This window comes from Flavobacterium microcysteis, assembly GCF_006385255.1.
Classification (GTDB): Bacteria; Bacteroidota; Bacteroidia; order Flavobacteriales; family Flavobacteriaceae; genus Flavobacterium; species Flavobacterium microcysteis.
The window spans coordinates 346,028-403,698 of sequence record NZ_VFJE01000054.1 but is presented as its reverse complement, the minus strand read 5'-3'; the positions used below and the strand labels follow the sequence as shown (position 1 = coordinate 403,698).

Genomic DNA, 57,671 nt, shown 5'->3' with positions numbered 1-57,671 from the left:
AAAGAGTTTTCGTTCTTCAGCTATTTTTGATTCATTATTGGCTATTTCCTTTTTGTAATTCTCGATTTCAAACTTGACACGGCTGTTTTCAAAAACTTTTCCGTTTTTGATTTCATTGAGTTCACTTTCTGTTTTTATAATAGAATCCTTATAGCTTAAAGCCAAAGCATATTTTTCCTTTTTGAAATTAATATCGGATAAAAGCTTAAAAATGTTGATTTTGGTTTCGAGATTGGGCTTTCTTTCAAAAATCGTATTAGCGTAGTGACTGGCCAAATCAAGGTTGTTTTCATTTAGATAACTTCTGGATATAATCATAAGTAGTGAAATGCCAATATCGTTATAATCCAGGTCTTTGGTCGTTTTGTATAATTCTTCGGCCATAGTGCGTGCCTGTTTCGAATTCCCCTGAAGGTTTTCATTTTCGGCTATTGCAACTTTTGCTAAAATTTGCAGTTGTTGCTGTGATTCCAGCAAAGGCAAAGCTTCATTGAAATAAGCACGGGCTTTTTTTAGTTCGTTTGTTTCATTGGCAACATTTCCCAGATTCATGGCATAGAGTCCAACTTTAAGCATGTCTTTGTTTTCCTGAGCGATATCATAGGCCTTTTTGAAATATTCATTCGCTTTTTCATAATTCATTTCTTTCGAATAGAGAATAGCGATGTTGTTCAGGACAACCATTTCAGATTTCGGATCCAGGTGTTTTACAGCGATGGTGTAGCTTTCGAGGTAATGGTTGAGAGCCTCACCATAATCAAGCATGGTGTAATAATTGGCGCCAATATTATTTGTTGCCAGAAATAACTGTTTATACCATCGGTTTTTTTCTGCCAGGTTCTTGGCCTGAGTTAGTAATTCGAGCGACTTGACATGGTCTTTTTTCCACATATAGTCGATTCCTTTAACAATAATCGAATCGCAGTGGGCGGTAGCCTGAGCTTGAAGTTTGGGCATGAAAAGCAGGCATAGCAAAAACAAGAAACAGATGGACTTGATGTGGCGGGCTTTTCTGTGCATTGGGATAGTTTTATTCAAATATAAGAATAAGTATTGCACAAATGGTTGCGTCAGGAAGGGTTTAAAATTTATAAAAAAAGCTTTTCCGTGAGGAAAAGCTTTGGTTTTTATCTTGATTTCTGATTATGACTTTTTGCCGGAAGCCACAAGGTTTCTTTCAATTTTGTGTGCTGGTCGGGTCCATTTTGGTTTTTCTCCCATAGCTTCATACTGCGAGTCTTCGGCTTCTACTGTTTTAGGCTGAGAGACTTTTGTAAATGGTTTTTGCGGAATTAAACCCAACATTTCAAACATTTTCATGTCTTCATTTACATCCGGGTTTGGTGTAGTCAACAGCTTGTCGCCAGCAAAAATAGAGTTGGCACCAGCGAAAAAGCATAATGCCTGACCTTCGCGACTCATGTTTGTTCTTCCTGCAGAAAGGCGCACCTGAGTGTTAGGCATGACAATTCTTGTAGTGGCTACCATTCGGATCATTTCCCAGATTTCAACAGGCTTTTCTTCTTCTAACGGTGTTCCTTCTACAGCAACAAGGGCATTGATAGGCACTGATTCCGGTTGTGGGCTTAAGGAAGCAAGAGCAACAAGCATTCCGGCTCTGTCTTCAACACTTTCTCCCATTCCGATAATACCACCGCTGCATACTGTTACGTTTGTCTTGCGGACATTCTCGATGGTTTGCAAACGGTCTTCATAGCCGCGTGTAGAGATAACTTCTTTATAATATTCTTCAGATGTATCTAAGTTATGGTTGTAGGCATAAAGTCCGGCTTCGGCCAAACGCTGTGCCTGATTTTCGGTAATCATTCCCAACGTACAGCATACTTCCATATCCAGTTTGTTAATGGTTCTTACCATTTCCAAAACCTGATCGAATTCCGGTCCGTCTTTGACATTTCTCCATGCAGCACCCATACATACTCTTGACGATCCGCTTGATTTAGCTCTCAAAGCTTGCGCCTTAACCTGCTGTACAGACATTAGGTCATTGCCTTCCACGCCAGTATGGTAACGGGCAGCTTGTGGACAATAGCCGCAATCTTCCGGACATCCACCAGTTTTTATAGATAGAAGAGTAGAAACTTGGACCACATTTGGATCATGATTTATCCTGTGTATAGTAGCAGCTTCATATAGCAAATCCATCATTGGCTTGTTGTATACCGCCATGATTTCTTCCTTGGTCCAATTGTGTCTTATTGTACTCATAATGCTTAGTCTTTTGTTTGTTCCAAAAGTAGGTAATTCCACAATAAGTAAAAAAATCTTTTCTCTAAAGTTAGAAACATAGAATTGTTGATTAAATAAGGCAGGGGATTGTCAAATTTGACAATCCCCTGCTTAAAAATATATGTCTTTGTAATTTAGTCTACTTTATTGATTTTCTCTACTTTATCTTTCCAGTATTGCATCATGGCAAAGGAAACAATCATAGAAGCTGCTGATCCTTCTATTAACAATCCAAAACAGAATTGGTATAAGGATGGATCGCCTCCGCCAAAGATATAGCTGTCTGCAAAAGAATCCAGATAGGTATTTCCGCCGCGATACTCTACATAAATCATAAAAGAAATGAGCCCTAAGATTAGCCCGATCATTGCGGTTATGAAACCTGCAAGAAGATTGGTCAGGTAGCCACTTATACCATCATGATAGTTTGATCGGATCGTTTTGTTTACACCATAGATCACAAAAATAAAATTCACGAGCCTGAGATAAATGTGGTCTTTTAGGTCTAGTGCTTCGATGAGCAAGAAGTATAATCCTAATCCTATAAAAATAATCACACCGTTGGTCAGTAATCTGGAAACTTTCATAATATTCGGTTTTGTTGGTTATACTATTTAAGTTATAAATGATTTAGCTAGGGGTAAGCTTTTCAATTTATACATTAAAATTACGAATATTATTTTGTTTTTCGTATCCTATTTCTGCAGTCTTTGAATTTTTAGCAAAATTTTAATAAATTAAGTTTTTTCTGATTAATTGGATGAAGACTGGTTTGTAGGTTTATTATCCTCATCATAAAGCAAAATCCAATCGTTATGACCAAAGTAGTCCCATTTTGCTGCGGCCATGTCTACAGTAGGATCAATAAGTTGCCTGTAAGGCCTGCCATTGATGGAGACGTGGCAGTCAACAAAAACGCTGACATCCTTGCCATGTTTGGCAAATACTTTTTTTATTCTCTGTGCCATTTGCCAGATAGCATCGGGCTTGTCTGCAACCATTGCTATCTGTTTGTCCGTAAGACTAGAGTATAAACTGTAAGGAAGTCGTTCTCCGGTTTTTTTGTCAATGACTTTAAACGTGGAATAACCGGTTCTTGACCTAAGCATCATTCTCCAGCTTAAACGATGGGCTTCTTCCGTCCATAGTACATCGCCTTTGATAAACCAATGGCGGACCGGAAGCGCTATCTGGATTAAAAAATAAGGAATGAAAAAGTAGAGCAAAACCGATTTATTCTGGTAAATAGGCTCGTTTCCTTCAGGTTTAGGCTTCTTCTTAAAAAATAATGCCCTTATTTTTTCAGGTGGATAAAAGAATACGGCAAAGCTCAAAGCAAAAAAAGGAAAGATGCCGATTTGTAATGTGATCGCATTAAAAAGATGGAATATCAAAGAAGCTATAAAAGCGATGGTTCTTGTTTTTCTCCAAAGCAGCATCGGAACAATCAACATATCGAACAAGATGCCGGAATAGGCGATAAAAAGATAAAACCATTTTTGGTGAAAGATTTCCTGAATAAAAGGATTTTCTGATTTATGTGCGAGAAGATTTTTAGTAAAAGTTCCGTCAAGCCAATCCGGATAAAATTTTGATACTGTTGCAAAAAAGTAAACAATGGCAACTTGAGCAATCATTACCAGCGAACACCATTTGGGCATGGTGAGGCTTTTTATTTCGGGATTTTGCCTCGCGTCAAGTGAGGCGTATCGGTTTGCGGGAAGGAAAATCATGATCAGACATACCAGAACAAGCATATAATAATGATTGTTGTAGGATGTTTTTTGCATCCAATAGGTGAGCGTCCATAAAACAGTAAAAGCAGAAAGACTCCATTTGTATTTCCAGCCAAGCATCACGAGAATTCCTAAGACTCCCATCGTGGCAAAATAATAATACATTCCATCGCCGGGAAGTGGCTGTAGCCATTCCATTCCGATATGGCTAAATGTAAATTTGGGCTTTATAAAATTGTCTCTTACCCAGCCGGTCAAAATGGCTCCAAAAGTTTCTGCCGCAAGAAGGAAACCGAAAAAAATCCGAAAAATAATCAACGGTGAATTGTCTACAGGCAGAAATAACTTTTTCATTTTAAATTTTTTATAAAATTTTGAGTTATGATTTTGTCGTTTTCAATTTCAGCCTTCAAAGTATCGATAGAGTCAAATTTTTCCTCAGAACGAATTCGTTGCAAAAAGTATATGCGCATTTCCTTGCCGTATAAATCTTCTTCGAAATCTAAGAAATTGGTTTCGATAGTTCTTTCTTTTCCGTCAACAGTAGGATTGGTGCCGATATTCATCATGCCAAAAACCTCTTTCCCGTTCCAGTAGCTTTTGACAATATAAACACCATTTAAAGGAATCAGTTTGTAATCTTCTTCAATCTTTAAATTGGCTGTAGGAAAACCAATCGTCCTGCCCAACTGTCTTCCTTTTACGACTGTTCCGGTAATGAAATAATTGTAACCAAGATATTCGTTTGCTAATTGAATATCGCCGCTCAACAGAGCCTTTCGGATTTTTGTGGAACTTATAGAAACTTCATCAATCTCTTCGGCAGAAATTTGTTCTACTTCAAAATCGTATATTTTTCCGTAGGCAATTAGGTCATTGATATCGGCAGATCTGTTTTTGCCAAAACGGTGGTCATGTCCTATTATTATCTTTTTGATGTTAAATCGATCAACTAGTATTGTCTTGACAAATTCTTCCGCACCCAATTGCGAAAAACTTTGATCAAACGGATGTATGATGAGGTTCTGTAAGCCGATATTTTTCAGTAATTCGGCTTTTTCCTGGATAGTATTCAGAAGTTGTATATCAGAATTGCCCTGTAGTACCATTCTGGGATGTGGGAAAAAAGTAAGTACCAGGCTTTCAGTATTGCTTTTTTCGGCTTCTTGTGTCAGCCGTTCGATTATTTTTTTGTGCCCAAGATGAACGCCGTCAAATGTTCCAAGCGTAGCGACAGTAGGTCTGTTGGGTTTAAAATCTTGTATGTTGTTGAAAATATTCAAAATGGTGGAATTATCTTTTTGGGCAAAATTAAGCTATATGCACAATAAAAAAAACTTCTTGGATATATCTTGTTAGAGTCTTGAATAGTCTTTAGTAAAAGAAAGGCTGTTATAAAAAAGCAATGAAGGGCTGGTGTTGTTAAATATCTCTTTCATTTTTATTGTTAAATAATTAGAATATGCTTAGAAATGATTAATTTTGATTTTGTAAACTATAACTATTATGAAAAAACTTTTACCTTTAATTGTTTTTGTCCTTATGTTTTCTGCGAGCTATTCGCAGTCATTATGGACAAAGACATCTGCAGAGAAGCTCGGTGTTTTAGAAAAGACAGACCGTAGCTCTGCGCCACAAAAATATCAGATTTATCATTTGGATTTTTCTGGATTGAAATCACAATTGCAGTTAGCTCCTTCAAGAGAGGCTAATGAAGTTTCAAATGTGATAATTGCTTTCCCAAATGCCCAAGGGAAGTTTGAGAATTATAGAATCTATGAATCGTCAGTAATGGCGCCTGAATTAGCAAAAGCACATCCTGAAATCCAATCCTATATTGGTCAGGGAATTGATGATCCTACTGCTAAAATCCACCTTACAACTACAATTTTTGGTCTCCATACAATGACATTGTCTGGAAAAGGAACTTTTTATATTGATCCTTATACAAAAGATTTGCAGAACTACATTGTTTATGACAAGTCTGACTTGACAACAACTCGTAGTTTTGAATGTAAAGTTCAGGATTATAATGTGGAATCTATGGATGCTCCGTTACCGCCACCGGCAAGTGATGGTAGATTCAGAACTTATCGTCTGGCGATGGCCTGTACTATAGAATATGCAAAATTTCACACAGATGCAGCGGTTGCCGCAGGGACTTTGAGTCCAACAGCTACTATTGCACAAAAGAAAGCAGTCGTTTTGGCGGCAATGAACGTAACAGTTGCACGTGTAAACAGCGTGTATGAAAGAGATATGTCATTGAGAATGCAATTAGTTCCTAACAATGAGAATATAATTTTTATCGATGCGGATAACTTTACAGATAATGATGCTGATTTCTTAATCGATGAAAGTCAAGTAGTAATCGATGGTGCGATTGGTAATGCAAATTATGATATAGGACATACAGTAAGTACAGGCGGTGGCGGATTGGCGCAATCTCCGGCAGTATGTATATCATCAGGAAAAGCTAAAGGTATTACAGGATCTGATGCTCCAGTTGGAGATCCGTATGATATTGATTATGTAGCTCACGAAATGGGACACCAATTTGGAGCGGCACATACATTTAATAATTCTTGTGGGAATAACAGACAGACTGGTTCTGCTGTAGAACCAGGTAGTGGATCTACCATTATGGGTTATGCGGGAATCTGTCCTCCTAACGTACAAAATAATTCAGATGCTTATTTTCATGCGGTGAGCATCGCACAGATGGTTTCTCATATTACAGGAAATTTTGGTAACTGTGTTCCAGGAGTAGCTAATGGAAATACACCTCCTACAGTTCCTGCCTTAACAAACTATACAATTCCTGTTGGAACAGCTTTTGTTTTGAGAGGAAGCGCAACAGATGCTAATGGTGATGCTCTGACGTATTGCTGGGAGCAGACTAACTCGGGAGTTAATACAAACGTGCCTAGTGCCACTTCAACTACTTCAAACCCGAACTTTAGATCAGTAGCTCCTTCAAGCTCTCCAAATAGATATGTTCCGTCTTTGACAAATGTGCTTAATGGTAGCCTTACCAGTGCTTGGGAAATGATTCCTTCTGTGGCAAGAACATTCAATTTTGCCCTTACAGTAAGAGATAACAGAACTCCAAACGGTGGACAAACATCCAGACAAAACATGACAGTTACAACTAACGCGACAGGTGGTCCGTTTACTGTAACGTCACAAAATACAGAAGGAATTTCTTGGACACAAGGGCAGACGCAAACTATCACATGGAACGTTGCAAATACGACTGCAGCGCCTTTCAATACAGCTAATGTGAATATTTTGCTTTCAACGGATGGTGGATTGACTTATCCAACTGTTTTAGCTGCTAATACGCCAAATGACGGTTCGCAGGCGATAACTGTTCCAAATACGGCAGCTCCTTTTTGTAGAATTATGGTAGAATCAGTAGGGAATATTTTTTATGCCCTTAACTCAAAAACCTTTGCAATTGGATATACTGTAACCAACACATGTAATACGTATACTTCTAATACGGCTTTTGCTGTACCGGACAATAATCCAAACTTTACTGTAAGAACTATTACAGTGCCTACAACTGCTGCGGTATCTGATATAAATGTGGCTGTTAATTTAACTCATACTTATCTTGCAGATATGCAAATTGTACTTGTTGGTCCTTCACCTGCGCAAACACTGATTACTCTTTTTAGTAATGGTTGTGAGAACGGGGGTGTGTCTAAAAATTTAAACGCAACTTTTGATGATCAAGGTAATAGTGCAAACTGTGTTGCTACAGTTACAGGGAATATTTTGCCTCTAGAGCCATTGTCTATTTATAATGGGACGAATCCGCAAGGAAGCTGGTTATTTGCTGTTAGAGATTTGGGAGCTGGAGATACAGGAACTGTAAATTCATTCTCAATAACAGTTTGTTCTCAGACAGCTGTTTTAAGCACTGAAAACTTCGGGCTTGCAGACTTTAAGATTTATCCTAACCCTAATAATGGTACTTTCAACATTCAGTTTAATTCTGATTCAAGTAATGAAATCAAAGTTGGTGTACACGATATAAGAGGAAGAGAAATTTTCAATCAGTCTTATCAAAACACAGGAGTGTTCTCTCAAAGTCTTCAATTAGGAAATGCACAGTCAGGAGTTTATCTTGTTACTGTTCAGGATGGAGAGAAAAAAGAAGTTAAGAAGATAGTGATTCAATAATCGTGAATCTAAATCATAAAGAAAAAGGAACTCGAAAGAGTTCCTTTTTTTATAAGCTTATTTTTATTTGAGTGATTATTTGATTGTCAACAATGGGTGGAATATCGATTTGCAAATCAGAACCTTTTTTAATCAGGCTACCTTTGGTTACTCTATAATTTCCAGCTTTCCCTTTGCAGTAACAAAAAACTCCAAAAAGCATTTTGGTACTTTGGATTCTTTTATCCGAAAAAGAAAAGTCTGTATAATCCTTATTCATTTCGAAAACAATTTCTTCTGAATAACCAGCATCTTGCAATGTTTTGTCGGCTATTTTCTTTTGGTATTTATAAAGAAAAACAACTTTGTCCGGATTTTCTTCAAGCTCATAATAAATCTTGTCGATACCGTCTGTTTTTACATTCATGCTTTTGTTTTGGAGAATTTCAAAACTGCAAGTTCCTTCTTCTGGGCAAGAGCTTTCAATTTTGGCTTTTTTGCTATTGCTTGCCGTAGCTTGAGAATTCTTAGTGCTACAGCATGAGGCAATCAATCCAATTATTGGCAACAGTATGTACTTTTTCATGATATTTGTTTTTCTTACGTTAAAGATAGCAAAAAGAAAGCCAATTTATTTTCCGTTAAAAGTATTCATGGTAGTGTCAAGTCCTGCTAATGCGAACGAACGAATAATCTCTGCTGAAAGATCTAATCTTTCAGAAAGCTTAACTGTTTCTTCTTCAGTCCACTCTCCCAATACATAATCGACTTGTTTTCCTTTTTTGAAATCATCGCTGATTCCAAACCGGAATCTCGGATAATCGGAGGAGTTTAATGTTTGCTGTATGCTTTTTAATCCATTATGTCCGCCATCGCTTCCTTTTGGTTTGATTCTAATGGTTCCAAAAGAAAGATTCAAGTCATCAGTAATTACCAGAATATTAGAAACGGGAATATTTTCCTTGTCCATCCAATATTTTATTGCTTTACCGCTGAGGTTCATATAGGTGTTGGGCTTTAAAAGAAAAAGAGTTCGGCCTTTTAATTTGTATTCTGCCATAGCGCCAAGCTTTACGGTTTGGAAATCAAGGCTTTCTTTTCGCGCTAAATGATCGACTACCTTAAAGCCGATATTGTGCCGGGTGTTTACGTATTCTGCGCCAATATTTCCGAGGCCAACGATTAAAAATTTTTTCATCGGGTCTGAATCTGTTGTTATTTGTTTTTTGCTAAAAATATTGAAAATCCAGTTTTTCATTTCGTAAAAATAGTTTTTCTCTACGGATTAGCTTTCTTGTTTTATAATCTTTTATAGGTGTGTAAAATAAAAAAAGCATCAGTTTTAGGCTGATGCTTTTGGTATAATTCAAGGTGAAAATTATTTTTTCTTTCCTTTTGCTGGGGCTTTTGCAGCTTTTGCAGCTTCTTGAGCAGCTTTCATTGCAGCACGTGAAATTCTTACCTGTGCAACAACAGTGTTGTCTGGGTGAAGTAATTTATAGTTGTCAGCAACTAATTTAGTAACATATAATTTGTTACCCATTTCAAGACCTGAGATATCAGCATCGATAAAGTCAGGAAGGTTTTTAGGAAGTGCTTTTACTTTCAATCTACGTTGGTTCAAACGTAAAACTCCCCCTAACAATACACCTGGAGAAACACCAACAACTTTTACTGGTACTTCCATAGTGATTTCTTTGTCATCATGCAATTGGAAGAAGTCTAAGTGCAAAATCTTGTCTGAAACAGGGTGCACTTGAGTGTCTTGCAATACTGCATTGAAAGTTTTACCACCTTCAAGTTCGATCACAACTGTGTGAGCGTTTGGAGTGTAAATCAAGTTTTTGAATGCTTTTTCTTCTGCTGAGAAATGCACCGGTTGATTTCCTCCGTATAAAACGCAAGGAACCATTCCAGCATTACGTATCGCTTTAGTCGCTGACTTGCCCACGCTTTCTCTTTCTGATCCTTTAATTGTAATCGATTTCATTTGTAAATATATATAATTAATAAAAAATTCTACATTAAGAACTTACCGCTGATAGAGTTGTTGTGCTGTACCATCTGCATTACTTCTGCAAAAAGCGGTGCACAGCTCACCACACGGATTTTTTTCGATTCCTTCTTCAACGGAATAGAATCAGTAACGATTAATTCACTTAATTGTGAATTCTCAATTTTTTCATAAGCATTGCCCGATAAAATGGCATGCGTACAAATAGCTCTTACGCTCAAGGCTCCTTTTTCGATCATTAGATCTGCTGCTTTAGCCAAAGTTCCTCCGGTATCAATCATGTCATCGACAAGGATGATATTTCTTCCTCTTACCTCGCCAATCAATTCCATACTTTCAATCACATTGGCTGCTTTTCTTTGCTTGTAACAAATAACCACATCCGATTCTAAAAATTTAGAATACGCATACGCTCTTTTTGAGCCTCCCATATCAGGAGATGCGATTGTAAGGTTTTCCAAGTTCAAGCTTTTTACATAAGGCAAGAAGATGGTCGATGCAAACAAGTGATCCACTGGTTTTTCAAAAAAGCCTTGAATCTGGTCGGCATGCAAATCCATTGTCATGATTCGGGTAGCTCCTGCAGCTTCTAGCAATTTGGCAACCAATTTCGCTCCTATCGGCACACGAGGCTTATCTTTTCGGTCTTGACGAGCCCAGCCAAAATACGGTATTACAGCCGTGATATGGCGAGCCGAAGCTCTTTTGGCAGCATCAATCATTAGCAGAAGTTCCATAAGGTTGTCTGCACTTGGAAAAGTGGAGCAAACCAAAAAAACTCTCAATCCTCTGATTGATTCTTCGAAAGACGGCTGGAATTCACCATCACTATATTTTGAGAACGTTACTTTACCTAGCTCCACACCATAGCTTTTAGCTATCTGCTCGGCTAAATATACGCTTTGAGAACATGCAAATATTTTTGCTTCCGGTTCTTGGTGCGACATTTTAATTTGTTGTTTAGTAGTTAGTTAGTGTTGTGTTGTGTAAACGAGGTGCAAATTTAGGAATAAAATCCAACTCTGAAAGAATATTTTTCACTATTTTTTCTTTTAAATGAAATTATTTTTTTTACATTTGCACCCACAATTGAAACACATCAATTGCCTGGATGGCGGAATTGGTAGACGCGCACGACTCAAACTCGTGTACTTAGGTGTGTGGGTTCGATTCCCACTCCAGGTACTTAAAAAGGAGATACTTTAAAAAGTGTCTCTTTTTTTTATTTTACTTATTTGAACTCCGGCCATTTCTAATCAAAAACACGAAGTCCTCGTTAGTTTTTATGGTCAATATGCTTCTTTTCTAAATAAGAATTTTCCGGTAAATATGTTAAGATTTTTCAAATGTCATAATTTATGTATTGAAAAATTCTAAACCTTAAATTTGCCCTAAAATAGAAAAAGCCCTTAAAGGGCTTTTTTCTCAATCTCCAAATCTTCTGGGCTCGTATTAAATACGTCTAATAAGTATCTCTCCATGCTTGGGGCCAATGCTCTGAACAATGCTCTATTTTCTGGTGGAACACTTTCTTCATCAATGCAAAGAAAATGAAAAACGGGCACAGGGACATTTAATACCTTGCTCAAACTTTCTAATGTTTCGGGCAGGGGTTTGTAGGCCCCGTTAATAATCTGTGAAAGAGCAGTTCGGCTTTTGCCAATATCTTTTGCAACTTGACCTTGGGACAATTTCCTTTTTTTTATAAACATTTTAATTACTTCACCTATTTCCATAACTATGTGTGTGTTGAAATCTCATAAACTATTTGGGTAGTAGCCAGAATAATTTCCATCCATCTCAAGTAAATACCCTGTTTTTGTTCAAGGGTTGTTGCAGATGGAATCTGGTTCCTTAGCTCAATTAGTAATTCTCTTATTTCGTTGGGCATATCTACATTCTGTAGGGCCTCATTTATTTTATTTATTAAATCTTTCTTATACATTTTAATTTGTCTTAAAATTTCTGAATTTGTTTTTGAAGGATTTCAAACGTTCAGAAATATTAAGGCAGTCCTTCTTATGCCTTAATATCCCAAGGATATTAAGGTTGAGTGTGTGTCGTCTAAATTTTTAAAATTAAAGTTGTTTATACTTCCTATAAATTCTCTTATATTAACTTCAAATCTTTTAAAAACGTTATTTAAAAAGGTTCTAACAGCCTTTATGTATGATATTGTTTTATCATTTTCTTTGATTTCGGCATTAGTGGCGGCAAGCATTTTGACGCGTTCAGCATATAAGTCATGAATAGTACGGGGCTCGTGCTTGGGCATTAACGTTATCTTTACTGCCTGTGCAAGTTTGTCTATAGCTCTACGGATGAGGTTGCCGCTAAGAGAATATGACTGCTCGCTATCATTTTTTACTAATTCTTTAATAGATACTTCGGATTCGTAGCTATCTATCCAGTGACTTAATTCATTTCTTAATTTTTGTTTCTTTTTCTTTTCTTCTTCAGCTAAAGTCAGCTTGGTTTCAAGCCCGCTTAATTTTTTTGAAAAATTTATATGGTTGAATACAGATACAGAATTAGATATACCAATCTTATTTTTTCCTTTGATGATGGTCAACTCCTGATTTGAAAATAGATTTGCCGCATTCTGTATACGTAGATTATCATCAAACTTAAATTTTGTACAAACGTTAAATGGTTTTATACAGGTGTAAGTTTGACCCAAAAACTTTTGTTGCCAAAAATAGGGCTTCTGAATTTCTTCACTTGAGTAGATGTTTTTTGAAACCCTATTAATAAGTTTATCCAGATTTTCTATAGATTTTGGAATTTGTATTTTTGCCGACATCTCTAATTTTTTTACAAAGTTAAGCTATACTTAACTTATAGGTAAATTTTTTATGTTAAGATTTACATAAAGTTTTCTAATATAGGAATTCTGATTGTTAAACGATTACAGATGTTCAATATTAGATTATTCTCCAAAAGAATATGTTTTTTTAATCTAAAACGCTGATTTTTAGATATATTATTTGTTTTGAATTTAATAATTACATTTTATGGGCTGTCCTAGTCATAGAGGGTATCGAATAAGTAAATAAAGTTTGTAAGTGGTTTGAAAATTCAACATTCAAAGACTTAAAAATAAAAACCTCTGAGAAATCAGAGGTTTTTTTATGGATGTTTGTTAAATCTTCTTGATTACATAAGTCACTATACCCCAAATCATAAAGTTGTTTTCCTCAGAAATCTTTAAGGGTTTATAGGCTTTATTTTCCGGCATAAGATACAATCCGTCTTTTTCGAGCTTTAATCTTTTTACGGTAAATTCTCCGTCAATAAAACAGATGGCTATTTTCGTATCTGCCGGTTCAATACTTCGGTCAACAATCAGAATGTCTTTGTCATTTATTCCGGCATCGGTCATGGAGTGTCCTTCTACCTTTATATAAAAAGTCATATCCAGATTTTCGGTCAGTGCTTTGTTCAGGTCGATTGTGGTTTCCAGAAAATCAAGAGCAGGCGAGGGGAATCCGGCAGAAACACCTTGTGAGACATACGGGATTTTAAGCTCGCTTTGTAAATCGGGCTTGAAAAAGGTTAGTTTTTGGGCTTTATGTTTGCGGTCTAATGACATTTAACTACTAGGATTTGATCCAATCGTGTTGTGTATTTTGGTGAAAGCATATTTTGTTTCATGTTCCATGTTTTGGAATCCTGTGAGCCTAATTTGACTTTTCGGTCTCCAATTTTAGTATTGATCTTGTCAATGGCTTTCATCAACTGATGGTGTTTCGGATTTTCTTCTTCAAACAAATGAAGCTGTTTTTCATTGGTATTGATTAGCTGGGTAACAATAACGCCTGCTTTTTGAAACCGCTCTCCCTTGTGTTCCTCATATAATTTTTCCAAAATCCGTATAGCAGCCTGGTTTATTGTAAGCGTAGAGTCTGTGCCAAAGGGTAGCGTAACAGCATTATGGTAATAGTGTTTGGTAGTAGGGGTTTTATGTTCGGATGTTGCCAACATTACAACTACGGTATGGCAGCAAGAATTTTGCAGTCGGAGCTTTTCAGCACAGACGGAAGCAAAAGTAGAAACACGTTCTCTCAGGGCATCAAAATCGGTTAATTGTTTCGGAAAGCTTCGGGTAATGGCAATGCTTTTTTTATTGCCGGGTTCTTCAATGCCTAGAACAGATTCTCCTAACAATTCTTTTCTAAGCCGAAGACCAATAACTCCCATTTCCTTTTTTATCCAGCTTTCATGAAAAGGTTCCGTGAAATCATAAGCCGTTAATATGTTTTTGGCTTTCATCTTTTTCTTCATCCGATATCCGATACCCCAAACATCTTCTATTTTGGTCCATCGCAATGCCTTGACACGCTTTTCTTCAGTATCGATAACATAGACGCCATTCGTGCGTTCCGGATATTTCCTCGCAATTTTATTGGCTACTTTAGACAGTGCTTTTGTTGGTGCAAAACCAATACATACCGGAAGGCTTAATCCCTTAAGAAGTGTGTTTTTAATCTGTTTTCCATAGCCGTCATAATCAGAAATATTCATTCCTTCAAAATTGAGAAAGGCTTCGTCTATGCTGTATACTTCTACGTATGGAGTAAACTTGTTGAGGACATTCATGGCTCGGCGGCTCATGTCGCCATATAAGGCATAGTTGGAAGAGAATACTTTAATATTGTTTTGCCGAAGCATTTCTCTTACCTTAAACTCAGGTGCGGCCATAGGAACGCCTAGTGCTTTTGCTTCGTCGCTTCTGGAGATAATACATCCGTCGTTATTAGACAATACAACAACAGGCTTTCCATTATATTGTGGCTGGAAAACCCTTTCGCAGGATGCGTAAAAATTATTGCAATCGACTAAAGCATACATACTACAAAATTAAGGCAAACCCTTAAAAATTAGTCTTCGCCAAAAGTTAATGTTGAAAATATTATCGTAAGAAAATTATATATAAAAAAAGCCATCAGTAAATGTGATGGCCTTTTTTATATAAGGTGTTTTATTTTTTATACTAGCAAATCCAACAAGAAAGAAGGATAAAGTCCTATTGCAATATTCAGCACTATAGCAACTGTTGCTACCGCAGTGTATACAAAAGGAACAGGTTTTGCGGCTTCTGTAGCCTCTTTAGTATACATGGCCAAAATCAATTTAAAATAGTAACCAACGCTAATGATAGAGTTTACCACAGCAACAATTACCAAGATGATGTGCCCTGCATTTAGCATCTGTCCGAATAAGAAAACCTTAGCAAAGAAACCTGAGAATATCGGAATCCCGGCCATTGAAAGCAAAGCTCCTGTTAGTATAGCAGCTAATAGAGGATTTGTCTTTCCTAATCCGTTGAAATTGAAAATATCTTCGTTGTCTTTGTCTTTGGTAACATACAGCAATACAGAAAAAGCTGCAATTCCAGCCAATGCATAAGCAGAAGCATAATAAAGAAGAATTCCAGCAGAAGTTGAAACCGCCAAAAGTGTCATCAGCATAAATCCGGCATGAGAAATACCAGAGAAAGCAAGCATTCTTTTTACATTATTTTGTTTCAAGGCCATGATGTTTCCAATCGTCATCGAAAGGATAGAAATTACCATCAAGGCTGTTTGTGATGAATCAGGAAGATTCACGTTCATTGCGCTTACCAATTTGAAGAAAGCTGCCATAGCTACAACTTTAGCCAAAGTACTCATCAAGGCAGTTGTAAGGGCAGGAGATCCTTCATAAACATCTGGTGCCCAAAAATGAAACGGAGCTGCCGCTATTTTGAAAAGCATACCAATACTAAGCAGGATAGCTCCTATATAAAACCAGTCTTCTACATCTGCAGAAGTTCCGGCTTCCTGAATTACTGCCATATCGAAAGAACCGATGGCACCATAAATCAAGGCAATTCCAAACAAGATAAATCCTGAAGCAAAAGCTCCCATCAAGAAATATTTCATACCTGCTTCATTACTTTTCAGGCTTAGGCGATTGCTGGCTGCCAAGACATATAATGAAATAGAAAGAATTTCAATTCCTAAGAAGAACATGGCTAAGTTTCCGAAAGCAACCATAGCTACGGCTCCTGTTAGGAGGAATAACTTGATAGAAACAAAATCGGATATTTTGTGTACTTCTTTCTGGTGAAAGCTAGGTGTCAATGCAATTAAGAACACTGTCAATAAGATAAACAGGCAAGAGAACGGAGTTGAAAAATTATCGCTGACAATCATATTGTTGTACGAGTCAGCAGAATCATTTAATCCAGTAGCTGTCAATCCCAAGATTGCAAGCAAGCCAATAATTGTTACAGGGACAATTGCTTTCCTTACGTTAAAAATTTCAGCCAAAAGGCATAAAACCCCTAATACGGCAATAGCTATTAATGTATACATTTTATATCTGACTAAATTAAATTCTGTTTATAACTTTTATCGCTTCCTCAAGGCTTGGTGTAATCAAATCGATAATTGGTTTTGGGTATAATCCGAAAAATAATAATACACCAATAATTATAACCATTACAAGGCCTTCATTGAAGTTGACATCTGCAAAAAATTTCTCGTTTTTCTCTCCAAGCATTACTTTCTGGAACATTCTTAACATATAGAAAGCTCCTAAAATGATTGTTGTTCCACCAATAATACAGATGGTAACGCTTTTTTGTGCTAAGCTGTAAAGCAATTCAAATTCTCCTACGAAGTTAAATGTTCCAGGCAAGGCTACAGAAGCCAAAACCAAGATCATGAACATGGAAGTGAATTTAGGTGATTGTATTCTGATGCCTCCCATTTCTGAAATTTTTCCGGTAGTATATCTTCTGGAAATGATTTCAGCTGCGAAGAACAAACCTACTACTCCAAAACCATGGGCAATCATCTGCAAGGTTGCACCTCTCAAACCATCTAAGGTCATAGTATAACAACCCGCTGCAATTAGTCCAACGTGAGCTAACGAAGAATAAGCCAATAGTTTTTTTATGTCTTTCTGTTTCAAGGCTACGATAGAACCGTAAATTACTCCGGCAACGCTTAGGCCTACAAAATAATACAGGTATTCTTTTGCCGCCAGCGGAGCAAGAGGCAATTGCCATCTGATAATACTATAAAGTGCCATTTTCAACATAATACCTGATAATAGCATTGTACCCACGGCCGGAGCTTTTTGGTATACTTTTGCCTGCCAGGTATGGAAAGGAATAAGTGGAATCTTAATAGCATATGCCAGGAAGAAACCTAGGAATATCCAGAATTGTTCTTGTGTAGACAATTGAGCTCTGATCAGGTCGCTCAAAAGGAAACTTCCTGTTATTTGGTATAGATAGATAAAAGAAACCAGCATGAATAAAGATCCTGCAAAAGTGTAAATAAAGAACTTTACGACAGCTTTTTTTCTGCTTTGGGGATTTCCGTTACCCCAGATTAGTGCAATAAAATAGATAGGAATTAATGAAAGTTCCCAGAAAATATAATATAAGAAACCATCAGCACTTAAAAATGTTCCAACCATGGCAAAAACCATGAAGAGAATCAAGGCATAGAAGTTTTTGGATTTAGCGTAAGAATTTCCAAAAGACGAGAATATAATCAAAGGTGTCAAGGCAGTTGTAAGAAGAACCATTGCCATAGTCAAACCGTCTGCTCCAAGAGCTATATAGATTTTCGGAATGGTTACCCATTGCTTGATCAGGTTAATATTCTGTCCCGCATTATATAAGTTCAAAAGATAAACCGATACACCAAATGCAGCAAGGCTAAATAGCAAAGCTATTTTTGAAGCCCATTTGTCTCCGGATAGAAAAGTAGCAATTGCTCCGACTAATAAAATAATTAATAAAAAAGATACGTCCATTAGTGATGAATTATTGAGCTAAAAATAAATAAGCGATAATTGAAGCAGTTCCGATAACAAAAACAAAAAGATAGAATCCTACGCTTCCGTTTTGAAGTACTCGTCCTTGCGTTCCAACCATATTTGTGACCTTGCCTAATCCGAAAATAAATCCTGATAAGGCTGTTTCGATAAAGTTTTTCGAGAAGCTTGCTATTGCATAGATTGGCCTCACGATTACCGCCATATAAATTTCATCTACATAAAACTTATTATATAAAACTTTTGAAAATCCTGTAATTTCATTGTCTGCACCAGGTACCTGGGATTTTTTGATATAATTGGAATATGCGATTCCAATCCCAATCAAGGCACCCACAACTGCAACTCCCATTAGCATAAAGGTAGTAGTGTCTACATGATGCTCTTCTCTTGCTCTAATAAATATTGGTTTCAGATATTCGTTCAGCCAGCTATGACCAGGGAAACTGATAAAACCTCCAACAGTTGAAAGTATTGCCAATACAATTAATGGGAAAGTAATCAAGCTTGGTGATTCGTGCAAATGGTGTCTCTGTTCGTCTGTTCCTCTGAATTCTTTGAAGAAGGTAAGGTATAATAAACGGAACATATAAAAAGCGGTCATAATTGAAGCCAAAGAAGCAATAACCCACAATGCTTTATTTTCGTGGAAAGCGACCATCAGGATTTCATCTTTAGAGAAGAAACCGGCAAAAATCGGAATACCTGAAATGGCTAATGTCGCAATTAAGAAAGTGATATAAGTAACTTTCATATATTTTCGTAAGCCGCCCATCTTTCTCATGTCCTGTTCTCCGTGCATAGCATGGATTACTGAACCTGAACCTAAGAATAAACAAGCTTTGAAGAAAGCATGTGTGATTACGTGGAAAACAGCAATTTCATAAGCCCCTAATCCTAGAGCCAAAAACATCAAGCCTAATTGGGAAACTGTAGAATAAGCCAAAACTTTTTTGATATCGTTCTGCACCAAAGCAATAAATGCGGCAACCAGAGAAGTTATTGCACCTATCACGGCTATAATCATCTGGATGTTAGGTGTCAAATCAAACAAGAAGTTCAATCGGGTGATCATGAAGATTCCGGCAGTAACCATCGTTGCTGCGTGGATTAATGCAGAAACCGGCGTTGGTCCTGCCATCGCATCCGGAAGCCACGTATATAAAGGAATCTGGGCTGATTTACCGGAAGCACCAATGAAAAGACAGAAAGTTCCAAAACCAAGCCATCCTAAGTCAACAGTTTGCCCTGAAGCTACTGCAGTTTTAATTGTTGTGAAATCAACAGAGCTGAATAGGTAACCCAATGTGAAAATTCCGATAAGGAATCCAAGATCCCCAATTCTGTTCATGATGAATGCCTTTTTAGCTGCATCGTTATACTCTTGGTTTTTATACCAGAATCCGATAAGCAAGTAGGAGCAAAGTCCAACACCTTCCCAGCCTATGAACATGATCAACAGGTTAGAGCCTGTAACCAATGTGATCATAAAGAAGATAAACAGATTCAGATAAGCGAAAAACTTATGCAGATTTTCATCATCATGCATATAGCTTATAGAATAGATATGGATTAAAGTACCAATTCCTGTTACAAAAAGAAGCCAAAGAATAGACAATTGGTCTAACAGGAAGCTGAAGCCTACGTTAAAATTCCCAAGTGTCATCCAGTGAAATAGCTCAATCAGTATAGGCTTTTTTGTACTGTTTATTTGAAAGAAAAAGTTTAATGCGATTCCAAAGGAAATAGCAACTGCAATTGTTCCGATAGTTCCGGAAACATTGCGGCTGACTTTTTTTCCAAAGAATACGTTGAATAAAAAGCCTGCAAATGGCGCCAATAATAAAAATAAGAGTAAGCTTGTCTCCATTAGGGATTATCCTTTTAAATTTTTTAATTTATCAATATCAATCGAATGAATGTTTCTGTAAATTCCAACCAGAATAGCCAAACCAACTGCAACTTCTGCGGCAGCAACGGCCATTGAGAAGAATACGAATACTTGTCCTGCGGCATCCTGGTGGTAGGTTGAAAAGACAACCAGTAAAAGATTTACCGCATTCAACATAATCTCGATTGACATAAACATTATAATGGCATTTCTTCTGAACAAAACCCCAAATATCCCGATACAAAATAATATCGTTGAAAGATAAATGTAGTTGTTAATGCCTATTTCCTGTAAAACACTCTGCATAACTATAAGCTTATTTTTTCTTCTTTTTTAGACAATAGGACCGCTCCAATCATAGACACAAGCAACAATACTGAAGCAAATTCGAAAGGAATCATAAAGCCGTTTTTCTCATCGAGCAATACTTGTCCAAGGACTTTGATGGACTGGTAATCTTCGCCAGAAACATAATAGTCTCCTTTTTCAAGAATTGGCATTGATTTTATAAAAGCAGCCAAAAGTACGTAAGCCACCAAACAGAAAGAAGCTACTGCCGCAAGTATCGTAAGCCCGCTTTTGTGCTTTTCATCTTCCTTATTGAGGTTCATCAACATTATCGTAAAGAGCAAGAGAATCATAATTGCTCCGGAATATACTATGATATGGACAACAGCCAGAAATTGCGCATTGAACAGCAAATAGTGTCCGGCTATCGAAAAGAAACAGATTACCAAATAGATTGCGCTATGAATCGGATTTTTTGTGAAAATCGTCAGGAACGCAGAAGCCAAAGTAATTGCAGATAAAATATAAAATACAGTTGTCAACATATTAATTAGCCGTTTTCAATTTAGTATTATTCAAAGCCTGTTCTAAAGGCATAACCAATTTATCTTTTCCGTAAATAAATTCGTCTCTTTCATAATTTGCCTTTACAATCTTTTTAGAGGTTGTCAAATAGATCGCTTGTTTAGGGCAAGCTTCTTCACACAGACCACAGAAAATGCAACGCAACATATTAATTTCATAGATAGAAGCATATTTTTCTTCTCTATACAGATGTTTTTCGTCTGGCTTTCTTTCTTCTGCTTTCATCGTAATAGCTTCAGCAGGACAAGATAAGGCACATAATCCGCAAGCTGTACAACGCTCACGACCTTCTTCATCACGCATCAGCATATGCTGACCACGGTAAACAGGGCTCATTGGACGAACCTGTTCCGGATATTTGATCGTTACTTTTCTGGTAAATAAGTGCTTGATCGTGATAAACAATCCTTTTACGATTGCCACAAGATATAGGCTCTCCAAAAAGCTCATCTTTTTGTTTGAAACCTCTTTCTTTCTTCCCGATAATGATATAGTTTCTATACTCATTTTGATATATGATTTAAGATTTTGAAGCGGAAATTGTCCTTTCTAAATCTTTTTATTAATCCTGTTATTGAAGCAGCAGCATTACAACTGCAGTTACTAAAATATTTGCTATCGCCAGTGGAATCAGAATTTTCCATCCCAATCGCATTAGCTGGTCGTAACGGAATCTTGGTATCGTCCATCTTACCCACATAAAGAAGAAGATGAAGAAACAGATTTTTATAAACAATACGACTATTCCAATAATGTTAGCCGGATTTACACCCCAGTTTTGTGTTGCCCATTCCATTCCAGGATAGTTGTAACCTCCAAAATAAAGAACAGACAAAATAGTGGATGAGATAAACATACTTGCGTATTCAGCAAACAAATAGAATCCCATTCTCATCGAAGAATATTCCGTATGGTAACCTCCAATTAATTCGGCTTCACATTCTGCAAGGTCAAAAGGAGTTCTGTTTGTTTCAGCAAAAGAACATACCAGGAAAATAATAAAACCGATAGGCTGATAGAAAACATTCCAGTGCATTCCGCTTTGGTTGGCTGAAATTTCACGCAAGCTCAATGTTCCTTCCATCATCAACAAAGCAATGATTGAAAGTCCCATTGCGATTTCATAAGAAATCATCTGAGAAGCCGCACGCATAGCAGACATCAAAGAGAATTTGTTGTTGGATGCCCAACCTCCAATCATGATTCCATATACTCCAACAGATAATACTCCGAATACATATAAGATAGCAACGTCGATGTCTGTAGCTTGTAAAACAATATCTCTTCCAAACAAATGCAATTTGTCTCCCCACGGAATAACGGCACTTGTCATCAAGGCAACGCTCATGGAAATAGCAGGACCTACTACAAATAAGAATTTGTTAGGCGTATCAGGAAGAAATTCTTCTTTTGAAAATAATTTAAGTCCGTCAGCAAGTGGTTGTAATATTCCACCTTTTCCGGCTCTGTTTGGTCCGATACGGTCTTGAAGCCAGGCAGCAATTTTTCTTTCGGCAAGCGTAGAATACATCGCCATCAACATTGTGATAGCAAAGATTATGACAATAAAAACTCCTTTTTCTATGATTATAGTACTGTCCATCTTATCTAAATATTACCTTCCTTAAATTCCTGCTCCTCTTCTTTAGTCAAAGGAACTGCCGACATACTGATTTTTCTTCTGTCCTGTTCACGACCTTTTAAGATTCCGCTTTCTGTTTCGATAACAACCGTATCTAATTTTCTTGTGTAATTATTTTGGTTGATAACTGAATCTTTTTCGAATTTTCTTGGACCTTCAATTACCCAGTCTTCTACATTTTTATGGTCAAAACGACATTCGTTGCAGATAAATTCTTCTACTTCGTGGAACTCGTCTTTTCTTCCGGTTACCCTTTGGATCTCGTTTCCAAACATCCATACGGTTGTCTTACCACAACATTTATCACAGTTTCTATGTGCATTGAATGGTTTGTTGAACCATACTCTTGACTTGAAACGGAATGTTTTATCTGTTAATGCTCCCACAGGACAAACATCAATCATGTTTCCTGAGAATTCATTGTCGATTGCTTTTGAAATACAGGTCGAAATGTTAGAATGGTCACCTCTGTCCATAACTCCATGAACACGGTTGTCTGTAAGCTGATCTGCAACCATTACACATCTGTAGCACAAAATACAACGGTTCATGTGCAATTGAATGTTCGGGCCTATATCTTCCGGCTCGAAAGTTCTTTTTTCTTCAATATAACGGGTCTGCGATTTTCCATGTTTGAAACTTAGGTTTTGAAGATCACATTCTCCAGCCTGGTCACAAACCGGGCAGTCTAGAGGGTGGTTGATCAACAAAAACTCTGTAACTGATTTTCTGGCTTCCGTAACTCGGTCAGATTTGATGCTGTTTACTTCCATACCATCCATCACTCCTGTGACACATGAAGCCATTAATTTTGGCATTGGCGTAGGATTCGCATCGCTTCCTTTAGAAACTTCAACCAGACAGGCGCGGCATTTTCCGCCAGAACCTTTCAGTTTTGAATAATAGCACATCGTTGGCGGAACCGATTCGCCACCGATCATTCGAGCAGCCTGCAGGATAGTGGTTCCTGGTTCTACTTCTATGGTTTGACCGTCTATTGTTACTTTCATTTTTTTATTCTTGATGAGTATAAAGTCTTAAAGTTGTAATGTCTTTATAACTTTCGACTTATGTCTTTCGACTTTATGACTTTCGACTTTTGACTATATTTAAACTGTTTGCTTTCCAACCAAATGTCTTACCTTTTCAAAAGGCTCATTTACAAAATGGTCTCTGTTTTTTATTTTTTCCGGGAAACGGACATGATATTCAAATTCATCTCTAAAGTGACGGATTGCAGCGGCAACTGGCCAGGCAGCAGCATCACCTAGTGGACAAATTGTGTTTCCTTCAATCTTGCTCTGAATACTCCAAAGCAGGTCAATATCTTCTTCTCGGCCATGACCGTTTTCAATTCTGTGTAATACTTTTTCAAGCCAGCCTGTTCCTTCACGGCAAGGCGAACATTGTCCGCAGCTTTCGTGGTGGTAGAATCTGGAGAAATTCCATGTGTTTCTAACAATACATGCAGTGTCGTTATACACAATAAATCCACCAGAACCTAGCATAGATCCTGTAGCAAATCCACCGTCGCTTAATGATTCGTATGACATCAGACGGTCTTCACCATTTGCAGTCTTATAAATCAAGTTGGCAGGAAGTACAGGAACAGATGATCCTCCAGGAACAAATGCTTTCAAAGGTCTGTCGTCAATCATTCCGCCCAAATATTCGTCAGAATTCATGAACTCATCAACGCTAAGTCCTAATTCGATTTCATAAACGCCAGGATTTTTGATATGTCCTGAAGCAGAAATCAATTTGGTTCCAGTTGATCTTCCAATACCGATTTTAGCATATTCAGCACCCATATTATTGACAATCCATGGCACTGCTGCAATCGATTCTACGTTATTTACTACTGTTGGGTTGGCCCAAAGACCAGAAACAGCAGGGAACGGTGGTTTGATTCGAGGATTTCCTCTTTTTCCTTCCAAAGATTCGATCAATGCCGTTTCTTCGCCACAGATATAGGCACCACCACCACAATGAACATATAAGTCTAAATTGTAGCCGGTTCCTAAAATGTTTTTTCCAAGCCAACCCGCAGCATAAGCTTCTTTGATGGCTCTTTCAAGTATTTTGTACACCCACATATATTCGCCGCGGATGTAGATATAAGATAAGTTTGCTTCTAAGGCATAGCTGGAAGTAATCATTCCTTCAATAAGAAGGTGAGGAATGTATTCCATCAAGAAACGGTCTTTAAAAGTTCCCGGTTCTGATTCGTCGGCATTACAAACCAAATGTCTCGGTTTTCCAGATTTTTTATCGATGAAGCTCCATTTCATTCCAGTAGGGAAACCAGCACCGCCACGACCTCTCAATCCAGAAGTTTTCACTTCTTCAACAACTTCATCCGGGGTCATCGACTTCAGGGCTTTTTCTACAGAAGCATAGCCGCCATTTTGGCGATAGACTTCATAAGTCTTAATCCCAGGAATACTCGCTTTCTCTAATAATATTTTCTTTGACATATTATTTATCGTGTAATATAACCTTGTTATCTCTGCAATCAGCAATAAGCTGGTCGATTTTGTCTTTTGTCAGATTTTCTTGGAAAAAGTCGCCAAGCTGCATCATAGGTGCATAACCACAAGCTCCAAGACATTCAACTCCTCGTACTTCAAACATTCCGTCTGCCGTTGGCTCGCCAACTTTAACGCCTAGTTTGTCACAGGTATAATCCATCAGATTTTCAACACCTCTCAAACAGCAAGGTGAAGTCTGACAGAACTCGAACATATATTTTCCAATCGGTCTTTGGTTGAACATCGTATAAAACGATACGACTTCATAAACCTCAATTGGTTTTATTTCAAGTATTTCAGCAACCTTATCCATCAGTTCAATGCTCAACCAGTTGTCATGTGCGTCTTGAACATCGTGCAAAACAGGCAACAGGGCTGACTTTTTCTTGTCTGCCGGATAATGGCTCAAAAGCTCGTTGATGCGTTCCATCAAGGCTTCTGTGATATTTATTTCTTGTTTGATATGTAAACGTTCCATTTTCTATTTCAGATTTTTGATTTCAGATTCGAATCTGACATTCAAAATTTATACTCCTAAATATATTTTTTGACTTCTGATTTTAGATTTATGATTTTTGATTTCTGTGGCCTCAAACCCTAAATCTTAAATCTTAAATCCCAAATCCTAAATCTCTATGCGTCTAATTCTCCTGCAATTACGTTCAAACTTGATAGCGTAGCAATTGCATCTGAAAGCATCTGACCTTTTACCATTTCATTGAATGCCTGATAATAAATAAAGCATGGTCTTCTGAAATGTAGTCTGTAAGGTGTTCTGCTTCCGTCGGTTATCAGATAGAATCCTAATTCACCATTACCACCTTCAACAGGATGGTATACTTCTGTTACCGGAACAGGAATTTCTCCCATAACGATTTTGAAGTGGTAAATCAAAGCTTCCATTGTAGTATAAACGTCTTCTTTTGGCGGAAGATAATAATCCGGAACATTTGCATGATAAGGTCCTTCCGGCATTTTTGCCAAGGCTTGCTTTATGATGCTGATACTTTCCCAAACTTCTGCATTTCTAACGCAGAAACGGTCATAAGTATCGCCAGATTTTCCAACAGGTATATTAAATTCGAAATCTTCATAAGAACTGTACGGCTGCATAACACGGATGTCATAATCAACACCTGTAGCTCTTAAATTTGGACCTGTAAAACCATAACTCATGGCACGCTCAGCAGAAATAGGGCCTACATCAATAGTCCTATCCATGAAAATCCTGTTACGTGACAGCAAGTTTTCGAATTGTTCCCAAACAGGAGGGAATTCTTCAAGAAATTCGTTGATTTTTTGGAATGCAGCTGGGCTCCATTCTCTTTCAAAACCTCCAATTCTTCCCATGTTGGTCGTTAGCCTAGCACCACAGATTTCCTCGTAGATTTCATAGATTTTTTCCCTGAATTGGAATACATACAAAAAGCCTGTTAAGGCTCCTGTATCAACACCAAGTACCGAGTTGCAAATAATATGGTCGGCAATACGTGCCAATTCCATTATGATTACTCGAAGGTATTGTACTCTTTTAGGGACTTCTATATTTAGCGCTTTTTCCAGAGTCATCCACCATCCCATATTGTTTATAGGAGACGAACAGTAATTCATCCTGTCGGTCAAAGGTGTTATCTGGTAAAAAGGTCTGTTTTCAGCAATTTTTTCGAATGCACGATGTATATAACCCACGGTACCTTCTCCTTCTACGATTCGTTCTCCATCCATTAAAAGAATGTTCTGGAAAATTCCGTGCGTAGCAGGATGCGTAGGGCCTAAGTTCAGAATGGATAGCTCGCTTCCGTCTTCATTCTGTCTTTGTTTGATGATATCGGCATATCGTAATTCTGGTGGTAATAATAAGTCTGACATTATAGATATTATTTCAGTACTATTAGCAATTATCTGTTGTTCTTCCGAAGAAACGGTCGTCTTTGTCGGTTCTTCCGCCATCTTCCAATGGGAATTCTTTTCGCATTGGGAAAGAAACCATTTCATCCATGTTCAAGATTCTTTTCAATTGAGGATGACCTTTGAAAATAATCCCGAAAAAGTCATAGGTTTCTCTTTCTTGCCAATTGGCTCCAAGAAACAGGCTGGTTACCGAATCAATTTCCGGATTTTCACCATTCAAAAAACATTTGATTCGGATTCTGACATTGTCTACCCAGTTATGCATATGGTATACTACGGCAAATTGCCTGTCTGTTTCAGCATCCGGATAATGGATACCGCATAAATCCGTAAGAAAGTTAAAACGCAATGTTTTATCGTCTCTCAGGAATTGCATTACTTCGAGTATTGATGTTGAATCTACTTCAAAAGAAAAAATATCGTGCTGTTGTGCAAAATCGCTTACTATTAATTCGAAATTGTCAACGAGCTTATTTTGTATGTCGGAAGTTTCTAAAGCCATTTTTAAGAAATGTTATAAGAAGCTAGTAATTCTTGATATTCAGGAGAACTTCTTCTCCTTACGGATTCAGATTTTACTAAATCCTGAAGGCGCATTACGCCGTCAAGAATCTGTTCCGGTCTTGGAGGGCATCCAGGTACATAAACATCTACAGGGATTATTTTGTCAATGCCTTGTAATACGGAATACGTATCAAAAATTCCTCCTGAAGATGCACAGGCACCAACAGCAATAACCCATTTTGGTTCTGCCATCTGTTCGTAAACCTGGCGTAAGATTGGAGCCATTTTTTTAGCAATTGTTCCCATAACCAAAAGCATATCTGCCTGGCGTGGTGAAAAGCTCATACGCTCTGATCCAAAGCGTGCAACATCATAATGCGAACCCATTGTTGCCATAAATTCAATACCACAACAAGAAGTAGCAAATGGTAAAGGCCAAAGTGAATTAGCACGGGCAAGTCCAACTACAGTATCTAGTTTTGTAGCGAAAAATCCTGTTCCCTCATATCCTTCAGGAACATCTACCATATTTATTTTTGAATCACTCATTTTTTTAGATTTTAGATTGCAGATTTCAGATTTCTGTGAAGTCCGAAACAAGAATCTGTTTCTTTGTTTTTATAAATTGGGAAAGTCTTAAATCATAATTCCCAAATCAAAAATCATTTATTCCCACTCTAATCCTTTTTTCTTCATAACGTAGTAAAAACCGACTACAAGAAGAGACATAAAGATTGCCATTTTACCTAATCCTGCCCAGCCCATTTCTTTAAAATTCACAGCCCAAGGGTACATGAAAATAACTTCGACGTCGAATAAAACGAATAGGATGGCAACCAAAAAGTACTTTACAGAAAAAGGGATACGGGCGTTTCCTACAGATTCAATCCCGCACTCGAAGTTTTTGTCTTTATTGACAGATTTTCTTCTCGGGCCTAAAAAACTAGAGCCAATAATTGTCATAACTACAAACCCGGTAGCAAGCAAAAATTGCATTAATATAGGGAAATAACTAGTCTGATCCGTACTCATAATGAATTTATTTTATAAAATAGTTACAAATATACGAGCCAATATTGAATTCACAGCCTTAGGGTTTCAATACTATATAGTATTGTCCTTAATTTTAATTTAGAATGAATAAAAATAACAAACAACAAGATTTGTTTATATTATTCGTTTTTTAAATGTTTAAATCAAAATAAATGAAAAATTCATTTTTACTATTAAAAAAATGAATATAATTTAATTTTGTGTTAAATTAAGAGTATAAAAAAACCGCCCCATTTCTGGAGCGGTTAAGTTTTTAGGAAACTAAAAATAGTATGCTATATATTAGTTTTGAAGTACTGCAACTTGTGCAGCTACTTTACCTTTTCTTCCTTCTTCTTCTTCGTAAGATACTCTATCTCCCTCGCGAAGTTCTTCCGCTTTGATTCCTGAAGCATGAACGAAAATGTCTTTTCCTGTTTCTTCGTCTACAATGAATCCATATCCTTTGGATTCATTAAAAAATTTAACTGTACCTGTACGCATTGTAATAATAAAAATAATTAATAATGAACAAATGTAGTATTTAATATGATACGAAGTATAATTTTATGTTAATAAATTGAAAAAAAATTATTGAATAAAAAATCTTTTTGTGATTTTTCCCATAATTCAATCATTTGATTTTCAATTTTTAAGCGAAATACCTCATTTTTTTGATTATTTATGATAAAGAAAATCTAAATATTATAAGAATTATTCAAACTCATTAATTCCATAGAGAATCTCTTTCATTTTTGATCCGTTGACTTCTACCGGACGATATGCGATGTTGAATTTATTAATGGCAACATCAATATCATCTTTCAATTTTTTGTATTCTAAAGGAAGCTTTGTTTCGCATTGCTTTTCATTTTCATAACTGTTAAGAATGATTTTGAATTTTTCATAAAACTTGCCTCCCTGATCGATAAAACTGTTGTATTGCGTTATGAACTGGAGAAGCCTGTCTATCGGAAAAATAATGTTGACCTGTGATGAATACAGTTGTGGCCCTTGTTGTGTTTTCAGGTTAGCGAGATAATCATTTGTTTTTAGTTTTACACTTTCCCAATCATCTGATGTTCTGCAGCTTTCCAGCGTATTGGCATATCCGATAGGCTTGGTATATTCTTTAAATAAAGTCTCAATATCGGTTCGGATTTTATCGTTGCTTTTTTGCAGAAAGGCCGTTTCGAAATAAATTGTATTCAGCTCATTTTGCATCCTGAGCGTAAAGTCCAGGATACATTCAATATTCGCAATTTCCTTGTCTTTTTCATCCTTTGAAAGTGAAGAAACCATCAGATTTGAAAATGTTTGTACTATGGAGACGATTGTATTGGTTCCAAGGATAGAGGTGAGGTCAAAGCCCGCCTTTTTATCCTTTCTGTGTTTTACAATTTCTTTGAGTTTTTCATATTCAGGATATTGATTAGGATTCGAAAGTTTGTTGATTTCAGAAAATGTTCTGACCGATGCAAAGTGATGGTCCAAGCTTAAAACCTTTTCATACAAAAGGCGGATAATCTGAAGTCCTTTCAAGTATCTGATTTTGGAAAGATCCTGCATTTCTTCTTTTTTAAGAAATAGGATTTCCTCTTTCAGCAAATCTTTCTGAATTAAGAAATCGACTTTGGATGCAGTTTCTGTAGCATCATAAATTTTAGCCGATATGTCCTGAATACGGAGTTCTTTTTCCCGGATCTTAGGGGCATAATAAGCATTTATCTTTTTCAATTCTATTTGCATTTCCTTGAAGATAGCATTAAACTCGGGGTCGGAGTCATTAGTGAATGCTGATGAAGCCGTAGCAAAAAAAAGGAATGCAACCCATAAGACTGATCGTATCATGACTGTGATTTTTTAGTTTCCTGAAAGTGTCAATTTGATGAGGACATACTCGGAGTTGATTTCTACTGGATAATTTCCGGTAGGAACAATATCTTTTACCGTACTGAGGCTGATTGCTTTTAAGAAATCATGTTCAACGGTGTAAGGAGTAGACATTCTGAACGTAATGTTTTCTCCAGGATGAATGTTTTTTAAGGCTTTGCCTAATAACGCAATTTGCTTCTCTTCTGTCAAGGCTGTTTTTTTAATTCCTATACAAAAAGAACTTTCACCGGTTTTATAGGCATTGGCATTTGAACTTTTTGGATCCTGATTGGTCGGAAACAATTTGCATACTGAGCCGCTCAAAAGACAGTCAGGAAATTGTTTTCCCAAACCATTATCATCAATGGAGATGCTGGGAGGGCTGCTTTGTGCCAGCGACATTCCGGAAAAAAGCAGGGCAGGGAGGTATAAAATTTTTTTCATCTTATTGTTGTTTTAGTTAGGCTCTGAACAATAGTATTCATAACCCTAGGTTAATCATCGTGTTCTTGTTTTGTTTGAAAAGATCAGACTTCTCATAAAAACAATGCATACAAATAATAGATTGATCAGAGCCGTCAAAAGGAAGATTGTTACCATTTTTCTGGGACTGTTGATCTTTTCTCCTTCATTCTTTACATAGCTTATCATTTCGTCATAATTGGATAATTCGATGATAAAGTAGAGGTTGATTAAGTTGACGATGATGATAAGAATTAGTGGTATTTTAGTAGTTAACTTCATATTGATTGATGATATGGTGAAGTTGTTTGTGCTTTTTATTCTTTTAAGATAGGGAGCTTATCTGAAAAGGAAATTCTCTTCCTTTCGTATGTTGAATTTATAAATGCACTATCTGAAATTTCAGATAGTGCATTATGCATGTGTGATAGCGAGGTAGATATATTACATCGTTGTTACAAAACCTCCGCTTCCATCAGAAGCTAGTGTATATCTTCCAGGTTTGATAGAATAACCAGCTGGCAATTCAAGTGCTCTTGTTACATCGTCTGTTAATTTATAAGCTTCCTCAACTACGATAGTGTTTGAACCGAAACGAGCTCTAACTGCTTCAAGACCTTTAGCATCTGCTTTAAAAACTACTCTGCCGGCATCAGTTGTTGATAGTTGGTAAGAAGAAAGATCTCTTGTAGTGATAATAATACAAATCCCATTACCACTACAGCCTCTTGATGCTCTTCCCCATTCAAGGCCAATTACTATGGCAGGTCTTACTGGGTTAGTTTCATTTAGATCACAAGTGTTGTTTGTGTCTTTAATTGTGTTTGCTTTGATTTCAGTAGCGTTAGCGTTGAAGCTGAACATTGCGATTGCCATTAGGCTGAAGAATAAATTTTTCATAATGTTTGAATTTAAAGGGCATTCCGTCTTAGTTGGTTTTTAGAAGGACGGTTTGCCGGGTTGATTAATAAAATTGATTGTTTTTTTGGTTGAATTTTAAAAAATGGACTATCAGATTTTTTAGATAGTGCCTATTGAATTATAGAAGTAAGTAGTCTGTTACATAGTTGTTACAAAGTTGCCATTTCCGTCAGGTTGCAACGTGTATCTTCCTGCTCTGACAGTATAGTCACCTTGCAATCCAAGTTGTCTTGCTACATCAGCTTCCAATGGATAATCTTCCTCAACTGTGATTGTGTTTGATCCAAAATGGCTTCTAACTGATTCAAGACCTGCAGCATTTGCTTCTAAAACAAGATTTCCTCTGCTGTTTACTGAAGCTTTGAATTGGATATCAATAGTGATAATTATGCGGCATATTCCAAAACCACGACAGCCTTTGGATTTTCTTCCCCAAGTTATTTTTATTGATGTAGTCGCTGTTGGCTGTGTCAAATCTCCAAGATCTGTTGTGTTCTCGATTTTATCAATAGCTGCAGTTGCTATTGTGTTTTCCTTAATTTCACTAGCGTTCGCACTTAAGCTGAACAATGTGATAGCCATTAAGCTGAAGAGTAAATTTTTCATAATTTTTGAATTTAAAGGGCATTCCGCTTTGGTTGGTTAGGAGGCGGTTTTGCCATGGTTGATTAATAAGTTTTTATTGGATTGTTTGTTTTTTATAGAATCCAAACTACATTCTATGAGGTTTTCCGAATTAGGGCATACTAGGGTGATCTCTGATGTTTTTCATGGTCATTTTGGTTGGTTTGGTTGAACTTTATTTACTTAAACTACTTACTTTCAAATTGTTAATTGATGGTGTTTCCGATGGCGCTGATGCTAGCTGCTGTCGTTACGGCCTTTGCCATGTTTTCATTGTCGCCATAAACCGCTCCGGTTATTCCATGATGGATGTCCCATCTTCTTCCTTTCTTACGTTGGTAATTGGCATGTCTGGCAATTGAGCTAGAGGTTAGGATTGTCTTTTTGTCGGTAGCCGTTAGAACAGTGCTTGATGATATGGATGCCTCAAAACCGACAATGTAATCATGGATGCTTTTTGATGTGGTCTGAGCATCTATCATCTGTATCAGGGTAGAAGCCAAGGTTTCTAACTGATTTTTTGCGGTGATGGATAGATTATTATTGTTGCTGATGGCGATATGATAACTTTCTTCAGTGGTCAGAATCCAACTAATGTTGTTGTAAGCTATTGGCGAATAGCTGTTGTTTTTCATAGGAGCGAAGTCGGAAAAACCATTTGCAATAGATTCAATATCAAATATGATTTGAGATGGGGTTGTAGTCGTAGGAACATTGGCATTATACTGCTCAAGAATCTGTCGGTATAGAATCCCTGCTTGATCATAAGGATTAGCAGCATTTTGTGGACTCCAGTTTCCTGGATTTTCTTTTTTATGATTTATAGATGCTGACGCATTGGATTGCGATGCTTCCATTTCGATGTCCTCATCCGTAGAACATGACAAAAATGTTAATGATAAAAACAGGGATAATGATAATAACTTTTTCATGAGAGTGGGGGTGTTAGGTTTGTTGTTAAACTATCTTGCTCTTCAGTTCATTTTTGCCTAGACATTGAACTTTCGATTTTTCATCCCTTTCAAAAAATTGCTTCAGGATTTCGTTGACAAAGCTATCTTGCGAATTTGCCGTTTGCAAGCGCATATGGTACGAATTCACGAAAAACGCACTACGAATTCATGAATTCGTAGTGCGTTTTTTGTCAATTAATTAACTGTAAATCAGTTAATTATATTTTTAAAGGTAAATTTTCAATCTACCATTTAGATCAAGTTATCCGACAGATTAAAAAACGGATTTTTTTAACGTTTTTATTTATTTTTATGCTACATTTATGACTCTTTACTTATTTGAATATACTATGCAAATCAAAAAACAGCAGAAATTTCTTATGACAAATAAGTCCAGTATTTTCTTGATACTCTTTTTGGTATTACAATTTCCTGTTTTTTCTCAGCAAAAAGGATTTTATCTGCCAGATTCCTTAAAAGAGAAATCCTATGACTACCTTAATAATAAGATCGATCTTTATGAAGAAGATACTGTAAGGGCACTCTTTTATTTAGATTCTTATTTGTCAAAGGCAAAATTGGAAAACAATCTGAATGAGGCTGTCAATGCCTATTCCAATGCTATCTTTTTTGTGTCTGACAGTCTGAAACCTGTATATGCAGATAGTATAGTGGCCGCTGCAATGATGACTAATGATGCTCCGGTTATTGGCTCTGCTTATATTTCAAAAGGGAATTTTTATTATTCCATCAAAGATTATGTCCAGGCCTTGAATTTTTACCTGAAAGCAAGCGACTATATTTCCAATTCCAATGATAATTATCTCAAATATGAACTCAAATACCATATAGCCGGAATCAAAATACATTTGGGATTCAATGATGAAGCTCTGGTCTTGCTAAAAGAATGTGTTGATTTTTTTAAAAAGTATGATGAATACGATTATCAGAGAGGTTATCTGAATTCGTTGCATTCTTTAGGATTGGTCTATAACCGACTTGGAAAATATGACTTAAGTACAGAAACCAATGAATTTGCATTAAAAGAAGCCAAGCGGCTGAATGTAGAGCTGACACAGAATTATATTGTCCATTCTGAAGGAATCAATCAATATTTCAAAAAAAACTATTCTAAAGCGATTCAGAATATCCAACAAGCATTACCGGCAATCATAAGGAACAATGACTTTGCTAATGAAACAGTAGGCTATTTTTATATAGGAAAATGTTACTGGGATCAAGGCCAACAGGAAAAGGCGCTCCCCTATTTTAAAAAAGTGGACCGTGTTTTTTCCGAAAAAAAATACATACGCCCTGATTTGAGGGAAAATTATGAACTATTGGTTGGCTATTATAAAGAAAAAGGAGATGTAAAAAACCAGCTTTATTACATCAATAGGCTGATGAAGGCAGACAGTGTGCTTAACACGAATTTCAAATATATGTCTGGAAAAATTCATAAAGAATATGATACTAAAGCACTTCGACAGGCCAAGCAGGAAATTGAAAAACAATTGGCTGGCAAGGAGAAAACTACTTTATTATTGTATTTTTCATTAGCTGTTTTTTTCTTTTTGACATTGTATTTCTTCTACCGCTATTATAGTAACCAGAAACTCTATCGTCAAAAATTTGAAGAATTGATGGGAGCCGAAAAAGAAAAACCTAAAGCTATAGTTGTTGAAAAAGAAGATGAAGAGAAAAAGGGACTTGACATCAACCCAGACGTTGTTGCATTGATATTAAAGGAACTTGAGAAATTTGAAAATCGCAAAAAGTTTCTAGAAAAAGATCTGACTTTGGTCAATTTGGCATCAGCATTCAATACGAATTCCAATTATCTTTCTAAAGTTATAAACCACTATCGGAATAAAAACTATAATACTTATCTGAATGATTTACGCATCGACTATATTGTCGAACTTTTAAAAAGTCAGTCCAGATATCGCAATTATACAATCAAAGCACTTGCAGATGAATCGGGATTTAGCACTCCGCAGCATTTTTCAAAGGCTTTTTTTGCTTCTACAGGCATTTATCCTTCCTACTTTTTGAATGAGCTCAATAAAGAACAGATATAAAAAAGCCCCGATTTCGGGGCTTTTTTTATTATTTAAGTCGGATGTGAAGTTCTTCCAATTGTTTGTTGTCAATTGCGGAAGGAGCATCAATCATTACGTCGCGTCCTGAATTGTTTTTAGGGAAAGCAATAAAGTCACGGATGGTTTCTTGTCCTCCTAAAATAGCAACCAATCTGTCCAATCCAAAGGCCAAACCTCCGTGTGGTGGAGCTCCAAATTGGAAAGCATCCATCAAGAATCCGAATTGGTTTCGGGCTTCTTCTTCGGTAAAACCAAGATATTTGAACATGAGCTGTTGTGTCGCCTTATCATGAATTCTGATTGAACCACCTCCAATTTCGTTTCCGTTCAAAACCATATCGTAAGCATTAGCTCTTACATTACCTGGTTCAGTTTCAAGCAAGGCAATGTCTTCCGGTTTTGGAGATGTAAATGGGTGGTGCATCGCATGATATCTGCCACTTTCTTCGTCAAATTCTAACAATGGGAAATCTACTACCCAAAGCGGAGCAAAAACTTCTGGATTTCTTAATCCCAAACGAGTTGCCAATTCCATTCTCAAAGCACTTAATTGCGCTCTTGTTTTGTTTGCAGGACCGGAAAGAACCAAGATCAGGTCGCCTGGTTTAGCACCAGTAACTTTTGCCCAGTTCTGCAAATCATCCTGATCGTAGAATTTATCTACAGATGATTTAATGCTTCCGTCAAGTTCGTATTTGGCGTATACCATTCCGGTAGCGCCTACTTGTGGTCGTTTTACCCAATCAATCAGGTTATCGATTTCTTTTCTGGTATATGAAGCGCAACCAGGAGCTGCAATTCCCACTACAAGTTCAGCGCTGTTAAAAACGGCAAACTCTTTATGTTGTGCTACTTCGTTCAATTCGCCAAATTCCATACCGAAACGAATATCCGGTTTGTCATTACCGTACGTTTTCATGGCATAATCATAAGTAATCCTTGGGAATTTATCCACTTCAATTCCTTTGATTTCTTTCAGCAAGTGGCGAGTCAGTCCTTCAAAAACATTCAAGATGTCTTCCTGTTCCACAAAAGCCATTTCGCAGTCAATCTGTGTAAACTCAGGTTGTCTGTCGGCTCTTAAATCCTCATCACGGAAACATTTCACGATTTGGAAATATTTATCCATACCGCCAACCATCAACAGCTGTTTAAAAGTCTGAGGCGATTGAGGCAAAGCATAAAATTGTCCTTCGTTCATTCTTGACGGCACCACAAAATCACGAGCTCCTTCAGGAGTCGATTTGATCAGGTAAGGCGTCTCAATTTCACAGAAGTCTAAGTCTGAAAGATATTTTCGAACTTCCATAGACACTTTATGACGGAAAAGCAAGCTGTTTTTTACAGGATTTCTTCTGATATCCAGATAACGGTATTTCATTCTGATATCTTCACCGCCGTCTGTTTCGTCTTCAATCGTAAATGGCGGGGTCAATGCGGCATTCAAAAGGCTTAATTCTGAAACTAAAATTTCAATATCGCCAGTTGACATATTTTTGTTTTTTGATTCTCTCTCAATAACAGTTCCTTTTACCTGAATGACAAATTCCCTGCCCAATGTTTTAGCCATTTCAAAAACAGCAGCATCGGTTCTTTCTGAATCAAAAATCAATTGTGTAATTCCGTAGCGGTCGCGCAGGTCAACCCAGATCATAAAACCCTTATCACGTGTTTTTTGAACCCAGCCCGCAAGCGTAACTTCTGTATTAATATGTGAAGCATTTAATTCTCCACAATTATGACTTCTATACATTATCAAAATTTTAGATGGCAAATTTAGTGATAATTGTCAATTATGAATTATGATTTTTAAATTATAAAGAGTGGAAAAAATAAAATTTATATAGGTATAACCGTAGTTCTTTGCGCTTTTTGCCTCTTAATTCAGTTTAGGACAATGGTGAATGTTTTTTTTTGACGATTTTGGGAATGCCAATGTTTATAAGGCTTAAGAGAATTCCAATGTTAAGTTTTCATTCAATGTTATCAAATTGTTAAGTTAAAGTTTTTTAATTGTAAAGGAATAATTATATTTGTTAGAGAATTGTAAATAACTAAAAAAGACAGAATTATGAAAAAGTGTTTGATTATGGCAGTGATGCTGATTTCTGGAGTTGTTTTTGCGCAAAAGGCGGATCATAAATATGAAGTTGTAGACAATATGGTAAAAGCTACCTATTTTTATGATAATGGAAAAGTAATGCAAGAAGGATTCTATAAGGATGGGAAAGTTCACGGAAAATGGATTTCTTATGACGAAGCAGGAAACAAAAAATCTTTAGGAGAATATAATAACGGTGCAAAAACCGGAAAATGGTTTTTTTGGACAGATAATAATTTAAGTGAAGTTGATTATTCTGATAGCAGAGTTGCTGCAGTTAAAAGCTGGAAGCAGGATGCTCTTGCAAACAGAAATTAAATCTGATTATCTTTCAAAAGAAAAATCCATTAGTAAATGCTAATGGATTTTTTTTGTTCTTATTTTAAACTCCTGTCACTGCTTTTTCCAGAACCGATTTCCTTAAAAGAAGCAATAATCTTGTCCATAGGTTCCCTGAATTTATCTTTGCTGCTTTCTATAGTCCAAATTACAATCTGATAAAAATGATTTTTGCCTTCAACATAGGCAATATCATAAAAAATAGGGATTTCATCCATTTTTCCGGTCAGCGAAAAAGTTTTTGCATTTAGTCCATTGATATGAGTGTCTTTTGTGTCTGTAAAAGCTGCTTCTTTAAGAGAAGCTTCTAAGCTGCCTCTCAGGATTTGTGAGTAGCCATTAAAATCAGGAGAAAACTCGGCTGTAGTCTTTGCTGCATCCATAAATTCCTGTTTTGGCTCGTCAATAATTACCACATAAAATTCCTTGAAAGCGTTTTGATATTGCAATGAGGCCTGATTATGAAGTCCCTTAGCTTCCGAAAGAAAGGAAGGCAATTCTACAGAATATTTGTTTTTTACTGTTATGGTTTCGGTCTTGTCAGAGGTGCAGGAAAACAAGGAAACAAAAAGACAGAGTGCAATTATTTTTTTCATAACATGGAATTTTTACTGCAATATAAAAAATGTGGTCGAGATTTATTCTTGTCAGGCAAGAAAATAAGCTTTGTATGCTCCAAAAAAAATCCCGACTGATGGTGTTCAGCCGGGAAATTTCAAGGTTAATTCGTTTTTGGAACGATTTTTTAAGAGTGTTTTGCGGTAAATCCGTCGTCGCTCAATTCTTTGTGCTCATAATCGGCTACCATCAATTCCTCATATTTTGTAGGCTCTTTGCCTTTGTTAAATCTTGCAATCAGGCTGTCAAAAATAGCATATACAACAGGAACGATAATCAAGGTCAGGAATAACGAACTGATCAATCCTCCAATAATTACCCAAGCCAGACCGTTGTTCATCTCGGCAGCAGCTCCAGAAGCCAATGCAATAGGCACCATACCGAAAACCATCGCAATCGTCGTCATCAAAATCGGACGAAGTCGGGCATGGTTCGCCTGAATCAATGCCATATAAGTCGTTTCACCTTCGGCTTTTCTGTGGTTTGCGAAATCGACAAGAAGAATCGCATTTTTACAAACCAGACCAATAAGCATGATTACCCCTAAAATCGTAAAGATATTCAACGAGTTGTTAGTCAACGCCAGCGCCATCAATGCTCCGATAAAGGATAATGGTATAGAGAACAAGACCACAAACGGATAAACAAAACTGTTATACAAGGCTACCATTACAAGGTAAACTAAAATAATAGCGGCCAATAAAGCGATTCCTAATGTACCGAAACCTTCAGCCTGGTTTTCCATATCACCACCCCAAACATAACTTACTCCGGTTGGTTTTTCCAGTTTTGAAAACTGTGCTTCCCATTCTGCAGCGACGTCTCCAGAAGGTCTACCAATAGTCTGTGCTTTAATCGACACAGCAGTTGCTTTGTCGCGACGCTCCAGTAAGCTTGGTCCTGAACTTTCTTTAACGCTTGCAAATTGTGATAGTTTGATTTGCTGTCCCATATCGTTGATGAATACCAGGTCGCTAACATTATTAATGTTCGAACGGTCGTATTCGTTAAAACGAATATTGATGTCGTATTCATATTCTCCGGCACGGAACTTAGCATCTGTATTCCCATTAAATGCAGTCTGCATTGTTGTTCCAACTGTTTGTAGCGTCAGTCCTAACGCAGCCATCTTGTCTCTATCAACCTGAACGGCAATTTCCGGGCTACCTTCTTCTACCGAAAGTTTGATTTCTGTAGCTCCTTTGATTTTCATCAATTGTGCTTCTGCTTTTTTAGCAAAGGCTGTTGCACTTTCTAAATCCGGTCCGGTAACCGTCAAGAAAATTGGGGCTTCATCGGCACCACCCATAATACTTACAGGTACAGTTTTGATTTTGGCACCTACGAGAATTTTTTCCAATTCACGCTTCATTTTTGCTGCATAGATATAAGTTCCGTCTTTACGAAGTGATTTGTCAATCAGCTTCACGTCAATTTCTGCTTTGTAAACGGTAGCCTGCGTAGCACCAAAACCTTCACTAGTCTGTCCTACGGTAGTTACAATTTCTTCAATTTCTTTTTTATGTCTCAGATATTCTTCTGCTTTCTGGGCTATAAAGTTGGATTGTTCGATAGAAGCATCTTTTGGCAATTCGATCTGAACAAGGAACTGTCCACGGTCAATTTTAGGGAAGAATTCTCCTCCAATGAAACCGGCACCAACCAATGCAAGCGAACTGAAGAACAATACAACGACAATTGCCAGGGTTGATTTCTTATATTTCAAAGACCATTTTAAAATATCGGTTACTTTATGGGTAAACTTATCAAGACCTCTTTCAAAAGCAAGGATGATTCTTCCAAAAAAGTTTTTGTTTGTAACGTGCTCCAATTTTCCATATCGAGATGAAAGCCAAGGCACGATTGTAAATGATGATAGTAAGGATAATAACGTGGCGATGATAACGGTAACACAGAACTGTGTAATAATGTTAGCAACCAATCCCGTACTCATGGCAATTGGCAAGAATACAACGACGATAACCAATGTAATTGCAGTTACGGTAAATCCGATTTCTGCTGTTCCGTCAAAGGCGGCACGTACTTTGTTTTTACCCATTTCCATGTGGCGATAAATGTTTTCCAATACCACGATGGCATCATCCACAAGAATACCAACAACCAATGAAAGTCCAAGTAAACTCATTAAGTTCAGAGTGTAACCCATCATATAAATCCCGATGAACGTAGCAATCAGGGAAGCCGGAATCGAAACCATTACGATAAAGGCGTTTCTGATACTGTGCAGGAAGAAAAGCATTACGAATGCTACCAGGAATACGGCCAGGAACAAGTCATGGATTACCGAGTCTGCTGCTGCCAGTGTAAATTCAGAAGTATCGTTGGCTACTGAAAGCTTTAAGCCTTCCTTTTCATAATCTTTTTCAATTTTAGCAATAGCAGCATAGGTGTCTTCACTCACTGTTACCGCATTCGCATCAGTCTGCTTGATTACCTGTAATACGATTGCATTTTTGGAATTGACACGAGCAATTTTCTCAACTTCTTTTTGCGAATCCTGAACATCGGCTACATCGCCAAGACGTATTTGAATTCCGTTTTTAGAGGAAATTACAAGATTCCTCATTTCTTCTACATTCTTGTATTTTCCGGCAAGACGAACCAACATCGTAGTTTCTCTTGTTTGGATATTCCCGGTAGGGAAGTCAAGGTTGGAAGACAAGATCATCTGCTGTACCTGTGGAACAGAGATTCCGTAACCTTTTAGCTTGTTTTGGTCAAGACTCACCTGGATTTCTCTTTCTTCACCACCAACTAAGTTCACCTGAGCCACACCTTTTACACGTGAAAGTATCGGTTGGATTTTCTTGTCTAACAAGTCATAAAATGCCACTTCGTCCATTTTTGCAGCGGTTGCACCGATAGTAATTACCGGTAAATCGCTCAAAGAGAATTTAGTTAGGGAAGGCGGATCAACATCTTCTGGCAAATCTTTTTCGATAGCGTTGATTTTCCTTTGGGCATCGTTAAGAGAGTAGTCCGCATCGGCTTCCGGTTCCAGAGTTACCATAACGATAGACAAACTCTCGATAGATTTCGATTCTACTTTCTTTACGTTTTCCAGAGAGGAAACAGCGTCTTCGATTTTTTTGGTTACCGTATTTTCTACTTCCCCCGGAGAAGCTCCAGGATATACAGTAGAAATCGTAACCACGTTTATTTCAAACTTCGGGATCAATTCATAGCTCAATTGGCTGTAGCTAAACAGACCGCCGAGCGTTAGAATGATAAACAACACAATCACAAGGGTTGGTCGTTTGATTGATATTTCTGCTATTTTCATTTTGTAAGTTTAAAGTCTTAAAGTCAAAGGTCATAAAGTCAAAAGAGAGGAAGTCAAAAGTTGTAAAGTCTTAAAGTTGTAAAGCTAAAAGTCGCTTATACCAACTATCCACTATTAACTATCCACTATCAATTATCAACTATGAACTAAACTGTCAACTATTTTATTGGATTTACTTTTGTTCCGTCAGCAAGGTTGATTTGTCCACTAGTGACAACAATTTCACCGTCATTCAAGCCGTCTAATACTTCCACTTTTTCGCCAAAAACACGTCCGGCAACAATCTTTTTCAGTTTTGCAACATTGTTTTCTACAACAAATACCTGATTACTGCTCACACTTCCTACGAAAGCATTTCTAGGGATAATCTTAAGCGGTTTTTGTTGTGTAGCTTTTGAAGTAAATTCAGCCGTTCCGTACATTCCTGCCTTGATTTCATTGTTAGGATTGTTCGTGATTTCGATTTCTACCGGGAAGTTTAATGATTCGTCTGCTTTAGGTGCGATGAAAGTAATTTTTCCAGAGAATTCCTTATCAGGATAAACGCTAACCTTAACTTTAACAACAGATCCTACTTTTAAATCAGGAATTTGATTTTCGCTAACGGCCACTTTCAACTTTAATTTTGAAACGTTAACCAATTCAAACAATTCTGTTCCAGGTGCTACTACAGAACCCGGCTCGATGCTCTTTTTGTTTACGATTCCATTAATAGAAGATTTGATTGTCGCATCTCCGTAGGTAATTTTAGCCTGATCTAGTTTTGCTTTAGCATTGACAAGAGTCAGTTTTGCCTGGTCTAGCTGTTGTTGTGTAACACCGCCAGTTTTGTATGCGTTTTCATAACGTTTGCTGTCTGTTAAAGCATTTTGGTAAGCTGCGTTAGCATTCTGTACATCAATAGACAGTTGGTCTCCTTTGATGATAGCCAAAGTTTGGCCAATTCTCACCTGGCTTCCTTCTTCTACCAAAACTTTGATAACTCTTCCTGAATTTTCTGCAGAGAATTTTAATTCCTGAGAAGGAATGAAATTACCGTTTGCTACGAAATCAGAGTTGATAGCTTCAGTCTTTACCGTTGCGATTCGCACGGCAACTGTAGTGTTTTTTTCAGAAACGATTGCCGTTTCTGCGTCGTTCTTCTTCTTATTATTCATTAAAGTGAAACCGATCAGTCCAAGGACGGCTACTCCAATACCTATATATATTAATTTTTTCATCTTTTGTATGATTGATTTTTAATTGATTAAAGTTTTTAGTTCTCCTTTAGCTTTGATCAGCTGTACTTCAGCTAGCTTGTAATCCAATAAAGCTGAGTTATAATTGTTTTGTGCTTCAACCAGTGAATTCTCAGCATCAAGCAAATCAGTTAGTGTAGCCAGTCCGTTGTAATAATTGTTTTTGGTGTCGCTTAACACTTCTTCAGCCAATCTCACATTCTCTTTCTGATTCTTGATTGTGATAATGCTGTTGTTGATTTGTGTTTTTGAATTCTCATAAGCCAAATCAAGAGACAGTTTTGTTTCCAACATATCTTCTTTAACCTGTTTTATTTCGATGTCTGCCTGACGAACTCTTGCTCTTGTTCCGAATCCGGTAAAGATTGGGATTTTCAAATCCAACCCTATGATGGAATAATCAGACCAGTAAACACCTTCTGAAGAAGACGCTCCCAAAGGCAATTTAGGACCTTGTCCGATATAATTATAGCTTCCGGAAATAGCCAAAGTTGGGTAATACTCAGCAACAATAGATTTTTTCTGATAGTCTAAAAGCTGCTCTTGTTTTTTCAACAATGCATATTCCGTTCTTTGAGTCGAATCAGGCTGTTCTGAAAGCGCAAGAGGCGTGACTTCAAATTCTGTCTGAGGAATCTCGATTATTGTTTCAATAGGCATACCCATATAAAACTTCAAAGAGTTTTCCTGTAGCTGTACATCATTGATCAGTTGTTGGCGTTGCGTATTGATGTTGTGCAACTTTACAGTAATACGATCCAAATCGATTTTTTTCGCAAGCCCGTTATCAAACTGGCCTTTGATAATCTCCTTAACTTTTGTAGTGTTTACAAAGTTACTGTCGATTACAGAAAGCTTTTGTCTTTGTACAAAAACCTGATAGTAATTGTTGGCAACTCTTTCAATTACCTGTTCTTCCGTGAGCTGCTGGTTGATTTGGTAAAACTCACGAGTAGTTCTAGCCGCTTTCAAGCCTGTAAATACCGCCTGGTCAAAAATGTTCTGCGTTAAGCTAACGCCGCCTACTGAACTCCATTTTTGTCCTAAAGGAGCCAAGATGGTAGTGCCCGGTTGTCCAAAAAAGTCACCCGGTAAGGCATTTAATTGCAATATTGGATTGTACGTCACATTTCCATGAGCTGTAATCTGCGGTAAAGCTCTGGAGCGTACTTCTTGGATTTGGTATTCGCTATTTTCTACTTTAAGCTTGGCTTTTTTAGAATCTGCTTTGTTTTCCAAGGCATATTGAATAGCATCTTTTAGCGTTAGCTTTCGGCTTTGTGCCTGAATGCTTTGCGAAAAAATGAATCCAATCAGCAGGATAGCGAGTCTGTTCATACTCTTCATTTGATTAATTATTTATTATTGATTGATTTTGTTTTGATTTCTAAATAAGGTATTCATGATAATGTCTTTTCTGTCATCCACAATTTTTTCATATTCTTCATCCGTCAAACGCATGGTTCTTTGAAAAAGTGGACGCATGGAAATAGGAAAGGAGATTAATGAAACCATATTAATTATAAACTGTATTGGCGCCATTTTGTCTATCGTTCCTTTCTCCATTTCTACAAGTACTTCTTCATAGAATTTTTTAAGCATTCGTTCCATTCCTTCTTCATCCTTGAAATAGCAGCCTTGGTTGAATTGGGTTACCAGGTAGATTTCCATGTAAGGATATTCTTTCGCCATTACAAAAGAATCATCTATAAATTCTTCAATTTTTGCTTTAAAAGGCAGTTCAGAAAAAACAATTGATTCGGTTCTTTGTTGCTCTTTTTCTTGTGCATCGGCAAAAACGATTTCAAACAATTTATCTCTGGAACGGAAATAGTAATTTATCAAAGTCCTGTTAACTCCCGCTGCATCAGCTATTTCCTGAGTGGTTGCATTAAATTTACCTTCACCAAAAAATAATTTCTTGGCAGTTTTTTTAATTAAATCCTCAGTAGCCTCATCTTTATTTTTAATATACATAGTGTTTAACATTTTTGTTAAACAAAATTATTAAATAATTTATTTTGACAAATTTGTCAAATTGAATTTAACTTTTCTTTAACAAAAAACGTTTTCGGAGCGGCTGAATTTTAGAATGGGGAAAGTTTGTTGTGGTATAAAGAATACCGTAATTTAGCCAAAATTATTTTTATGCATTCCATCAGTGAATATCAGGATGGCTTTTTAAATTATCTAGAAAGCCAGAAGATTGTCAAAGAGCCAAAATCACTATACGAACCTATTCAGTATATATTGTCGTTAGGAGGAAAAAGGATTCGTCCTATTCTGACATTAATGGCAGCTGAGATTTTTGATCAAGAATATAAGAAAGCATTGCCGGCAGCTTTGGCGGTAGAAGTGTTTCATAATTTCTCACTTGTTCATGATGATATAATGGACGATGCGCCGCTTCGTCGGGGCAAAGAAACAGTTCATGAAAAGTGGAATATCAATACAGGTATCCTTTCAGGAGATGCCATGTTGATTCTGGCCTACCAATATTTTGAAAAGTATGAGCCGGTAATCTTCCAGTCTTTGGCAAAGCTTTTTAGTAAAACAGCACTTGAAGTATGCGAAGGGCAGCAATGGGATGTAGATTTTGAAAACCGTGATGATGTTACAATTCCGGAATATCTGAAAATGATTGAATATAAAACAGCCGTACTGGTTGCTGCTGCAATGAAAATGGGAGCCATTATAGCTGAGACTTCTGTTGAAAATGGTGAGGCGATTTATGATTTCGGATTAAATCTTGGTATCGCTTTCCAATTGCAGGATGATTATTTGGATGCTTTTGGAAACCCAGAAACATTCGGGAAGCAAGTAGGCGGTGATATAATTGAAAATAAAAAGACGTATCTTTATTTGAAGACGTTGCAATTTGCAACACCGGAAGAAAAAGAACAGTTGCTACACCTGTATTCTATACAGCCTACGGACAATTCTGAAAAGATAAATTCTGTAAAAGAAATTTTTAATCAAACCGGAGCATCAAAAGCAACTCAGGAAGCCATCAAGGAATATACGTTTAAGGCTTTTGAAACATTGGAAAAATTAAATATTGGCCAGGATAAAAAAGCAGTATTGAAAGCTTTTGGTGAAAATTTGATGGGCCGAAAAGTTTAATGTCTGACACGGATTACAAAATACCCTTTCAGGGTTCCAAACCCTGAAAGGGTTATAAAAACACTATGAATTTTATTGCACCTATAAATACCGATAATTTACTTTCTGAAGCCGAGAAAGAAAATCTGTATTTGAAATTACTGGAACAAATCAACAAGGACTTTAATTTTGCGAATGAGCCGATTGATTTTCCACTCAGTACTAAGCCGGTAGAATTGAAAATCCAGCTGCATGAAAAAGTGTACAGACTGATCCAGCACAAATTTGCAGAATACCTGAATCTCCTTTATATTATTGATGTTCCCGAAGCTGAGGTCAAAAAATTAGATGGCTCTGATTTAGTAGAGTTATCTGAGCAAATTGTTTTTCTCATCCTAAAAAGAGAATGGCAGAAAGTTTGGTTTAGAAATAAGTTTTAAAAAGGTTCTAAGGCGCTGAGGTACTAAGGTCCTTAGTTCTTTTTTAGCCAGATGATTTTCGGATTAAATTTTTTAGCCGCAGATTAAATGATTACACAGATTTAAGAAGCTAATTCGTTAAATAAAAAACATACAAAAATATATTTTCAATAATATTCTTTTTTAAATATAAGACACACAACCTTAGTATCTCAGAGCCTTAGTACCTTAGCATCTTAAAAACACACACAACCTTAGCGCCTCAGAACCTTAGTGTCTTTGCATCTTAAAAATAAACCCTCACAAACGGCATCAAAGCATCATTATAAACATTCTTATCGCTGTCGAACAGAACATTATATCGTGCGCCAACCGTAACGTTGTCCATGCGGTAACCGGCTCCAAGGAAAAGTGCCGTGTTCCAAAAATTATCAGAACCGCCTCCAACTTTATCGTCATAATCCAGATTAACTCTTAGCTGTTCCAGTTCGGCAGAAAGTTGGATTTCAGGAATTGGATTCGCCAATAGGATAAGGCTAGGGCCATAGATATAGGACTCGTAAAAATCTTTATCTCTTACGTAACTTACCTGCAAAGCCAAACCAGCAGAAAAATATGGATTGAAGTCATATATAGCGCTTGGAGCTACAGAAACATTGGTGTATCCAGAGCCAAAACCAAGCCCTAATCCGCCGCCGAAACGTATCCTGCTTTGAAAATCATTGTTTGTATTTTGCTGTGCTATAGCATTTGATGAAACAGCCAAGAAAATAACTGCCAACAAGGGTTTTGTTATATGGTTAAGATTAAGTATTTTCATGGCCAAATTTTAAGTTAAGTTTAAGACATAAAAGTATGAAATATTTATTAGATTGTTCTAATTGTCGTACTTTTGCAAAAATATTTTTAACAAATTAGGACATTCAACTAAATTATGGATAGGTTTTCCTTTTTAAACGCGGCACATACTGAATTTTTTGCTCAATTATACGACGAATATCTTGAGAATCCGGATAGCGTAGAACCAAGCTGGAGAAGTTTCTTTCAGGGGTTCGATTTCGGAATGCAGACTTATAATGAAGAACATGAGGCTCCGGCACAGCAGCTTGCAAACTATGCAACATCAAGCAATGTCGATGTAAGCCAAATTTCAGAAAAACTACAAAAAGAATTTAATGTGTTGAAGCTGATCGACGCCTACAGAACGCGCGGTCACTTGTTTACGAAAACCAATCCGGTACGAGACAGAAGAATTTTTAGCCCGAACCTGGATCTTGAAAACTTCGGACTTTCACAAGCTGATTTGAATACTGTTTTTGATGCAGCAAAGGCCATCAAAATCGCACCTTGCTCTTTGCAGGAAATCATTGGTCACTTAGACAAAATCTACTGCCAGCATATTGGTGTGGAATACATGTATATCCGTAAGCCGGAAGTAATCCAATGGATTCAGGATAGAATCGGATACAATGACAATCATCCTAGATTTTCAGATGACCAAAAGAAAAATATTCTTAATAAATTAAATGAGGCAGTTTCTTTCGAGAACTTCCTTCATACCAAATATGTTGGACAAAAACGTTTCTCTCTTGAAGGAGGTGAAACATTAATCCCTGCTCTTGATGCTTTGATTGAAGCAGCTGCAGAAAAAGGAGTAGAGCAGTTTGTTATGGGAATGGCACACAGAGGCCGTTTGAATGTTTTGGCAAACGTTTTTGGAAAAAACACACAAGATATCTTCTCTGAATTTGATGGAAAAGATTATGACGATGATGCGCTTTTCGATGGTGACGTAAAATACCACTTAGGACTGACTGCTGATAAAAAGACAAAATCAGGAAAAAGTATCAACATCAATTTAGCACCAAACCCTTCGCACTTGGAAACGGTAGGAGCTGTAATTGAAGGAATCACAAGAGCAAAACAAGATCGCCACTTCCCGGATGATTTCTCAAAAGTACTGCCAATTGCACTTCATGGTGATGCTGCTATTGCTGGACAAGGAATTGTTTATGAAATCGTTCAGATGGCGCAATTGGACGGATATAAGACAGGTGGTACAATTCACTTGGTAATCAACAACCAGGTTGGATTTACGACTAACTATCTGGATGCCCGTTCGTCTACTTACTGTACGGATATTGCAAAAGTGACGCTTTCGCCGGTTCTACACGTAAATGCAGATGATGCAGAAGCAGTTGTTCATGCCATGCTTTTTGCTTTGGACTACAGAATGCAGTTTGGAAGCGATGTTTTCATCGACTTGCTAGGATATAGAAAATATGGACACAATGAAGGTGATGAGCCTCGTTTCACCCAACCAAAATTATACAAGCTTATTGCTAAGCATCAAAACCCAAGAGATATCTATGCTGAAAGATTAATAGCAGAAGGTGTGATTGATGACAAGTATGTAGGCAAATTAGAAAAAGAATACAAAACGATGTTGGATGAAAATCTGGAAGCATCGCGTAAAAAAGACCTGACAATCATTACTCCGTTCATGCAAAACGAATGGAATGGTTTTGTTCAGGCAGATGAAAAAGAAATGCTTCAGAAAGTCGATACGACTTTCTCAAAAGAAACATTGGGAGAAATTGCACAGACAATTACAACATTGCCAAGTGATAAGAAATTTATCAGCAAAATCCAGAAGCTAATCAATGACAGAAAAGTCATGTATGAAACGGACAAGCTGGATTGGGCAATGGCTGAATTATTAGCCTATGGCTCATTGACAACTGAAGGTTATGATGTTCGTATTTCAGGACAAGATGTGGAGAGAGGAACATTCTCTCACCGTCATGCTGTTGTGAAAGTTGAGGATTCTGAAGAAGAAGTAATCTTGTTGCAACACCTGAAAAATCAAAAAGGAAAATTCCATATCTATAACTCACTTTTGTCTGAGTATGGTGTGGTTGGTTTTGATTACGGATATGCTTTGGCAAGTCCAAAAACATTGACGATTTGGGAAGCTCAGTTTGGAGATTTCTCTAACGGTGCCCAAATCATGATTGACCAATATATTTCTGCTGCAGAAGATAAATGGAACAACCAAAACGGACTTGTAATGTTACTTCCGCACGGTTATGAAGGTCAGGGAGCTGAACACTCTTCAGCAAGAATGGAAAGATACCTGCAACTTTGTGCTAACCACAATATGTTTGTGGCTGATTGTACTACTCCGGCTAACTTCTTCCACTTGTTGAGAAGACAGATGAAAACGGCCTACAGAAAACCATTGATTGTGTTTACTCCAAAAAGTTTATTACGCCATCCATCAGTAGTTTCTACTGTAGATGAATTTGCAAACGGAAGCTTCCAGGAAGTTTTGGATGATCCAAATGTAAATGCTAAAGATGTTAAGACTTTAGTATTCTGTACCGGAAAATTCTATTATGATTTGGTAGCAGAAAGAGAAGCAAACGGTAGAAAAGATGTAGCCTTTGTAAGAATCGAACAGCTTTTCCCTTTGCCAGTTGATCAGTTAAAAGCCATTATTGAAAAATATCCAAATGCTGATGATTATGTTTGGGCACAAGAAGAGCCTAAAAACATGGGAGCTTACGGTTACATGCTGATGAATTTTGATTTAGTGAAATTGAGAGTGGCTTCTTTGAAAGCATACAGTGCGCCTGCTGCAGGAAGCTATGCACGTTCTAAAAAGCGTCATGCAGCTGCAATAGCGATGGTTTTTGATAAAAATCTTTTCAGCTAATTAAGATTTTGATGCCTATCAAGGCTAAAAAACGTAATTTTGAAATAATAAGTAGTATACAAATAACAACACCATAAAATTATATACAGATGATTTTAGAAATGAAAGTTCCTTCACCGGGGGAATCAATCACCGAAGTTGAAATCGCAACTTGGTTAGTAAAAGACGGAGATTACGTAGAAAAAGATCAAGCGATTGCTGAAGTAGATTCAGATAAAGCAACTTTGGAATTGCCGGCTGAAGCTAGCGGAATTATCACGCTAAGAGCAGAAGAAGGTGATGCAGTAGCTGTTGGTCAGGTAGTTTGCTTGATTGATACAAGTGCTGCTAAGCCAGAAGGAAGTGCTCCGGCAAAAGAAGAAAAGAAAGAGGAAGCTCCAAAAGCAGAAGTTAAGAAAGAAGAGCCTAAAGCAGAAGCAAAACCAGCGCCTGCTGCGGAAAAAACATATGCTACAGGAACTCCTTCGCCAGCTGCGAGAAAAATCTTGGACGAAAAAAATATTGAAGCATCATCTGTTGAAGGAACCGGAAAAGGCGGAAGAATCACTAAAGACGATGCTGTAAACGCAAAACCTTCTATGGGAACTCCAACAGGAGGAAACCGTGGTTCTGAAAGAACAAAATTATCAATGCTTCGCAGAAAAGTTGCAGAGCGTTTGGTTGCAGCCAAAAATGAAACGGCAATGCTTACGACTTTCAATGAAGTAAACATGACGCCAATCAATTTGGTTCGTAATGAATATAAAGATGCTTTCAAAGCAAAACATGGCGGATTAGGTCTGGGTTATATGTCATTCTTTACAAAAGCAGTGACAAGAGCTTTACAGCTGTATCCGGATGTAAACTCAATGATTGACGGACAAGAAAAAATTTCATACGATTTCTGCGATATCTCAGTAGCAGTTTCAGGACCAAAAGGACTTATGGTTCCTGTGGTTAGAAATGCTGAAAACCTGACTTTCCGTGGAATCGAGTCTGAAATCAAGAGATTGGCAATAAGAGCTCGTGACGGACAGATTACTGTAGACGATATGACCGGAGGAACTTTTACAATCTCTAACGGGGGTGTTTTTGGAAGTATGCTTTCAACACCAATCATTAACCCTCCGCAATCTGGAATCTTAGGAATGCACAACATTATCGAGCGTCCGATTGCCGTAAACGGTAAAGTGGAAATCCACCCGATGATGTATGTAGCACTTTCTTATGACCACAGAATTATTGACGGACGTGAGTCAGTTGGTTTCTTGGTTGCGGTAAAAGAAGGTTTGGAGAATCCGGTAGAATTATTGATGGATAACAATCCTAAAAAAGCTTTGGAACTATAATTTCAAGCTTTAGAATATAAAAAAATCCCGTTCGAAAGAGCGGGATTTTTTATTTATTGGGTTTATTGTTTCAAATAAAAATATTCTCCATTGTAATCGATAATCCCATGGCCTTTCATCAAAATGTCAGCGCCAATAATGCCGTGGACAGGCTTTGCCTTGTATTGCTCCAAAGCCAGGTTAACGTGCGACATATTAAAGATTACTAAAGAAAAATCATCGGTTTTCCAACGCCCTAATTGGAGTGTGTTGTTGGTCGACATTTGGGTTTCCATCCCCACAGCTCCGGCTCCTGCGGCTTTTGTAGAGGATTCTTCAGCAAACAGGTTGAAATGCTCAATATCACCAAAACCAACGCAGCTGTTGGACGCTCCAGTATCTAATATAAAACTACCGCTAACGCCATTAATTTTCGCTTTAATAACGAGATGGTTCGTTTTTGAGATTTTTAACTTGATTTTTTTGTAACCTTTCTTTTTTAAGGCATCGAAAATAGTATCCATTTGTAAGCTATGAGTAAATCAAAAATAACGATTTACGAACAAACCTATCTCATCCAAAACATAATATTTTGCTAAGATTTTCTTGATTTTGGGATTTGCTCGTATTGTTCCTATTTTTGCAATATGATTTTAATAGATACACATTCGCATATTTACAGCGAAGAATTTGACCAGGACAGGAGTGAGATGATGCAGCGTGCTTTTGACGCCGGAATTCAAAGAATTTTTGTGCCATCAATTGATTCCGGGTATACCCAAAAAATGTATGATTTGGAAAAACAATATCCGGAAAATGTATTCCTGATGATGGGACTACATCCTACCTATGTCAAAGAGAATTATGAAGAGGAATTGGCTTTTGTGGAATCTGAATTGTCAAAAAGAAAGTTCTATGCCGTTGGCGAAATCGGAATTGACCTTTTTTGGGACAAAACCCGATTGGAAGAACAAAAAATTGCCTTTAAAAGACAAATCCAGCTTGCTAAAAAATACAGCCTTCCAATAAATATCCATTGCAGGGATGCCTTTGATGAGGTTTTTGAAGTGCTTGAATCAGAAAAAGATGAAAAACTATTTGGGATTTTCCATTGCTTTACCGGCGATTATGAACAGGCACAACAGGCAATATCATGCAATATGAAATTAGGAATTGGCGGAGTTGCAACTTTCAAGAATGGAAAGATTGACCAATTTCTGAATCAGATTGACCTGAAACACATCGTTTTGGAAACCGATTCTCCTTATTTGGCTCCAGTGCCTTTTAGAGGGAAGCGAAATGAAAGCAGCTATACAAAGCTGGTAGCAGAAAAACTAGCCCTGATATATGGAGTTTCTATTGAAGAGATTGCTAAAATTACGACCGAAAATGCCAAAGAGGTTTTCGGTATTTAACAAAGAAAACACATCAAATTCATAAAATTTTTGTTCATTTGTAGATTGTTAAAAAAACGTAAGTAATGTCAAAATTCGATAAAATTCGACCGTTTTATGATAGCGAAGTAAACGAAGCCTTATGCAAAGTTGCTGATCATCCAATGATGAAAGCCATGATGAGCTTCACGTATCCGGACGTCGAAGAAAAAGATTGGATAGAGCAGTTAAAAAGAACGCATTCTATTAGAGATTTCCAATGCAATTTTATCTATCATGCCGTCATGAAGGTGCTCGAAAAAAGTTCGGACGGATTGACTACTTCTGGTTTTGAGAAATTAGAAAAACACACGCCTTATCTTTTTATTTCCAATCACAGGGATATCATTTTAGATACATCGCTACTAAATACCTGTCTTTTTGACCACGGTTTGGTAATGACAGCTTCGGCAATTGGTGATAATTTAGTGCGTAAAACGTTCCTGCATATTTTATCTAAACTGAATCGGAATTTTCTGGTTCAGAGAGGCTTGTCGCCTAGAGAGCTGCTTCAAAGCTCAAAATTGATGTCAGAATATATCTGCCAGCTTATTTTAAGAGAAAATCGTTCTGTTTGGATTGCCCAACGAGAAGGAAGAACAAAAGATGGTAATGATGCAACACATCCGGGAGTACTGAAAATGCTTTCGATGGGTTCTGATGAAGACAACCTGATGGACTATTTTAAGAAATTAAAAATTGTTCCGGTATCTATTTCCTATGAATACGACCCGACAGATGCGCTAAAAATGCCACAATTAATGGCAGAAGCAAATGATGAGGTGTATATAAAAGAGAAAAACGAAGACTTTATGACGCTCCTGAGCGGAATTATGGGTCAGAAAAAGAGAATCCATATTCATGTAGGAGACGTTTTAGAAGCTGAATTGGATGAGATCGCTACAAAATTCGACAATTCAAATAGACAGATTCAGGCTTTAGCTCAAACTATAGACGATGCTGTGTTGGCGAACTACAAGTTATGGCCAACCAATTATATAGCTTACGATTTGTTGAATAATACGGATAAATATTCCCACTTATATACCGAAAAAGAAAAATCGCTTTTTGAAAGAAGATTAGAAATAAGAATCGATGAAAGTAATCCGGTAGAACTGCAAGGATTTCTGGCGATGTATGCCAATCCGGTAGTCAATAAATCAAAATATGAGAATGCTGTCTAAAGCAAAAATACTTTTGGTTTATACCGGCGGGACAATCGGTATGGTGAAAGACTTTGAGACAGGCGCCTTAAAAGCTTTCAACTTTAGTAAACTGCTTCAAAGAATACCAGAATTAAAGCAATTGGACTGTGAGATTGAAACGGTTTCTTTTGATACTCCCATAGATTCTTCTAACATGAATCCTGATAATTGGGTTAGGATTGCAACAATTATTGAGGAAAACTATACTGCTTTTGACGGCTTTGTCGTGCTTCACGGTTCAGATACGATGTCGTATTCAGCTTCCGCTTTAAGCTTTATGCTGGAAAATCTTGCGAAGCCAGTGGTGTTTACGGGTTCTCAATTGCCAATAGGTGATCTAAGAACAGATGCCAAAGAAAATCTGATTACAGCAATCCAAATTGCTTCCTTGCAACATAAAAACAAACCGGTTATTAATGAAGTATGCCTTTATTTTGAATACAAGCTATACAGAGGAAACCGGACTACAAAAATAAACGCAGAGCACTTTAATGCTTTTATGTCGCCAAATTATCCGCCATTGGCTGAATCGGGTGTGCATTTAAAAGTGAATAATGACTTGCTGTTGCCAAAATCCGGAAACAAAAAATTCCAAGTACATAAAGAATTGGACAACAATGTAGCCATCGTAAAAATGTTTCCCGGAATTAGCGAAAACGTACTGGCTGCTATTTTTAATATTCCCAACCTGAAAGGGATTGTCATAGAGACTTATGGTGCCGGAAATGCACCAACAGATGAATGGTTTATTTCGTTATTGAAGAAAGCCATCAAAAACGGATTGCATGTCATTAATGTGACGCAATGCACAGCTGGAAGCGTAAGTATGGGGCATTATGAAACGAGTACGTCATTGAAAAAAATAGGCGTGATATCTGGCAAAGACATTACTACAGAATCGGCAATAACAAAGCTGATGTATCTTATTGGGCAGAAAGTTTCTCCAAATGTTTTCAAGACTATTTATGAAACCGCTTTGCGGGGCGAATTGTCATAATTTTTTAGCTATAAATTTTCTTTAGTCGGAATTTTTGCAGTTCTTTGCAACCGCAAATTAATAGAGAGGTGTCCGAGTGGTTGAAGGAGCAAGCCTGGAAAGTTTGTATATGGGTAACTGTATCGTGGGTTCGAATCCCATCCTCTCTGCTAAAAAAATCCAAACCCTGTAAGTCATCAGATTTACAGGGTTTTTGTTTTTATGTATTTTTAAAATTTATCATCAAATCTTTTGCTATAAGGACAAAATTGAAATATTATTAAGAAATAAAAAATAATAACTAAAATTATTAATTTTACGATCGTAAAAACAAAAACAAATTAAAATTATGACCAAATTAAAAAACCTTTTCTTAATTCTACCTCTAACAGTCTTTGGCTTGTATTCTTGTAGTAGTGATGATTCAACTTCAGGAAGTGTTGCTTTAGAAGGTAAATGGCAATTCACAAGAATTGGAACCTTTACTGATAATCAAGAAATACTTACAGATTACCAACACACGCCAGGTTGTACTAAAGATTACATAGAAATACTTCCAGGAGGAATTATTAAAAATCATGAATTTAATAATCCAAATTGTCAAGAAACAATTAGTACAGGAACATGGACTAGAAACAATAATTCTATAACGGTGAGATATCCTGATCAGCCAGCTATTCCTGGTGAAATTTTAGAACTTACAAGTACAACTCTAAAGACAAAATTTACACAGCCTGATATAACAGATATAGAAATATTCATAAGAATCCCATAGATTTTTTAATTTAAAATTGATAGGCTAGTGTCCATTTGGCGTAATAGCTTATTTGTCCATAAGATTTCGACTAATCAGGAGGAATAAAAGCACGCCAAAAAAAAGCATATTTATATAAAGATAGTATATCAACAGATTAGGATAGAGGAACAAATTACATCCATTCCGCTGAAAAATCCAAACCCTGTAAGTCATTAGATTTACAGGGTTTTTACTTTTTTCGTGATTTAATAAAGCAAAAGATTCCAGCTACCATTATTAAAAAGCTTGCTGTAATATTTTTTTCAATTGATTCTATTTCACCTTCAAAAAATAAATAATCTTGTTGCGGGGAGAGTACTGCCTTAATGGATGTTTGTTCCAGTTTTTTGCAATACCCGCGGCCAATTTTTTTACTGACTACAAGATTTTTATATTGAATTTTTATATAGGATGTTCGGGAATTTATTGATTCACAGTCGTATGGTCTCTGAATCACATTAGCTGTAACTTCTGTTCCGTTTAAATAATTATTTTTTTTATTTATATCAGAGAATATCCAGAATAAGGCAAGTAAAATTATGACTAATGAACAAATTGATAGAGGTTTTTTAAGCATAAATTCAAGATTGGTTTATCCTGTTTTTGAGTTAGTGTTACTGTTCAAATATACGTAAACAGGCTCATGATTAATGTTTTAAAAATGGATTTATTTTAAGGATAAACAAAGCCAGAGTATTTTCTGTCAAAATCTAATAAGTTCACTTATAAACTAAACTTCGTCTTTTTCACTCTATTTTGACTTTAAAATTAAATTGAGTACCTTATGCTAAAAATAAGGGAATATGAAGAATATTACGACCCTGTTTAATCTGAGTGAGGGAGAAGATAATCGGGAAAAGACACTTGAAAGCATAAAGAAAAACATTTCTTTTAAAGGAGCCAATCTTTGGATTTTGGCTTGTGCTATAATTATAGCATCCGTAGGACTAAATGTGAATTCAACTGCTGTCATAATAGGAGCCATGCTTATATCGCCTCTTATGGGGCCAATTGTTGGAGCTGGTTTTGCATTAGGAATTTATGACTTCGGACTTCTGAAAAGATCGCTCAAAAACCTGTTAATTGCTACTGTTGTCAGCCTTACGGTTTCTACGCTCTATTTCTTTTTAAGCCCGTTCAAAGATGTACAGTCAGAACTTTTGGCAAGAACGGCGCCTAATATCTATGACATACTCATCGCATTTTTTGGAGGACTCGTTGGTGTTATTGCGGTTACCCGTGTTGAGAAAGGCAATCCGATACCTGGCGTTGCAATTGCAACAGCATTGATGCCGCCTCTTTGTACGGCGGGCTATGGTATAGCAACCGGACAATGGTCTTTCTTTTTAGGGGCTTTTTATCTGTATTGCATTAATTGCGTCTTTATAGGACTTGCTACCTTTTTGATTATAAAGTATCTTAATTATCCTGCGGTAAAACAGGTGGATGAAAAGCAACAGCGTCAGGTAAAATATACTATTTCTTTTCTGATCGCGATTATGATAATTCCGAGCAGCTATCTTGCTTATACGCTATACAGAGAACAACAATTCAAGAAAAACGCCGATATATTTATTGAAAATAAATTCATAAACAATGGTTATACGGTTATCTACAAAAAGACCGAATATAACTCCAGAAAGAAACAGCTTGAATTGGCTTTTTTCACTAAAAAGATTAATAAGGTTCAAAGTGTTTCAAAAAGAGTAGTTTACAAGAATTGAAAACCTTATCGGTAACGATTTAGTTATGGTGCTTGTTGCACTCACTTTCATTTGATTACCTTGT

General features: G+C 36.9%; 55 protein-coding genes, 2 tRNA genes and 1 pseudogene (1 of these 58 cut by a window edge). 14 read left to right on the top strand and 44 right to left on the bottom strand.

Translation table 11 applies throughout. The features are described 5' to 3' along the window. The 5 genes from FJA49_RS10850 to FJA49_RS10830 form a co-directional block, all read right to left on the bottom strand. Window positions 1-1,020: the 5' portion of a tetratricopeptide repeat protein gene (locus tag FJA49_RS10850; RefSeq protein ID WP_140000937.1), read on the bottom strand. 645 nt of this gene lie to the left of the window's left edge; the window shows 1,020 of its 1,665 coding nt (coding positions 1-1,020); its start codon is at window positions 1,018-1,020; the stop codon falls past the left edge of the window. Between the two features lie 123 nt (window positions 1,021-1,143). After that, window positions 1,144-2,229, bottom strand: a complete 1,086-nt coding sequence (gene bioB, locus FJA49_RS10845) for a biotin synthase BioB (RefSeq protein WP_140000936.1) — start codon at window positions 2,227-2,229, stop codon at window positions 1,144-1,146. A gap of 155 nt (window positions 2,230-2,384) precedes the next feature. After that, window positions 2,385-2,837, bottom strand: a complete 453-nt coding sequence (locus FJA49_RS10840) for a hypothetical protein (protein WP_140000935.1) — start codon at window positions 2,835-2,837, stop codon at window positions 2,385-2,387. A 165-nt stretch (window positions 2,838-3,002) separates the two neighbouring features. Next, window positions 3,003-4,340, bottom strand: a complete 1,338-nt coding sequence (locus FJA49_RS10835; protein WP_140000934.1) for an HTTM domain-containing protein — start codon at window positions 4,338-4,340, stop codon at window positions 3,003-3,005. Further along, on the bottom strand, window positions 4,337-5,269 hold the full coding sequence (locus FJA49_RS10830) for a bifunctional riboflavin kinase/FAD synthetase (protein ID WP_140000933.1): 933 nt from the start codon (window positions 5,267-5,269) through the stop codon (window positions 4,337-4,339). The genes FJA49_RS10835 and FJA49_RS10830 overlap by 4 nt, the downstream gene beginning before the upstream one ends. A 223-nt stretch (window positions 5,270-5,492) precedes the next feature. Between FJA49_RS10830 and FJA49_RS10825 the strand changes: the two genes are divergently transcribed. Continuing rightward, window positions 5,493-8,177, top strand: coding sequence for a zinc-dependent metalloprotease (locus FJA49_RS10825; RefSeq protein WP_140000932.1), 2,685 nt, complete (start codon window positions 5,493-5,495; stop codon window positions 8,175-8,177). Between the two features lie 49 nt (window positions 8,178-8,226). Here FJA49_RS10825 and FJA49_RS10820 read toward each other — a convergent pair whose 3' ends face one another. From FJA49_RS10820 to FJA49_RS10805, 4 genes are all read right to left on the bottom strand, one after another. After that, window positions 8,227-8,742, bottom strand: a complete 516-nt coding sequence (locus FJA49_RS10820; RefSeq protein ID WP_140000931.1) for a hypothetical protein — start codon at window positions 8,740-8,742, stop codon at window positions 8,227-8,229. Window positions 8,743-8,787: 45 nt separating this feature from the next. Then, on the bottom strand, window positions 8,788-9,414 hold the full coding sequence (gene pth / locus FJA49_RS10815; protein WP_140000930.1) for an aminoacyl-tRNA hydrolase: 627 nt from the start codon (window positions 9,412-9,414) through the stop codon (window positions 8,788-8,790). Window positions 9,415-9,534: 120 nt separating this feature from the next. Further along, entirely contained in the window at window positions 9,535-10,146 is a 612-nt protein-coding gene (locus tag FJA49_RS10810; RefSeq protein ID WP_140000929.1) for a 50S ribosomal protein L25/general stress protein Ctc, read from the bottom strand. Between the two features lie 29 nt (window positions 10,147-10,175). After that, window positions 10,176-11,117: a ribose-phosphate pyrophosphokinase gene (locus FJA49_RS10805; protein ID WP_140000928.1), complete on the bottom strand. Its 942-nt coding sequence runs from the start codon at window positions 11,115-11,117 to the stop codon at window positions 10,176-10,178. A 158-nt stretch (window positions 11,118-11,275) separates the two neighbouring features. Here FJA49_RS10805 and FJA49_RS10800 point away from each other — a divergent pair. Then, window positions 11,276-11,355: transfer RNA gene (locus tag FJA49_RS10800), tRNA-Leu, on the top strand. Between the two features lie 224 nt (window positions 11,356-11,579). On the opposite strand, the gene FJA49_RS10795 is transcribed toward FJA49_RS10800, so the two are convergent. The 26 genes from FJA49_RS10795 to FJA49_RS10670 all read right to left on the bottom strand — a co-directional run bounded on the left by FJA49_RS10795 (window position 11,580) and on the right by FJA49_RS10670 (window position 33,204). Then, the gene (locus FJA49_RS10795; protein ID WP_140000927.1) at window positions 11,580-11,906 is read right to left on the bottom strand and encodes a helix-turn-helix domain-containing protein; all 327 of its coding nucleotides are present in this window, start codon (window positions 11,904-11,906) and stop codon (window positions 11,580-11,582) included. A gap of 2 nt (window positions 11,907-11,908) precedes the next feature. Next, window positions 11,909-12,115, bottom strand: a complete 207-nt coding sequence (locus FJA49_RS10790) for a hypothetical protein (RefSeq protein WP_140000926.1) — start codon at window positions 12,113-12,115, stop codon at window positions 11,909-11,911. Between the two features lie 81 nt (window positions 12,116-12,196). Continuing rightward, entirely contained in the window at window positions 12,197-12,973 is a 777-nt protein-coding gene (locus FJA49_RS10785) for a hypothetical protein (protein ID WP_140000925.1), read from the bottom strand. 339 nt (window positions 12,974-13,312) lie between these two features. Continuing rightward, complete coding sequence (locus tag FJA49_RS10780; RefSeq protein WP_140000924.1) at window positions 13,313-13,762, bottom strand: LexA family protein; 450 nt, start codon at window positions 13,760-13,762, stop codon at window positions 13,313-13,315. Further along, window positions 13,753-15,021: a Y-family DNA polymerase gene (locus tag FJA49_RS10775; protein ID WP_140000923.1), complete on the bottom strand. Its 1,269-nt coding sequence runs from the start codon at window positions 15,019-15,021 to the stop codon at window positions 13,753-13,755. Before FJA49_RS10775 ends, FJA49_RS10780 begins: the two co-directional genes overlap by 10 nt. 137 nt (window positions 15,022-15,158) lie before the next feature. After that, complete coding sequence (locus FJA49_RS10770; protein ID WP_140000922.1) at window positions 15,159-16,529, bottom strand: NADH-quinone oxidoreductase subunit N; 1,371 nt, start codon at window positions 16,527-16,529, stop codon at window positions 15,159-15,161. 16 nt (window positions 16,530-16,545) lie between these two features. Then, the gene (locus FJA49_RS10765; protein WP_140000921.1) at window positions 16,546-17,985 is read right to left on the bottom strand and encodes a complex I subunit 4 family protein; all 1,440 of its coding nucleotides are present in this window, start codon (window positions 17,983-17,985) and stop codon (window positions 16,546-16,548) included. A 10-nt stretch (window positions 17,986-17,995) separates the two neighbouring features. Next, the gene (nuoL, locus tag FJA49_RS10760) at window positions 17,996-19,876 is read right to left on the bottom strand and encodes an NADH-quinone oxidoreductase subunit L (protein ID WP_140000920.1); all 1,881 of its coding nucleotides are present in this window, start codon (window positions 19,874-19,876) and stop codon (window positions 17,996-17,998) included. 6 nt (window positions 19,877-19,882) lie between these two features. Further along, window positions 19,883-20,203 (bottom strand): NADH-quinone oxidoreductase subunit NuoK, encoded by a 321-nt coding sequence (gene nuoK, locus FJA49_RS10755; protein ID WP_140000919.1) that lies wholly within the window; start codon window positions 20,201-20,203, stop codon window positions 19,883-19,885. Between the two features lie 2 nt (window positions 20,204-20,205). Then, on the bottom strand, window positions 20,206-20,730 hold the full coding sequence (locus FJA49_RS10750) for an NADH-quinone oxidoreductase subunit J family protein (protein ID WP_140000918.1): 525 nt from the start codon (window positions 20,728-20,730) through the stop codon (window positions 20,206-20,208). Window position 20,731: 1 nt separating this feature from the next. After that, window positions 20,732-21,277 (bottom strand): NADH-quinone oxidoreductase subunit NuoI, encoded by a 546-nt coding sequence (gene nuoI / locus FJA49_RS10745; RefSeq protein WP_199758380.1) that lies wholly within the window; start codon window positions 21,275-21,277, stop codon window positions 20,732-20,734. 64 nt (window positions 21,278-21,341) lie between these two features. Continuing rightward, entirely contained in the window at window positions 21,342-22,373 is a 1,032-nt protein-coding gene (gene nuoH, locus FJA49_RS10740) for an NADH-quinone oxidoreductase subunit NuoH (protein WP_140000916.1), read from the bottom strand. Window positions 22,374-22,378: 5 nt separating this feature from the next. Next, a complete protein-coding gene (locus FJA49_RS10735) occupies window positions 22,379-23,422 on the bottom strand; it encodes a 2Fe-2S iron-sulfur cluster-binding protein (RefSeq protein ID WP_140000915.1) in 1,044 nt (347 codons plus the stop codon). 99 nt (window positions 23,423-23,521) lie between these two features. Beyond that, a complete protein-coding gene (gene nuoF, locus FJA49_RS10730; protein WP_140000914.1) occupies window positions 23,522-24,889 on the bottom strand; it encodes an NADH-quinone oxidoreductase subunit NuoF in 1,368 nt (455 codons plus the stop codon). A 1-nt stretch (window position 24,890) separates the two neighbouring features. Continuing rightward, complete coding sequence (locus FJA49_RS10725; RefSeq protein ID WP_140000913.1) at window positions 24,891-25,421, bottom strand: complex I 24 kDa subunit family protein; 531 nt, start codon at window positions 25,419-25,421, stop codon at window positions 24,891-24,893. Between the two features lie 155 nt (window positions 25,422-25,576). Then, the gene (locus FJA49_RS10720; protein ID WP_140000912.1) at window positions 25,577-26,812 is read right to left on the bottom strand and encodes an NADH-quinone oxidoreductase subunit D; all 1,236 of its coding nucleotides are present in this window, start codon (window positions 26,810-26,812) and stop codon (window positions 25,577-25,579) included. Between the two features lie 22 nt (window positions 26,813-26,834). Beyond that, window positions 26,835-27,356 (bottom strand): NADH-quinone oxidoreductase subunit C, encoded by a 522-nt coding sequence (locus FJA49_RS10715; RefSeq protein ID WP_140000911.1) that lies wholly within the window; start codon window positions 27,354-27,356, stop codon window positions 26,835-26,837. A gap of 2 nt (window positions 27,357-27,358) precedes the next feature. Beyond that, window positions 27,359-27,907, bottom strand: a complete 549-nt coding sequence (locus FJA49_RS10710; RefSeq protein WP_140000910.1) for an NADH-quinone oxidoreductase subunit B — start codon at window positions 27,905-27,907, stop codon at window positions 27,359-27,361. 117 nt (window positions 27,908-28,024) lie between these two features. After that, on the bottom strand, window positions 28,025-28,390 hold the full coding sequence (locus FJA49_RS10705; RefSeq protein ID WP_140000909.1) for an NADH-quinone oxidoreductase subunit A: 366 nt from the start codon (window positions 28,388-28,390) through the stop codon (window positions 28,025-28,027). Between the two features lie 303 nt (window positions 28,391-28,693). After that, window positions 28,694-28,894 carry a cold-shock protein gene (locus tag FJA49_RS10700; protein ID WP_056071739.1) on the bottom strand — a complete coding sequence of 67 codons (201 nt, stop codon included), beginning with the start codon at window positions 28,892-28,894 and terminating at the stop codon, window positions 28,694-28,696. Between the two features lie 210 nt (window positions 28,895-29,104). Beyond that, window positions 29,105-30,241 (bottom strand): hypothetical protein, encoded by a 1,137-nt coding sequence (locus FJA49_RS10695; RefSeq protein WP_140000908.1) that lies wholly within the window; start codon window positions 30,239-30,241, stop codon window positions 29,105-29,107. A gap of 12 nt (window positions 30,242-30,253) precedes the next feature. Beyond that, entirely contained in the window at window positions 30,254-30,709 is a 456-nt protein-coding gene (locus tag FJA49_RS10690) for a hypothetical protein (protein WP_140000907.1), read from the bottom strand. 54 nt (window positions 30,710-30,763) lie between these two features. After that, window positions 30,764-31,009, bottom strand: a complete 246-nt coding sequence (locus FJA49_RS10685; RefSeq protein WP_140000906.1) for a hypothetical protein — start codon at window positions 31,007-31,009, stop codon at window positions 30,764-30,766. A gap of 162 nt (window positions 31,010-31,171) precedes the next feature. Beyond that, window positions 31,172-31,627, bottom strand: a complete 456-nt coding sequence (locus tag FJA49_RS10680) for a hypothetical protein (RefSeq protein WP_140000905.1) — start codon at window positions 31,625-31,627, stop codon at window positions 31,172-31,174. Between the two features lie 159 nt (window positions 31,628-31,786). Beyond that, window positions 31,787-32,254 carry a hypothetical protein gene (locus tag FJA49_RS10675; protein ID WP_140000904.1) on the bottom strand — a complete coding sequence of 156 codons (468 nt, stop codon included), beginning with the start codon at window positions 32,252-32,254 and terminating at the stop codon, window positions 31,787-31,789. Window positions 32,255-32,478: 224 nt separating this feature from the next. Further along, entirely contained in the window at window positions 32,479-33,204 is a 726-nt protein-coding gene (locus FJA49_RS10670) for a hypothetical protein (protein ID WP_140000903.1), read from the bottom strand. A gap of 401 nt (window positions 33,205-33,605) precedes the next feature. Between FJA49_RS10670 and FJA49_RS10665 the strand changes: the two genes are divergently transcribed. Beyond that, a complete protein-coding gene (locus FJA49_RS10665) occupies window positions 33,606-35,306 on the top strand; it encodes an AraC family transcriptional regulator (RefSeq protein ID WP_158629477.1) in 1,701 nt (566 codons plus the stop codon). Window positions 35,307-35,334: 28 nt separating this feature from the next. On the opposite strand, the gene aspS is transcribed toward FJA49_RS10665, so the two are convergent. Beyond that, complete coding sequence (aspS, locus tag FJA49_RS10660) at window positions 35,335-37,080, bottom strand: aspartate--tRNA ligase (RefSeq protein ID WP_140000901.1); 1,746 nt, start codon at window positions 37,078-37,080, stop codon at window positions 35,335-35,337. 318 nt (window positions 37,081-37,398) lie between these two features. Between aspS and FJA49_RS10655 the strand changes: the two genes are divergently transcribed. Further along, complete coding sequence (locus tag FJA49_RS10655; RefSeq protein ID WP_140000900.1) at window positions 37,399-37,746, top strand: toxin-antitoxin system YwqK family antitoxin; 348 nt, start codon at window positions 37,399-37,401, stop codon at window positions 37,744-37,746. 59 nt (window positions 37,747-37,805) lie between these two features. Here the strand turns inward: FJA49_RS10655 and FJA49_RS10650 are convergent, their stop codons facing one another. From FJA49_RS10650 to FJA49_RS10630, 5 genes are all read right to left on the bottom strand, one after another. After that, window positions 37,806-38,363, bottom strand: a complete 558-nt coding sequence (locus tag FJA49_RS10650; protein WP_140000899.1) for a hypothetical protein — start codon at window positions 38,361-38,363, stop codon at window positions 37,806-37,808. A gap of 149 nt (window positions 38,364-38,512) precedes the next feature. Next, a complete protein-coding gene (locus tag FJA49_RS10645) occupies window positions 38,513-41,689 on the bottom strand; it encodes an efflux RND transporter permease subunit (protein WP_140000898.1) in 3,177 nt (1,058 codons plus the stop codon). A gap of 158 nt (window positions 41,690-41,847) precedes the next feature. Next, window positions 41,848-42,909 (bottom strand): efflux RND transporter periplasmic adaptor subunit, encoded by a 1,062-nt coding sequence (locus FJA49_RS10640; RefSeq protein ID WP_140000897.1) that lies wholly within the window; start codon window positions 42,907-42,909, stop codon window positions 41,848-41,850. 18 nt (window positions 42,910-42,927) lie between these two features. Further along, window positions 42,928-44,274, bottom strand: coding sequence for a TolC family protein (locus FJA49_RS10635; RefSeq protein ID WP_449404270.1), 1,347 nt, complete (start codon window positions 44,272-44,274; stop codon window positions 42,928-42,930). A 15-nt stretch (window positions 44,275-44,289) separates the two neighbouring features. Continuing rightward, complete coding sequence (locus FJA49_RS10630) at window positions 44,290-44,904, bottom strand: TetR/AcrR family transcriptional regulator (RefSeq protein ID WP_140000896.1); 615 nt, start codon at window positions 44,902-44,904, stop codon at window positions 44,290-44,292. Window positions 44,905-45,075: 171 nt separating this feature from the next. Here FJA49_RS10630 and FJA49_RS10625 point away from each other — a divergent pair, with 171 nt between their 5' ends. After that, on the top strand, window positions 45,076-46,050 hold the full coding sequence (locus FJA49_RS10625) for a polyprenyl synthetase family protein (protein ID WP_140000895.1): 975 nt from the start codon (window positions 45,076-45,078) through the stop codon (window positions 46,048-46,050). 65 nt (window positions 46,051-46,115) lie between these two features. Continuing rightward, window positions 46,116-46,469: a hypothetical protein gene (locus tag FJA49_RS10620; RefSeq protein WP_140000894.1), complete on the top strand. Its 354-nt coding sequence runs from the start codon at window positions 46,116-46,118 to the stop codon at window positions 46,467-46,469. 265 nt (window positions 46,470-46,734) lie between these two features. Here FJA49_RS10620 and FJA49_RS10615 read toward each other — a convergent pair whose 3' ends face one another. Next, a complete protein-coding gene (locus FJA49_RS10615; RefSeq protein ID WP_140000893.1) occupies window positions 46,735-47,268 on the bottom strand; it encodes a hypothetical protein in 534 nt (177 codons plus the stop codon). A 114-nt stretch (window positions 47,269-47,382) separates the two neighbouring features. On the opposite strand from FJA49_RS10615, the gene FJA49_RS10610 reads away from it, so the two are divergent. Together FJA49_RS10610 and odhB are read left to right on the top strand one after the other, a co-directional pair. Next, entirely contained in the window at window positions 47,383-50,166 is a 2,784-nt protein-coding gene (locus tag FJA49_RS10610; RefSeq protein WP_140000892.1) for a 2-oxoglutarate dehydrogenase E1 component, read from the top strand. A gap of 89 nt (window positions 50,167-50,255) precedes the next feature. After that, window positions 50,256-51,494, top strand: a complete 1,239-nt coding sequence (odhB, locus tag FJA49_RS10605) for a 2-oxoglutarate dehydrogenase complex dihydrolipoyllysine-residue succinyltransferase (protein ID WP_140000891.1) — start codon at window positions 50,256-50,258, stop codon at window positions 51,492-51,494. A gap of 62 nt (window positions 51,495-51,556) precedes the next feature. Here the strand turns inward: odhB and FJA49_RS10600 are convergent, their stop codons facing one another. Continuing rightward, on the bottom strand, window positions 51,557-51,997 hold the full coding sequence (locus FJA49_RS10600) for a retropepsin-like aspartic protease (RefSeq protein WP_140000890.1): 441 nt from the start codon (window positions 51,995-51,997) through the stop codon (window positions 51,557-51,559). Window positions 51,998-52,120: 123 nt separating this feature from the next. Between FJA49_RS10600 and FJA49_RS10595 the strand changes: the two genes are divergently transcribed. The 5 genes from FJA49_RS10595 to FJA49_RS10575 all read left to right on the top strand — a co-directional run bounded on the left by FJA49_RS10595 (window position 52,121) and on the right by FJA49_RS10575 (window position 55,862). After that, the gene (locus tag FJA49_RS10595; RefSeq protein ID WP_140000889.1) at window positions 52,121-52,888 is read left to right on the top strand and encodes a TatD family hydrolase; all 768 of its coding nucleotides are present in this window, start codon (window positions 52,121-52,123) and stop codon (window positions 52,886-52,888) included. A 65-nt stretch (window positions 52,889-52,953) separates the two neighbouring features. Next, window positions 52,954-54,090, top strand: coding sequence for a 1-acyl-sn-glycerol-3-phosphate acyltransferase (locus FJA49_RS10590; RefSeq protein ID WP_140000888.1), 1,137 nt, complete (start codon window positions 52,954-52,956; stop codon window positions 54,088-54,090). Further along, on the top strand, window positions 54,080-55,108 hold the full coding sequence (locus FJA49_RS10585) for an asparaginase (RefSeq protein WP_140000887.1): 1,029 nt from the start codon (window positions 54,080-54,082) through the stop codon (window positions 55,106-55,108). The genes FJA49_RS10590 and FJA49_RS10585 overlap by 11 nt, the downstream gene beginning before the upstream one ends. A gap of 62 nt (window positions 55,109-55,170) precedes the next feature. Beyond that, window positions 55,171-55,257: transfer RNA gene (locus tag FJA49_RS10580), tRNA-Ser, on the top strand. A gap of 179 nt (window positions 55,258-55,436) precedes the next feature. After that, window positions 55,437-55,862, top strand: coding sequence for a lipocalin-like domain-containing protein (locus FJA49_RS10575; RefSeq protein WP_140000886.1), 426 nt, complete (start codon window positions 55,437-55,439; stop codon window positions 55,860-55,862). A 211-nt stretch (window positions 55,863-56,073) separates the two neighbouring features. Here FJA49_RS10575 and FJA49_RS10570 read toward each other — a convergent pair whose 3' ends face one another. Beyond that, the gene (locus tag FJA49_RS10570; protein WP_140000885.1) at window positions 56,074-56,460 is read right to left on the bottom strand and encodes a hypothetical protein; all 387 of its coding nucleotides are present in this window, start codon (window positions 56,458-56,460) and stop codon (window positions 56,074-56,076) included. A gap of 226 nt (window positions 56,461-56,686) precedes the next feature. Here FJA49_RS10570 and FJA49_RS10565 point away from each other — a divergent pair. Continuing rightward, window positions 56,687-57,568, top strand: a pseudogene (locus tag FJA49_RS10565) (DUF389 domain-containing protein); the annotation flags it as partial. Between the last annotated feature and the right edge of the window lie 103 nt (window positions 57,569-57,671).

Coding starts and splice junctions, on each gene's coding strand:
- bioB (WP_140000936.1), bottom strand. CDS start 2,229: ATGAGTACAATAAGACACAATTGGACCAAGGAAGAAATCATGGCGGTA.
- FJA49_RS10840 (WP_140000935.1), bottom strand. CDS start 2,837: ATGAAAGTTTCCAGATTACTGACCAACGGTGTGATTATTTTTATAGGA.
- FJA49_RS10835 (WP_140000934.1), bottom strand. CDS start 4,340: ATGAAAAAGTTATTTCTGCCTGTAGACAATTCACCGTTGATTATTTTT.
- FJA49_RS10825 (WP_140000932.1), top strand. CDS start 5,493: ATGAAAAAACTTTTACCTTTAATTGTTTTTGTCCTTATGTTTTCTGCG.
- FJA49_RS10820 (WP_140000931.1), bottom strand. CDS start 8,742: ATGAAAAAGTACATACTGTTGCCAATAATTGGATTGATTGCCTCATGC.
- pth (WP_140000930.1), bottom strand. CDS start 9,414: ATGAAAAACTGGATTTTCAATATTTTTAGCAAAAAACAAATAACAACA.
- FJA49_RS10810 (WP_140000929.1), bottom strand. CDS start 10,146: ATGAAATCGATTACAATTAAAGGATCAGAAAGAGAAAGCGTGGGCAAG.
- FJA49_RS10805 (WP_140000928.1), bottom strand. CDS start 11,117: ATGTCGCACCAAGAACCGGAAGCAAAAATATTTGCATGTTCTCAAAGC.
- FJA49_RS10795 (WP_140000927.1), bottom strand. CDS start 11,906: ATGGAAATAGGTGAAGTAATTAAAATGTTTATAAAAAAAAGGAAATTG.
- FJA49_RS10790 (WP_140000926.1), bottom strand. CDS start 12,115: ATGTATAAGAAAGATTTAATAAATAAAATAAATGAGGCCCTACAGAAT.
- FJA49_RS10785 (WP_140000925.1), bottom strand. CDS start 12,973: ATGTCGGCAAAAATACAAATTCCAAAATCTATAGAAAATCTGGATAAA.
- FJA49_RS10780 (WP_140000924.1), bottom strand. CDS start 13,762: ATGTCATTAGACCGCAAACATAAAGCCCAAAAACTAACCTTTTTCAAG.
- FJA49_RS10775 (WP_140000923.1), bottom strand. CDS start 15,021: ATGTATGCTTTAGTCGATTGCAATAATTTTTACGCATCCTGCGAAAGG.
- FJA49_RS10770 (WP_140000922.1), bottom strand. CDS start 16,529: ATGTATACATTAATAGCTATTGCCGTATTAGGGGTTTTATGCCTTTTG.
- FJA49_RS10765 (WP_140000921.1), bottom strand. CDS start 17,985: ATGGACGTATCTTTTTTATTAATTATTTTATTAGTCGGAGCAATTGCT.
- nuoL (WP_140000920.1), bottom strand. CDS start 19,876: ATGGAGACAAGCTTACTCTTATTTTTATTATTGGCGCCATTTGCAGGC.
- nuoK (WP_140000919.1), bottom strand. CDS start 20,203: ATGCAGAGTGTTTTACAGGAAATAGGCATTAACAACTACATTTATCTT.
- FJA49_RS10750 (WP_140000918.1), bottom strand. CDS start 20,730: ATGTTGACAACTGTATTTTATATTTTATCTGCAATTACTTTGGCTTCT.
- nuoI (WP_199758380.1), bottom strand. CDS start 21,277: ATGAGTATAGAAACTATATCATTATCGGGAAGAAAGAAAGAGGTTTCA.
- nuoH (WP_140000916.1), bottom strand. CDS start 22,373: ATGGACAGTACTATAATCATAGAAAAAGGAGTTTTTATTGTCATAATC.
- FJA49_RS10735 (WP_140000915.1), bottom strand. CDS start 23,422: ATGAAAGTAACAATAGACGGTCAAACCATAGAAGTAGAACCAGGAACC.
- nuoF (WP_140000914.1), bottom strand. CDS start 24,889: ATGTCAAAGAAAATATTATTAGAGAAAGCGAGTATTCCTGGGATTAAG.
- FJA49_RS10725 (WP_140000913.1), bottom strand. CDS start 25,421: ATGGAACGTTTACATATCAAACAAGAAATAAATATCACAGAAGCCTTG.
- FJA49_RS10720 (WP_140000912.1), bottom strand. CDS start 26,812: ATGTCAGACTTATTATTACCACCAGAATTACGATATGCCGATATCATC.
- FJA49_RS10715 (WP_140000911.1), bottom strand. CDS start 27,356: ATGGCTTTAGAAACTTCCGACATACAAAATAAGCTCGTTGACAATTTC.
- FJA49_RS10710 (WP_140000910.1), bottom strand. CDS start 27,907: ATGAGTGATTCAAAAATAAATATGGTAGATGTTCCTGAAGGATATGAG.
- FJA49_RS10705 (WP_140000909.1), bottom strand. CDS start 28,390: ATGAGTACGGATCAGACTAGTTATTTCCCTATATTAATGCAATTTTTG.
- FJA49_RS10700 (WP_056071739.1), bottom strand. CDS start 28,894: ATGCGTACAGGTACAGTTAAATTTTTTAATGAATCCAAAGGATATGGA.
- FJA49_RS10695 (WP_140000908.1), bottom strand. CDS start 30,241: ATGATACGATCAGTCTTATGGGTTGCATTCCTTTTTTTTGCTACGGCT.
- FJA49_RS10690 (WP_140000907.1), bottom strand. CDS start 30,709: ATGAAAAAAATTTTATACCTCCCTGCCCTGCTTTTTTCCGGAATGTCG.
- FJA49_RS10685 (WP_140000906.1), bottom strand. CDS start 31,009: ATGAAGTTAACTACTAAAATACCACTAATTCTTATCATCATCGTCAAC.
- FJA49_RS10680 (WP_140000905.1), bottom strand. CDS start 31,627: ATGAAAAATTTATTCTTCAGCCTAATGGCAATCGCAATGTTCAGCTTC.
- FJA49_RS10675 (WP_140000904.1), bottom strand. CDS start 32,254: ATGAAAAATTTACTCTTCAGCTTAATGGCTATCACATTGTTCAGCTTA.
- FJA49_RS10670 (WP_140000903.1), bottom strand. CDS start 33,204: ATGAAAAAGTTATTATCATTATCCCTGTTTTTATCATTAACATTTTTG.
- FJA49_RS10665 (WP_158629477.1), top strand. CDS start 33,606: ATGACAAATAAGTCCAGTATTTTCTTGATACTCTTTTTGGTATTACAA.
- aspS (WP_140000901.1), bottom strand. CDS start 37,080: ATGTATAGAAGTCATAATTGTGGAGAATTAAATGCTTCACATATTAAT.
- FJA49_RS10655 (WP_140000900.1), top strand. CDS start 37,399: ATGAAAAAGTGTTTGATTATGGCAGTGATGCTGATTTCTGGAGTTGTT.
- FJA49_RS10650 (WP_140000899.1), bottom strand. CDS start 38,363: ATGAAAAAAATAATTGCACTCTGTCTTTTTGTTTCCTTGTTTTCCTGC.
- FJA49_RS10645 (WP_140000898.1), bottom strand. CDS start 41,689: ATGAAAATAGCAGAAATATCAATCAAACGACCAACCCTTGTGATTGTG.
- FJA49_RS10640 (WP_140000897.1), bottom strand. CDS start 42,909: ATGAAAAAATTAATATATATAGGTATTGGAGTAGCCGTCCTTGGACTG.
- FJA49_RS10635 (WP_449404270.1), bottom strand. CDS start 44,274: ATGAAGAGTATGAACAGACTCGCTATCCTGCTGATTGGATTCATTTTT.
- FJA49_RS10630 (WP_140000896.1), bottom strand. CDS start 44,904: ATGTATATTAAAAATAAAGATGAGGCTACTGAGGATTTAATTAAAAAA.
- FJA49_RS10625 (WP_140000895.1), top strand. CDS start 45,076: ATGCATTCCATCAGTGAATATCAGGATGGCTTTTTAAATTATCTAGAA.
- FJA49_RS10620 (WP_140000894.1), top strand. CDS start 46,116: ATGAATTTTATTGCACCTATAAATACCGATAATTTACTTTCTGAAGCC.
- FJA49_RS10615 (WP_140000893.1), bottom strand. CDS start 47,268: ATGAAAATACTTAATCTTAACCATATAACAAAACCCTTGTTGGCAGTT.
- FJA49_RS10610 (WP_140000892.1), top strand. CDS start 47,383: ATGGATAGGTTTTCCTTTTTAAACGCGGCACATACTGAATTTTTTGCT.
- odhB (WP_140000891.1), top strand. CDS start 50,256: ATGATTTTAGAAATGAAAGTTCCTTCACCGGGGGAATCAATCACCGAA.
- FJA49_RS10600 (WP_140000890.1), bottom strand. CDS start 51,997: ATGGATACTATTTTCGATGCCTTAAAAAAGAAAGGTTACAAAAAAATC.
- FJA49_RS10595 (WP_140000889.1), top strand. CDS start 52,121: ATGATTTTAATAGATACACATTCGCATATTTACAGCGAAGAATTTGAC.
- FJA49_RS10590 (WP_140000888.1), top strand. CDS start 52,954: ATGTCAAAATTCGATAAAATTCGACCGTTTTATGATAGCGAAGTAAAC.
- FJA49_RS10585 (WP_140000887.1), top strand. CDS start 54,080: ATGCTGTCTAAAGCAAAAATACTTTTGGTTTATACCGGCGGGACAATC.
- FJA49_RS10575 (WP_140000886.1), top strand. CDS start 55,437: ATGACCAAATTAAAAAACCTTTTCTTAATTCTACCTCTAACAGTCTTT.
- FJA49_RS10570 (WP_140000885.1), bottom strand. CDS start 56,460: ATGCTTAAAAAACCTCTATCAATTTGTTCATTAGTCATAATTTTACTT.